Source organism: Acinetobacter sp. YH01005 (genome assembly GCF_013420465.1).
Classification (GTDB): Bacteria; Pseudomonadota; Gammaproteobacteria; order Pseudomonadales; family Moraxellaceae; genus Acinetobacter; species Acinetobacter amyesii.
This window is the reverse complement of record NZ_VOYA01000001.1, coordinates 57672-113087: the sequence shown is the minus strand read 5'-3', so window position 1 is coordinate 113087 and position 55416 is coordinate 57672. Positions and strand designations below refer to the sequence as shown.

Sequence of the window (55416 nt, the reverse complement as noted above, 5' to 3'; positions counted from 1 at the left end):
TTTATGGTAGCCGGCTTGTTGAACCAATAGCTTGCTCGATGCACCTTCAGGCGATAGACCAAGGCTCACAAACGGAATTTGGAATAGGGCAGTATTGTCGCTGTAGACTAGATCGCAATGAAGCAGAATCGTAACACCAATCCCAATGGCAACACCGCGAACCGCAGCGATCAGCGGCTTAGAAAATTGAGCAGCAGATTTTAATAAAATAAAAGGTGCGCCTTCTGCAGCTGGAGCTTGTCCTTTTTGAGCAGCAGATTTCATAAAATCTTGCATGTCATTGCCCGCACTGAAGTCCGCATCTTGACCACGGAGTACAACTACACGCACTGAAGAATCCTGATCAGCTTCATCTAATGCTTTGGCAATCCACAGATATAATTCTGTATACAGCGCGTTCTTCGCCTGAGGTCGGTTAATGGCTAAGGTCAGTACGCCATTGTCCAAATTCGCATTCAAATGTTCATGGGGTTGTTGAATACAGCTCAGTGTCATCGTACTATCCTTGCGTAAAAGTTTCGTTTTGATTTTATGCTCGACATTATGTCGCATATTTCAGCCTGTGGCACAACTGCTCAGTTCATAAAAAGTTTGATTTGATATGAAATATACATTTGATTATTTGGTTTTCATTGGGCGTTTTCAGCCGTTCCATTTAGCGCATTTGCAAACCATTAAAATTGCCTTACAACAAAGTCAATATGTGCTTTTAGCACTGGGTTCGGCGCAAAATGAACGTAATATCAAAAATCCATTTTTGGCCGTAGAACGTGAGCAGATGATCCTGTCGAATTTTTCAGAGCAAGATCAGAAGCGAATTAAGTTTGTGCATGTGATTGATGTATATAACGATGAAAAATGGCAAAAGTTAGTCAAATCTTTAGTAAGTGACGTGGTTGAAACGAATGCAAAAGTCGGTTTGATCGGGCATTTTAAAGATGATTCTTCTTATTATTTAAAATTCTTCCCCGAATGGGAAATGGTTGAGTTGGATAGTCTAGAAGGAGCCATTTCAGCGACACCGGTACGTGAAGCGTATTATCGTGGTGAAATTCAGCATGATGCTTTTCCTCAAGGTACCGTCGATTTTTTGCAAAAATTTCAACAGACAGACATTTATAAACAACTTCAACACAAATTTATGACTCAGGATAAAACAAATCTGCTATAAAAAAACGCTAAAATTTCTAGCACTACAATGGAGCAAAAAAATAAACATTGTAGTGATTTTAGGCTGTGTTTTATTCAGGAGAAAAACATGAATTTGCGTCACGGAACCTTAGCAAAATATATGGGAGCCTTCGCTTTATGCTGCGTATTGCCCCTACATGCTGCTGAGTGGACGCTAACGCCTAATAGTCAGGTCACTTTTGGCATTAAATCTGTGGGGCTGTCTATTGTAGAAGGGCGCTTTAATAAGGTTCAGTCGAACCTTAAGTTTGATCCTGAAATTCCACATAAAGGTTCAGCGCATTTACTGTTAGATGTAGATAGCATTAGTTTTAGTAACCCAAGCTTAAAGGGATTAATCTTGGGAAGTGAATATTTTGATGCCGCTGAATTTAAGCAAGTGAAGTTTGTCAGTAAACAAATCGAACCAGTGGCATATGCGAAGTATATGATTCGAGGGGATCTCACCATTCGTGGTATCACTAAACCTGTGATCTTCGATACCACACTCACCCCAAATCCGCAAAATCCAAAAGTGTTGGATGTTCAATCTTTAGCAACCATTAAGCGTAGTGATTTTGGTATGCGTAAAGCACTGGGTGGTGTTGGTGAGCAAGTATTGATACAGCTCAAAGGCCAATGGCGGCTTGAATAACCGCAGTCTTACAGGGTTTAACACATATGATCTTTGGCATGTTGCAGCACAACAGCAGTCAATTTTTGTAATTGAACAGATTGTTGGTTCCAGTGATGCCAATACAAGGCTAAATCAATACTGAGTTCTGTTGAAAGCTCTATCAATTTTCCCTCTGCCAATAAGTCTTTGCTTTGATAGTCGGGTAACCATCCATAGCCCAAGCCCATCGTAATGGCATCAAAAAATGCCGTTGAAGAGGGAATGAAATGATGTGGATATTGTGAAGGATTGAGTCCGAAATTTTTCTGAATCGATTGCGTATGTAGGTCATCTTTCTCATTAAAAATCAGTGCAGGCGCAGCCCTTAACGCATTTCGCGTCACGCCTTGACCGAACCATCTTTGTATAAAATCAGGGGTTGCTACAAAGCGATAATGCATTTCACCCAGATATTCTGCGACGCAGCCTTTCATGGCTTCTGATTCTGTTGTAACACAGGCATTGACTAGTCCTGCTTCTAATAAATGATGTGTTTGTGACTGATCATCGACCTGAAAATGAATCACGATTTTTTCTTCAATTAAGAGATCTTTGAGTAGCGGAAGCAGCCATGTCGCAAGTGAGTCAGCATTGGTTGCAATATTGACTTGATAAAACGCATTCGCCGTTTGTCCTGTTAGATTTTGCAGAAAATTATGTTCTAGTAATTTGCTGTGTTGTAGATAATGCAATAAAGATTGGCCCGCAAGCGTTGGGCGGCAGGGTCGTTCACGTACAATGAGCACATGACCTAATTTCTTTTCTAAGGTTTGTAACCTGAGCGTGACCGCAGATGCCGTAATGTTTAAACGCAGTGCTGCTTGTTCAAAGCTTCCTGTTTCTGCAACCGCAAGAAATGCTTCACTATGTTTGCTTTGTAACATGAGTCACCTATGAGCATTAGAAATTCTATAAACTAAGAAAAACTTAGTTATATTGATATTTATTTATAAATACTTATTTTTAGCAATAAGCTTGGATAATAGCAAGATTCATTTAAAGCTTTGAAAGTGTAGTTAAAAATGTTGCACAGTTATATGCAAGGGCTCGCAATTGGATTTAGCCTAATTATCGCGATTGGTGCGCAAAATGCGTTTATTCTCAAGCAAGGGTTAAAAAAGCAGTATGTCTTTTGGCTTTGCGCTATTTGTGCTGCTTCTGATTCGATACTCATCTTACTAGGTGTGCTCGGATTCTCTCAATTGGTTGAAAGTCATCCGGAAATTGTGAGTGGAGCGAAATATTTGGGCGCAACGTTTTTAGCAGTTTATGGAGCACAGCATTTTCTGCAAGCCTTTAAAACTTCGAGCAGTTTAGCGCCCAGTGAGAAGAATGAAACAAAATTATTGAAGTTGGTACTGATTTGCTTGGCTTTAACATGGTTAAATCCACATGTATATCTCGATACGGTTGTGCTGATTGGGTCTATTTCCACGAAGTTTGAATCGACAGCAGTATATTTTGCGATTGGGGCAATTACAGCTTCATGGGTATTTTTCTTTGTCCTCGGATTTGGCGCGCGCTATTTATTACCGCTCTTCCAAAGTGCAAAGGCATGGAAAGTTTTAGACTTTATTATTGGCGTTGTGATGTGGGGAATTGCAATTTCATTATTGCGCTAGTTAGAAGCTCTTATTAAGTTTGAGCCCATTCCTATAGGAGCAGGCTCAAATCATTACTTTTATGCTGCTTGTAATGCTTTTAAATCTTCTAGGACTTGTTCTGCATGGCCTGCGGCTTTGACTTTACGATATTCTTTCACCAGCTTGCCATGATGGAAAATAAAGGTTGAGCGTTCGATGCCCATAACCTTTTTGCCATACATATTTTTTTCTTTAATTACATCGAAATGCTGACATAGCACTTCTTCTTTATCACTGATTAAATCAATGCTTAGATTTTGCTTTTCAGTGAAGTTTTGATGGGCTTTAACCGAGTCACGAGAAATGCCGTAGATTGGTGTATTAAGCGCATCAAACTGATCTTTTAAGCATGAAAACCCAATGGCTTGCGTCGTACATCCCGGTGTTGAATCTTTAGGGTAGAAGTAAACGATCAGCCAATCATTGTTTAGTTCTGCAAGGTTGACTTCACCTGAGGTAGTTGGAAAGGTTTGATTTGGTAAGCTAATTTCAGTCATGAAGATTTCCTTTTTCGTGTCTTATCCCTAAAGGGGCTTAAACAAAGTATGTGAAATATGACCATCATACAGAATTTACTTTGAACTTAAAGCAATAAAAAAGCCTGCATTTGCAGGCTTTTTTAAAACGAAAATTATTTTTTCGCTTGAGCAGATTTCATTGCTTCTTCAGTTAAATTTTTTAATTTACCTGTTAACTGAGGACCGAAACATGCTTGAAGGTCTTTATTTTGTTTTTGAACAAAAGCGAGTGTTGCAGGGCTTTTCTTCTGGTTGATTGTGCTTTGGATTTCCCATTTTTGAGCATTGGTTAAACGACCATCTGCTTCAACAGCACAAGTACAGTATTTGCTAACTTCAGCGGCAGTTAGTTTTTTACCTTTGCCAGTTTCTTCTTTACAAACATTAATTAACGAAGATTTTACGTTAGTGCTCTTATATGCTTGTTGAAGCTTGTCGTTGTCAGCGTGTGCAACTGAAGCAAACAATGCAGCTGCAGAGAAAGCAGCAGAAAGAATAATGTTTGATTTTAAATTTTTCATAAACCCTACCTTGTTATTTCGGTATGTAACGTGTCGGATCTTCAACACCTGCGTCAACGAAACCTTGTTTACGAAGACGGCAGCTATCGCATTTACCGCAAGCACGACCTTGGTCATCTGCTTGATAGCAAGACACCGTTTGACTGTAGTCTACGCCATGTTCTATACCTAAGCGAATGATATTTGCTTTGGATAAATGTAACAGAGGTGTTTCAAATTTAAGTGGTTTTCCTTCAACGCCAACTTTAGTTGCAAGGCGAGCCATGTTGGCAAAGGCTTCGATAAACTCTGGACGGCAGTCTGGATAGCCTGAGTAATCAACCGCATTAATACCAATGACAATTGCTTCTGCACCAAAAACTTCCGCCGCAGCTAAAGCATATGACAAGAAAATCGTGTTACGCGCTGGTACATAAGTTACAGGAATACCGGCTTGTTCATGATCAGGAACTTCAATGCTATGGTCCGTTAACGCAGAGCCACCTAAGTTACCTAAATCGATATTAATGACACGATGTTCTACACCAGCCTGCTCAGTTAACTCACGAGCAGCATCCAGTTCTGTCGTAGAACGTTGACCATACATAAAACTTAAGGCAATACATTCATAACGTGCTTGAGCCCAAGCTAAACAAGTGGTTGAGTCTAAGCCGCCAGACAATAAAACTATGGCACGAGGGCGCATATGCATTACTCCAAATAATTCTTTAAAACTTAACGACCAGTTTCATCGTTCCAAAGCAATTTATGTAATTGCAATTGGAAGCGAACAGGGAGATGGTCTTCTAAAATCCATTGTGCTAAATCACGTGCAAGCTGAGGCAAACGAACAGCACCTTTTTCAATGGCAAAGGCCGGAGAGAACCAAATGGTGTTGACTTTTTCGTTTAGCTTATAGCGCTCAACTTGCTGTTTTGACCATTCATAGTCTTCACGATTACAAATCACAAATTTGATTTGATCATGTGGCGTTAAATGGTCGAAGTTGCTAAGCAAGTTTCGTGCAACTTCACCCGATGTTGGGGTTTTTAAATCCATAACTTTTGAAACACGTGGGTCAACTTTAGACACATCTAAAGCACCACTGGTTTCTAAAGAGACTTCGCAGCCTAAATCGGCCAGACGAGTCATGAGGGGAAGGGCGTTCGGTTGAGCAAGTGGCTCACCACCCGTCACGCAAATATAAGGAGTTTTAAAATCTAAAGTGGTTTGAATAATTTCTTCTAATGATTGGCGTTCACCGCCTTCAAACGAATAGGTTGTATCACAATAAGTGCAACGTAAGGGACAGCCCGTCAAGCGGATAAAGACCGTAGGCAAACCTGCGGTATTGGCTTCACCTTGCAATGAATAAAAAATCTCCGTAATACGTAAACCCGCAGACGGATCAGAAACAGGAATAGCGGAAGATCGAAGGGTACTCATAACAAAATTAACCAGATATAAAAAAACAAAAAATCTCTACGATCATTGCTAACCGTAGAGACGAGGAGCGATAGAGGCTCCACGGAACACGAATGCTCCGCTGAAATAAAGACTTAGTCTTCGCGTAATAATTCGTTCAAGCTTGTTTTTGCACGAGTTTTCGCGTCAACTTTTTTCACGATTACTGCAGCGTATAGGCTGTATTTACCACATTTAGACGGCAAGCTGCCAGAAACAACAACAGAACCTGCAGGAACACGGCCGTAATGGATTTCGCCAGTTTCACGGTCATAAATCTTAGTTGATTGACCAATGAATACGCCCATTGAAATCACAGAACCTTCTTCTACGATCACACCTTCAACGATCTCAGAACGTGCGCCGATAAAGCAGTTGTCTTCAATGATTGTTGGGTTCGCTTGAAGTGGTTCAAGAACGCCACCAATACCAACGCCACCTGATAAGTGAACGTTTTTACCAATTTGTGCACATGAACCAACAGTTGCCCATGTATCAACCATTGTACCTTCGTCAACATATGCACCAATATTGACATATGAAGGCATCAATACAACATTTTTCGCTTGGAAAGAACCTTTACGTGCTACAGCAGGTGGTACTACACGTACACCAGCAGCTTTAAATTGTTCTTCAGTCCAGTCAGAGAACTTAGTGTCAACTTTGTCATAGAAGCGTAAGTCACAAGCTTCCATTGGTTTGTTGTCGTTCAATTTGAATGAAAGCAAAACGGCTTTTTTCACCCATTGATGAACAATCCATTCACCATCAATTTTTTCAGCAACACGTAATGTACCGTTATCTAGGCCAGCGATCACTTCTTCTACTGCTGTACGTACTTCAGCAGGACAGTCAGCTGCAGTGAAATTAGCACGGTCTTCAAACGCTTGTTCAATGATTGTTGAAAGCTGAGACATGTTCTTCCATCCAGAAAAAAATTTTCCAAGATTTTACACTAAATCGAGTCAAAAATAGATGGTAAATCGGCCTAGGATCGGAATTAATTATTAAGCAAGTACTAAAACCAAGAAATTAAGAGTGATGGATGTAGCACTTTCATAAGGTTTGTATAAAAAATACGCAAAATATACAGAATTGTTCTCAAGCATCATTATTATGTTTAAAAAAATGAAACAAAAACTCTTTATTAATCAATATTAAAATCTAAATGTATCAAAAGTTAACAAAAAATCAGTAAATTTGCATAAAAGTTAAGCGGAGTTTCCTTTTAACATGTGCCATATAACAAGTCTGTAAAATCTGAATAAAAGTTTATTTTGAGGAGAAACACATGAAATCATTACGTTTATTAACAGTAGCTGCTCTACTTACTGCTGCAGGTACTGCAATGGCAGATACCTCTGTAGTTCATGATGGCTATGCATTTGATCAAAACCAACTTATCCCAACTGGCGCTCGTCTAGAAGTGGGTACGACTGGTTATGGTGGTGCGTTACTTTGGACTGCGAACCCATACGTCGGCCTTGCTTTAGGTTATAACGGTGGTGATATTTCATGGTCAGATGACTTATCTGTAGATGGCGTAAAATACGACATGGATATGGATAACAAAGTAGCTTACTTAAATGCAGAAGTACGTCCTTGGGGTGCAAGTGCTAATCCATGGGCTCAAGGGCTTTATGTTGCTGCGGGTGTAGGTTATATCGACACTGAATATGGTTTGAAATCTACAGCGAAAAGCGGTGAAATCGAAATCGATGGTAAAGAAACTTCTTTCGATCGTCTAAACGGTAAAGTGTCTTACGATAACGATATCGCACCATACCTAGGTTTTGGTTTTGCACCAAAATTGAATAAAAACTGGGGCGTATTTGGTGAAGTAGGTGCTTATTACACTGGTAACCCAACTGCAAAATTAACGGCTGTTGGTGGTACTGCTGATGACCGCAAATTACTTGCTGATCATGAACGTAGCATCGAACAAGATGACAAATACGAATGGCTTCCAGTAGGTAAAGTAGGTGTGAGCTACCATTGGTAAGTTCTTACTGAAATAAAAAAACGAGCTTCGGCTCGTTTTTTTTGTTTTTAGAAAGCGTTTAAAATCTGTGACCAAATTTCAGACCATAGATCATGGCATCATTGTCTGAGACACTTGCAAGACCTGAAATATGAGATGTTTCAGTATTCGATGGTTTTGAGAGTTTCATATAATACAGGCCAGTCGCTAGAAAATTGTTCGGGTTAAATTTATGCATCATACCTAAACCTAAACCTCGATAGCCATCACTTGGGTTTAAGGTAGACACCGCATTTCCTGTCCCGTTGTCCCAAATAAATTCTGCAGCAGCGAGCCAACTCGGATTAAATTGATGTGCAATCCCCAATTTTCCTGACCATTGATCTTTTTGATATTCCACCAATTGGATATCAGCTAAATCACGGTATTGCGGATCGAGTGCTGCATATTGAAGTACAGCATTAAACTGCGGTGGTTGAATGCTAAAATCTTTCCAATTAATCCAACGAATTGTGCCATATACAACATTATGTGAGCTAACAGCTGTTTGAAATTCAAAATTGACGCTTTGTGGCGTTTGAATGGATGTATGGATGTCAGGGACTAACTGAAAAGGACCATTTGAATACAAAGTCGATTCAGAGGTTTTATTGTCATGTTTGATTTTTGAACGATAGGTTAGGCTAGTTTTAATAGCATATTCAGGAATTTGATAACTGAAACCGAGCAGCCAGCCGATCGCTTCATCTTGTTTTAAATAAACATGATAGCCATTGAGAGCAGCATATTGTTGCCCAGATATTTTTAAATCACCTTTAAATGTTTGTAGGCTTAAACCGCTATAAATATTCCAATTATTATTGGGTTGATAGCCTACCAGTCCAGTTAGGTTATGCGTTCTAAAATTAATATCGGCGCTTTCAATATCGATATTTGAGCTATCTGGTAAGCGAGGACTATATTGATAATTGATATCAGTATGAAAAGGTTGCTCATAAATTACTCCCGCAGAAATATTTTCATGTGGTTGAATTTTAAGTGCAAATTTCCCAGAAAATTGTTGATGAGCGAGATTCCCTGTAGAAAAATCAGTGATGCCCAACTCACTGATTAAACCTTGGTTTTGAACTTTGCCGTCCACTTGAGCATCGACGTAAGCGAAACTGACTTCAGTATAATTTCCGGGTTCAAGAAAGGCCGAGATCGATTGATCTGAGTTTTCTATCCCTGCTGCATACATGATTTGTATGGGACAGACGATACCGACTGCCACTGCGACGAATTGATTTTTCATAAATATGGGTCGGAAGTAATAAGGTTTTAATTTTTATTGTGTTGGATGTATTTTAATCAAAATTAAAAATAAAGCCAAGAAAACTTAGATAAAATATGTGTTTACCAAAAAAAGAGGACAGTAGGTGTCCTCTTTAATTCGTCAATTGGCCTATCATTCTTCTGGGTAAGCGACTTTTTTCAACGCTTTGATGTCAGCATCTGGTGAACATAAAGAAATAAACTCATAGCCATAACCGCGTAGTAAATGTCCTTTGCGAACAGCAATCCAAGTGGTATTAACACCAAAAATATCGGTAGGAATTTGTTTTAAACGGTAATCACGTTCTGGGTCATATGCTACATCGTTGACAATACCCACGCCCATATTAAGTTCAACATAGGTTTTAATAACGTCTGCATCAAGTGCGGACATCACGATATCAACATCAAAGCCTGAATCTTCAAAGGCTTTATCAATTTTTGAACGACCTGTAAAACCACCGTGATAGGTAATAATTGGATAGTTCGACAAATCTTCAATAGTGATATTTGATTTTTGGGTCAGTGGATGCTCTTTAGGCGTGATGATGCTGTGTTGCCAGTTGTAGTAAGGCACGCTTGCCAGGTTATCTTCATTGGTTAATGATTCGGTTGCGATCCCGATATCCGCTTCACCTTGAAGGAGCATTTCTGTAATTTCAACAGGGCTTGCTTGTTGCAAAATTAGATGAACTTTTGGAAATTCTTTTTTAAATTGGTTCACAATCGGCGGCAAGACATAACGTGCTTGCGTATGTGTGGTCGCAATCGTCAATGTCCCTTCATCTACTTTGTTAAAGTCATCTGCCAGACGTTTAATATTGTCAGCATCCACGAGCATGCGTTCAACGATACCCAATAATGACTGGCCTGGTTCGGTTAAACCGAGTAGACGTTTACCTTTACGAATAAACAGCTGTACACCAAGTTCATCTTCTAAATCTTTGATGTGTTTACTCACGCCAGACTGCGAGGTGTAAAGTGCAGCAGATGCTTCTGTTAAATTAAAATTCTGACGTACGGTTTCTCGAATAATTCTTAATTGTTGGAAATTCATAATTTTATTTTACCTTAAAAGCAAGTGGGGCTTGTGAAGGCCCCAACTTATTGTTTTATGCAACTTGGTTTTCAAATAAATGCAAGTTAGTTGCACTTAACCATACCGTTTGATTTGGGCGGAATTGATGTGCTTTCGCTTCATCAGCCGTTAATGAAATTTCGATCAGATTGCCTTGGCGGTCATGCAGTTCAGCAATGACTTTACCTGCAATCCAAAGCTCACGTACAAAAGTCGCTTGGATGGCATTTTCTTGCGGCTGTGCATGAATACGCAGTTCATCCGGACGAGCAAAGGCAATGACATTGCCTTGCGGTGCATTGGCATTTTGTGGCAACAAAATTCGGTCTTCACCAATTTGAAAAAGGCCATTACTATTTTGACCTTCAAAACGGTTGGCTTGACCTAAAAAGTCAAATACAAACGGTGTTGCAGGTTTTTCATAAACTTCACGCGGCGAGCCAATCTGTTCAACGTTGCCTTTGTTCATCACAATGATTTGATCGGCCACTTCAAGCGCTTCTTCTTGGTCATGGGTCACGAAAATAGAGGTGATGTGGAGTTCGTCATGTAAGGTACGTAACCAGCGGCGTAATTCTTTACGAACTTTGGCATCCAATGCACCAAAAGGTTCATCCAGTAATAACACACGCGGTTCAACCGCTAAAGCACGCGCTAAGGCAATACGTTGACGTTGACCACCTGAAAGCTGAGCTGGGTAACGGTCAGCCAAGAAACCAAGCTGAACAAGATCAAGCAAACGAGTAACCCGTTTTTTGATTTCCGCTTCAGATGGACGTGTTGCACGTGGGCGTACGCGTAAACCAAAAGCAATGTTGTCAAATACGGTCATATGGTGGAACAGTGCATAATGCTGGAATACAAAACCAACTTCACGTTCACGGACGTGAACTTTAGTGGCATCTTCACCTTCTAGAATGACTTGACCGCCATCGGCAGATTCAAGACCTGCAATGATACGCAATAGGGTAGTTTTACCACAGCCAGATGGGCCAAGCAGCGCAACGAGCTGACCATCAGGGAAATCTAAAGAGATATTTTTAAGTGCATGGAATGCACCAAAGTGTTTTTCAATATTTTTTACTTGAATACTCATGAGGTCATTCCTTAAGAAACTTGTGAATCTTCTTTACGCTTGTCTTGTCGTTCCTGACGTAGTTCAACCCATGTTTTTAAAATCAGGGTCACAATCGCCAAGAGCGCTAATAGTGAAGACACAGCAAAAGCAGCACTAAAGGTATATTCGTTATAAAGGATTTCTACGTGTAGCGGTAAGGTGTTGGTTTCGCCACGAATGTGACCTGAAACCACAGAAACAGCACCAAACTCACCCATTGCACGTGCATTACAGAGAATCACGCCGTAGATTAAGCCCCATTTAATATTTGGAAGTGTCACTTTCCAGAAGGTCTGCCAGCCTGAAGCACCCAATACGATAGCTGCTTCTTCTTCCTCAGTCCCTTGAGCTTCCATTAATGGAATCAACTCACGTGCCACAAAAGGAACGGTAATAAACACAGTGGCAAGGACGATGGCTGGAACGGCATACAAAATTTTGATGTCGTTATCCATCAGCCAGCCGCCTAACCAACCTTGAGTACCAAAAATCAGTACCAACATTAAGCCTGCAATGACTGGAGAGACTGAAAATGGCATATCAATAATCGTAGTTAAAATAGATTTACCACGGAAATTAAACTTGGCAACAGACCATGCCGCTGCTACACCAAAGACCACGTTTAACGGTACGGCAATCACAGCTGTTAATAATGTCAGTTTCACTGCAGATAATGTGTCTGGATGAACAAGTGCTTGGAAGTAAACGCCAACACCTTGTTTAAAGGCCTCAACGAAGACCAAAACCAATGGCAGAATCAGGCAGCTTAAGAAGAAAATTAAAGCAATGATGATCAGGGTATAACGAACCCATGTTGGTTCACGCGTTGCATCACGCGACTGTAATTTTTCCGCAAGCGCATTACTATTCGTATTCATCGTGCAGTTCTCCCTGTACGGCGACTTGCCCATGCTTGAACCAAGTTAATTAAGAATAAAATAGCAAAAGAAATCACCAGCATCACAACTGCAATCGTGGTCGCACCTGCATAATCATATTCTTCAAGGCGAGAGATAATCATCAATGGGGCAATTTCAGTCTTGAAGGGTTGGTTACCTGCGATAAAAATCACCGATCCATATTCACCCACACCACGAGCAAATGCCAAAGCAAAACCTGTTAACAGCGCAGGAAATAGAATAGGTAAGATCACTTTGGTCACGATCTGAAAGCGATTTGCACCCAGTGCAGAAGCTGCTTCTTCAAGTTCAGTTTCTAGGTCGCTCAGTACAGGCTGTACAGTGCGAACCACAAAAGGAATACCAATAAAGATGAGGGCCAAGGTAATACCGATCGGGGTATATGCGACTTTAATGCCAATGGGTTCAAGGTACTGACCGATCCAACCAGTCGGTGCATATAACGAAGTCAGTGCAATACCAGCAACGGCAGTTGGCAATGCAAAAGGTAAATCAACCAATGCATCGATAATACGTTTACCCGGGAAGGTATAGCGAACCAAACACCATGCTAAGAGCAAACCAAAAACCACATTGACTAACGCAGCAATAATGGCGGCACTAAAACTCAGTTGTAACGATTTTAAAATACGTTCTGAGCTTAAAATCTCCCATAGTCCTTCCCAACCGATACCTAACGATTTAATAAATACGGCCGAAAGGGGAATGAGCACAATTAAGGATAAATACGCTAGGGTAAAGCCTAGAGAAAGACCAAATCCTGGCAGCACTCGGGATCGCTGCGACATGATGACTCCTCAAAATGAGAAAAGCTGACTTAAAAGGTCAGCAAAATTGAATAAATGATTTTGCGACAAGCTTAATGCTCAGTACTTAAAAAGCAAATTGAAATAAATACTTGTTTTCATCAGTAAAGCTGATATGTTTCATGTGGTTTTCTGAAATTAAGTAATTGAAAATTTCAGGAAACGGCCCAAAACCTGATGCAACATTAATGTGACCCACAGCGCCCATATTCACAGGGTAAAGCTTCCAAGCACCTGCAAGTTGTTTTGCATCTTCAAAGCCAAGCCAAGGATCATTTTCACTAATCAACATCGTTGTCGGCACACGAATAGTTAGCTGATGAAAAAATGCTTTGTAATCCGTTGTACTGTCGCGTGCAAAGCCGTTTTCTCCAAAGCGTGCTGGATTGGCGGGTGCGACCAAAACTAAATTTTTGATTTTTTTATTGAGTTCTGGATGCAAGGCCAATGCTGCCACCGTGGTTAAACAACCAAAGCTATGCGCCACAATTTGAATTTCACCCTGTAACGGTCGTACGGTTTGAACGAATTGTTTAATCCATTCTTTTAGTACAGGGTGATTCCAATCCTTTTGCTGAACACGAGAGCTAGACATGAGCTGACGTTGTAACCAAGATTGCCAATGTGCGTGTTCACTACCGCCTACACCCGGGACAATTACTGTATGTGTCATGTCAAGTTCTCCTGATTCAGCCAATGACTGGTCTTATTTTCCATTGTTGGCTTTGACGATTTGGTCAAACACGCCGCCATTTTCAAAGTGTGCTTTTTGGACTTTATCCCAACCACCAAATTCTTTATCAATGGTTACGAGTTTAAGTGGCTTAAAGACTGATGCGTATTGTGCAAGCGTTGTAGCGTTACGTGGACGGTAAAAGTTCTGAGCTGCGATTTGCTGACCACGTGGTGAATAAAGGAAGTTTAAATAACCTTTGGCTAAATAAAGATTACCTTTTTTCTCTGCGTTTTTTTCTAAAACAGCAACAGGGGGCTCAGCTAAAATTGAAAGTGAAGGGGTCACAATTTCAAATTTACCCGGTTGTTCACGAATCGCTAAATGTGCTTCATTTTCCCAAGCCAGTAATACATCACCAATGCCACGTTCAGCAAAGGTCGTAGTCGAACCACGTGCGCCTGAATCGAGTACTTTGGTGTTTTTATAAATCTTACGGACAAATTCTTGAGCCGTTGTATCATTACCACCCGTTTGATGTTTTGCCCAAGCCCATGCAGCTAGATAGTTCCAACGCGCACCGCCTGAAGTTTTCGGGTTTGGGGTAATAATACCTACGCCTGGTTTAACCAGATCGCCCCAATCTTTAACTGCTTTTGGGTTGCCTTTACGGACTAAGAACACAATGGTTGAAGTATATGGTGTTGAGTTTTGTGGAAGTTTCTTTTGCCAATCTGCAGGTAAAAGTTTGGCTTTTTCTGCAATCACATCAATATCCGCTGCAAGTGCTAAAGTCACTACATCGGCATCTAAGCCATCAATGACTGCACGCGCTTGTTTGCCTGAACCACCATGAGATTGTTTAAAATTAATTTTTTGACCTGTACGGCTTTCCCAATATTTGCTGAAGTCTTTATTCACACTTTCATAGAGTTCACGCGTTGGGTCGTAAGATACGTTTAAAAAGTCTTTTGCAGCTGCGCCAAAAGAAACTGTCGAGATGACGGCAGCAAGAACACCCAATTTAAATTTTGCGGAAATACTCATGTGAACCTCAATAATTTTTACTTTGTCTGTAACATGGGTGAAGAATAGCGCCAATCTTTATGCATAAAAAATAATTAAAAACGAATTTTATATGAATAAAAAAGATAACAGGTGTGTATACGAAAAAAAAGCATCGACCTTATGCGAAAGGAAGATGCTTTCCTGTATCTAAAGCATTATTTGGAATTATTGGTCTTCACGATTTGGTCAAAGACGCCACCATTTTCAAAATGTTTTTTCTGTACTTTGCTCCAGCCGCCAAACTCTTTATCTATAGTCACTAATTTTAAAGGTTTAAAGACGGATTTATATTTTGCCAATACCGCAGCATTGCGTGGACGATAATAGTTCTGTGCTGCAATGGTTTGACCTGCAGGTGAGTACAGATAATTTAAATACGCTTTGGCTAAATTTTCATTGCCATCTTTCTTGGCATTTTTTTCTACAATCGCAACAGGCGGCTCGGCCAAGATAGAAAGTGAAGGGGTCACAATCTCAAACTTACCCGGCTGTTCACGAACTGCCAAATGTGCTTCATTTTCCCAAGCCAATAACACGTCACCAATACCACGTTCAGCGAATGTAGTTGTTGCACCACGTGCGCCTGAGTCGAGGACTTTGGTTTGCTTATAGATTTGGCGGACAAATTCTTGGGCTTTTGTATCATTACCACCTGCTTGATGTTTGGCCCAAGCCCACGCTGCTAAATAGTTCCAACGCGCACCGCCCGATGTTTTTGGGTTCGGGGTAATAATGTCGACACCCGGTTTAATTAAATCGCCCCAGTCTTTAATGCCTTTCGGGTTGCCTTTATGCACTAAGAACACAATGGTCGATGTATATGGCGTTGAGTTTTGTGGGAATTTCTTTTGCCAGTCTTTTGCAACTAAACCACGTGCAGCTATTTCATCAATATCTGCAGCCAAAGCCAAAGTGACGACATCTGCATCTAGACCATCAATAACTGCACGAGCCTGTTTACCTGATCCACCATGAGATTGTTTAAAGTTAATGTCTTGGCCTGTGGTTTTTTTCCAGTAAACACTAAAGTCTTTATTGAAGTTGTCATACAATTCACGGGTTGGATCATATGACACATTTAAGAAATCTTTGGCAGATGCACTAAATGCTGTGGCAGAAATGAATGCAGCCAAAACCCCAAGTTTTAATTTAGATAGATTCATGTTGTCCTCAATTTTTATACATGTTTTGTTGGATGAGGCAAGAATATCTGTAGTTTTTATGCAGAAAAAAATAATTAAAAAAGAATTTAATATGAACAAAAAAGAAATATATGCTGAGCAATTATTTTTTAAAATAAAGTGATGTAATTGGGATGACGACGTATGCAGTGTTTTAAAAATGCGCAGCAAATAGAACAAGTTAATTTACTGGATCGCGCCTTTCACTATGGCGATGGCTGTTTTAGCACGGCACGTATTCGCCAAGGACAAATAGAACTTTTAGCTTTACATATTACACGATTAAAACTGAGCAATGAGCGATTAAAGCTAAATGCAGATTTAAACCTTATTGAAGACACTTTAAAATTGTTACGTAAACAAAATGTCGTCAATGGCACTTTAAAAATTGTGTTGAGTCGTGGTATCGGTCAGCGTGGTTATAGTTTACCTGAGCATCCAGCAGATGTTTGGGTGTTTTATTACCCTAAAACCGTTGCAGATTTTAAGTATGAAACTGTCAAAAGTGGTGTATTACATCAAGCCATTGGGTTAACCATGCCAAGTTTGGTGGGCTTGAAGTCCTTAAATCGATTAGAACAAGTCATGCTCAAAGCAGAGTTGGATCAAACTCAATGGGGCGAAGCTTTGGTGACGGATGTACAAGGTACAGTTGTTGAAGGTGTGAGCAGTAATTGTTTTATTCGCACAAATGAAGGATGGATTACGCCCGAACTTCGTTATAATGGCGTGCATGGTGTCATGCGTGCAGAAATTTTAAAACGGATGCAGCAGCATCAGATTCCATGTACTCAACGTCACGTCAATATGGATGAAATTCCGCATTTTCAGAGTGTTTTTTTCTGCAATGCTTTAAGTCCCATGAAAATTGCATCAACTCTGAATGGAGTTGAGTTAGATGTTCAAGCTTGTATTGAACTTTTCCGAACACTTCAATTAAGTCAGATTCGTTAATATGTCCACCGCGTCTAAAAAAACAAATAAGAAAAAATCTGCCAAAGCAGGTTTTCCATTTAAAGCATGTTTGGTTGTGCTACTTGGTATCGTTGTACTTGCGGCGATCTTACTGTGGTCGAGTTTATTTAAAGCCTATCCTGTGGAAGGCAAAAAGCAAATGTTGGCGATTGGTGCAGGGGATACCTATTCAGGATTTATTGACCGACTGGCCAAAGAGAAACAAGTTCATTTTCCTATTATTTTGAAGTTGTACCAAAAATTCATGATCAATGACACCTTGAAAGCGGGTGTATATGAAATCCATGAAGGCATGAGCGTACGTGAAGTCATGAAACTGATTTCTAACTCTGAAAATGCGCAAATGAATCGAATTTTAGTGATCGAAGGGACGACATTTAAGCAACTCATTGATGCTTTAAAAAATGACCCATTGGTAACGCATGACATTAGCAATCTGCCTTATTCAAAGATTTTGCAGGAACTAGGTATTCCTTATTCACACCCAGAAGGTTTATTTGCTCCGAATACTTATTTCTTTGCAAAAGGCGAGTCTGATCGCAAAATTTTGAAGGATTTGTATAACCGACAAATCAAAGCATTAGATCAGGCTTGGAATAATCGAGCTCAAAATTTACCGTATAAAGATAAATATGAAGCCTTGATTATGGCGTCGATTATTGAAAAAGAAACCAGTCTTGATCGTGAGTTAGAGCAAGTATCAGGGGTGTTTGTCCGTCGTTTGCAACAAGGCATGCGTTTACAAACGGACCCTACGGTTATTTATGGCATGGGCGATAAATATCAAGGCAATATTACTCGCCAAGACCTACGTACACCTACAGCATATAATACTTATACGATCAACGGCTTACCGCCTACACCGATTGCTTTGCCAAGTCAAAAAGCTATTGAAGCCGCGATGCATCCAGATGCGTCAAATAACATTTATTTCGTGGCAACAGGTAACGGTGGTCATAAATTTAGCAGTAATTTGTCAGACCATAACCGAGCGGTACAAGAGTATTTATCGGTAATTCGTGCGAAAAATTGAGGAGTGAGCATGTTTATTAGTTTTGAAGGCACGGAAGGTGTGGGTAAAACCACATTGATTCGTAAACTACATGAGCATTTCCAACACTTAGCGAAAGATGTGGTATTAACCCGTGAGCCGGGTGGTACTCCCATGGCAGAGCAAATTCGCTCATTGTTGCTTTCAGTGAACCACGAAGAAACTATGAGTAATGATACTGAGTTATTGCTGATGTATGCGGCACGTGCGCAGCATTTAGAAGCCGTGATTCTGCCGGCGTTGGCTGCAGATAAAATCGTTTTATGTGACCGTTTTACAGATTCGAGTTTTGCATATCAGTGTGCAGGTCGTGGTTTGGACCGAGAAAAACTGAAAGTTTTAAATGACGGTTTTGTGGCGCGTATGCCAGATATTACCTTTTGGTTGGATGCTCCAATTGAAACGGGGATGTTACGTGCACGTGAACGTGGTGCTTTAGATCGTTTTGAGCAAGAGAAAGCAACGTTCTTTGAAAAAGTGCGTTCAGGTTTTGCTGAAATTCACGAAAATGAACCTGCACGCATGAAGCGCCTCGATGCGACGCAAACACCTGAAGAGGTTTTTCAACAGGCATTATTGCATTTGCAACAGATTTAAAATGCCATAGTAATCTTTGGGTATTTGATTTAAAAATCATTCATAGCATAAGTTATGGATGATTTTTTTATGCATGCTACAAAACAGGAGATTATCAATTTCCTTAAGACTGAATTTGCGCCAAGCTTAAAGCATTGCACTATTGTAGAAGTTGGAGAAAAGGCTGCCACTTTAATTTGGCATGTGACTGAAAAAGATTTGCGGCCTGGCAATACTGTTTCAGGCCCGACTATGATGACTTTGGCGGACTTTGCGCTATATGTGGCTATATTGGGGGAGATCGGGATTGTAGGACTGGCGGTCACGACCAATATGAATATTAATTTTTTAAGAAAACCCGAAGCCAATCAAGATTTAATAGGCGAGTGTCGATTGCTGAAAGTGGGCAAAAGTATAATTTATGGTGAGGTGTTGGTGTATTCAGCAGGTGTGGATGAGCCTGTTGCACATATAACAGGGAGTTATTCTATTCCACCAAAACGAATATAAAGGCTCAATTGCATTTGCTGATTCAAATAAAAAGCCGAATTTATATTCGGCTTTTTATGGTTTTTAGACATTTTAGATGTTTAAGAAACCAGTTCTGTATTCACCAATGGACATTCCACTTGGAAATCGGGTGGACTTAACACAGTTTTACGTAGTTCGTCTGCTTGTTCAGGATAGTCTAAAGTGAAATGCAGACCACGAGACTCTTTACGTTCCATTGCACAGCGCACAATCATTTCTGATACCAATACTAAGTTACGGAGTTCAATCAGATTTTTACTGACTTGATAATCTTGATAATACTCGGTGATTTCACGCTTAAGCATTTCAATACGATGGAGCGCTCGTTGAAGCCGCTTGGTCGTTCTGACAATGCCCACGTAGTTCCACATGGTTTGGCGAAGCTCGTCCCAATTTTGCAAAATCACTACATCTTCATCAGGGTTAGTCACTTGCGAGTCATCCCATTCTGGGACATGAGGCGCCTGATAAGTCCCTTGATGTTGTGCTGTGATATGTGTTGAAGCACTCATACCATAGACGAAACATTCAAGTAAGGAGTTACTTGCCATACGGTTTGCACCATGTAGGCCGGTATAAGAGGTTTCTCCAATGGCATATAGGCCTGGAATATCGGTCTGACTGTTTTCATCAACCACAACGCCACCACAGGTGTAGTGTGCTGCCGGAACCACCGGAATCATTTCTTTGGTAATATCAATACCGAGTTCCATTAAGCGTTCATACAATGTTGGGAAATGTTCTTTGACAAATTCTGCAGGTTTATGGGTGATATCAAGCCAAACATGACGGATTCCTAGACGTTTGATTTCATAATCAATAGCGCGCGCTACGATATCGCGTGGTGCTAATTCGGCACGCTCATCAAAGCGCAGCATAAAGCGTTCACCATCTGGAAGACGTAAATAGGCACCTTCGCCACGCATCGCTTCGGTAATTAAGAAAGAGCGAGCTTGAGGATGATATAAACAGGTTGGATGGAATTGGTTAAACTCCATATTGGCAACACGGCAGCCTGCACGATACGCCATGGCAATACCATCACCCGTCGCAATGTCGGGATTTGATGTATATAAATATGCCTTCATGGCACCACCACAGGCAAGGGCAGTGAACGGTGCTAAAAAGGTATGTACTTTTTCGGTTTTTTCATCTAAAGCATATAGACCGAGAGCACGGTTTTCAGCTTCAGGATTTAATTTTTGTGCGGTGATTAAATCGATTGCAATAAAATTTTCAAAAATATGAATATTGGCTTTTTCTTGCGCACGTTCAACCAATGTTGTGGAAATAGCACGACCTGTGGCATCTGCTGCATGGATAATCCGCCGGTGAGAGTGACCACCTTCACGTGTCAGATGTAACTGTTCTTGGTCGTCTAAAGTAAATTGCACACCCTGATTCAGTAGAAAATCGACAGAAGATTTACCACCTTCAACGGTTTGTTTTACCGCTGCCATTTCACATAAATGCGCACCGGCAATCATGGTGTCATTGATATGTTGTTCAATAGAATCTGTTTTATCGAGGACGGCAGCAACACCACCTTGGGCATAATATGTACTGGCATCCGTCAGCGTCGATTTAGCTAAAACAGCAATATTAAAATGATCTGGTAACGATAGGGCTAAACTTAGGCCTGCACCGCCACTTCCCACAATAATCACATCAAATTGATGTGTCGTGTTTAAATTAGACATGTCCATCAGCTAATTTTAAAAATGTCCGATCATCACAACTGTTTTTGCCTAAAAACGCAATGACTATAAATTAACTAAATAATGAAAAATATTCATAGATCTGTAATATTTAAGGAATGTTTAAGATTGTTTATCATAAATAATCATCAAACATTTTATTACGAAGCTTAGACTTGCATTGTGATAAAAACTAACGTATTTCAAATGATAAGCACAATTGAGTGAATGCTAACAATGAATAAATCGTATTTACAAAAGGGACTCTATGCAGCTGTGTTTACGGTTGCTAGCGTGCAGACTCAGGCAGCGGGTCCTGTTGATTTTTCCAATTTGGTTGAACAAGTCAGCCCAGCTGTCGTAAGCGTGAATGTGGTTAAAAAGCTTAGTCAAGAAGAGCTTTTGCAGCAACAAGTCCCAGAAATATTACGACGCTTTTTCGGTAATCAGGTCGTTATCCCGCAGCAAAAAATGCCGCAAGAAAAGACCGGTTATGGAAGCGCATTCTTTATTAGTAAAGATGGTTATCTATTAACTAATCACCATGTGGTAGAAGATGCATCGAAAGTCACCATCGTATTGAATGACCGCCGTGAAATTGATGCCACCGTTGTGGGGAGTGATGAGCGGACTGATGTGGCTTTGCTAAAGGTGAAAGGTTCAAATTTTCCAGAGCTACGCACAGGTAATGTTGACCGTTTACGTGTAGGTGAGCCAGTGTTGGCTATTGGTTCACCATTTGGTTTTGACTATTCAGCTTCGGCAGGGATTGTCAGTGCGAAAATGCGCAATATGATGGGAGAAACCTCGGTTCCATTTATTCAAACCGATGTGGCATTGAACCCCGGAAACTCAGGCGGCCCTTTATTTAACCAGTCTGGTGAAGTGGTTGGGGTGAACTCTCGTATCTTTAGTGGTACGGGTGGTTATATGGGTTTATCGTTCTCGATTCCTATTGATGTGGCGATGGATGTTGCAGACCAATTAAAGAAAAACGGCAAGGTGACACGTGCTTACTTAGGCGTTATGCTGCAAGATATCGATCGGAATCTTGCTGAATCCTATAACCTTTCAAAACCTGAGGGCTCATTGATTACTCAAGTTGCACCGAATTCACCCGCAGCAAAAGCTGGCTTTAAAGCGGGTGATGTCATTTTGAAATTTAATGGTACACCGATTTCACGTACTGGCGAACTACTGAATTATCTCAATCGTACAGGTCCTAATCAAAGTATTCAGCTTGAAGTATTACGTGATGATAAACGCCAAAACATTTCAGCAACCTTGATCACTGCACCAGATGATACGCCTGCAAAAGCTGAAATTGCACCTGTGAAAAAAGGCCCGGTGATTGGGGTGTCAATTCGTAATTTAACTGCAGATGAATTAAAGCAACTGAGTGTGAAAGGTGGTGTATTAATTCAAGATGTACGAGCTAGTGGTATTGCTGCACAAGCGCGAATTCAGCCGGGTGACGTTGTGACTCAAGTTAATAATAAAGCTGTGAATAATGCAGAAGATTTTGTGAAAGTTATTTCAGAATTGAAAAATGGCAGCATTGCACGTGTTTCTTTGATTCGTCAGGGGCAACGTGCGATTGTGGGCATGCGCATTCAATAATGATTTGCTGAATGAAAACCACTCCAAGCGAGTGGTTTTTTAACTTTAGCGTTTTTGCAATTCACCCTTAGATAAAAATGGGTAGACTGTGGGCCACAATTTAAAATTTGCAGGACGCTATGAGCGATATCTTTGATTTAAAAATTACAGTTCAAGCTGAACATATCGACACATTAAATCATGTGAATAACGTGGTGTACGTCAGTTGGATGCAAGATGTCGCGACAGCACATATTGAAGCTTTGGGTTTAGGCTTAAAAGAATATATTGAATTGAAGCATGCCATGGTCGCTGTTGAGCATCATGTGCAATATCGTAAAGCAGCGCTCGAAGGTGAGGAGATTATTTTACGAACTTGGCTAAATGATATCAATGCATTGTATTCGTTTCGGCAGTATGTATTTTATCGCCCTAAAGACAAAGCGATATTATTTACAGGCAATACACAGTGGGCATGCATTGAAATTGCTACAGGCCGTCCAAAGCGCATGTCGCCAACATTTACCCAAGCTTATCAACCCATCGCAGATAGCATAAATCCGCTTGATTTTAGTGCTTATGATTTCTGATTTTTAATTGAAACCTCATATTAAAGCGAAGACTAGTTAAGTTCTACACGCAGGATAAGTGCTTAGCATAAAAGCAATGCATTATTTTCGATACTTTGAAAAATCCATCTGCTATAATCCTCGGCAATTTCTATTCGGCTTTTGCTATGCATAAAGAATTGCATGCATAGCGCTTTTATTTTTCCAAGGTAGCCCATGGCGCAAGCTAAAAAATCTGTTGATATAAAAAACATTCGTAACTTCTCGATCATTGCGCATATCGACCATGGTAAGTCGACGCTTGCCGACCGATTTATTCAAACTTGTGGTGGCCTGCAAGATCGTGAAATGCAGGCACAGGTTCTAGATTCTATGGAATTAGAACGTGAGCGTGGTATTACGATTAAAGCTACGTCTGTGACTTTGTATTACACTCATCCTAACGGTGAAGAATACCAGCTTAACTTTATTGACACACCTGGGCACGTTGACTTTTCTTATGAAGTTTCACGTTCACTTGCTGCATGTGAAGGCGCATTATTGGTGGTCGATGCTGCACAAGGTGTAGAAGCCCAGTCTGTTGCTAACTGCTATACAGCAATTGAACAAGGCTTAGAAGTCCTACCTGTTTTAAATAAAATCGATTTGCCGCAAGCAGAGCCAGAGCGTGTTATTCAAGAAATTGAAGACATTATTGGTATCGAAGCGACTGAAGCACCTACATGTTCAGCTAAAACCGGTCTAGGCATTGAAGGGGTGCTTGAAACACTAGTCAATGTCATTCCTGCACCCGAAGGCGATCGTAATGCACCATTACAAGCCTTAATTGTTGACTCTTGGTTCGACAACTATTTGGGTGTGGTTTCTTTAGTTCGTATTAAAGAAGGTCGTGTGCGTAAAGGCGATAAAATGTTGATGAAATCAACTGGTCAAACGCACATCATCACCTCAGTAGGTATTTTTAATCCTAAACATACAGAAACTGACATGCTCGAAGCAGGTGAAGTTGGTTTCGTGATCGCGGGTATTAAAGATATTTTTGGTGCTCCAGTTGGTGATACGATTACCTTGGCAACTACACCAGAAGTTCAAAGCTTACCGGGTTTCAAAAAAGTGAAACCACAGGTCTATGCAGGTTTATTCCCAATCGATTCAAGTGAATTTGAACCGTTCCGTGAGGCGCTGCACAAACTGCAAATTAATGACTCAGCGTTGTTCTTTGAACCTGAAAGTTCAGATGCACTTGGTTTTGGCTTCCGTTGTGGCTTCTTGGGTATGCTGCACATGGAAATTGTACAAGAACGTTTAGAACGTGAGTATGATCTGGACCTGATTTCTTCAGCACCAACCGTAATTTATGAAGCGGTGATGAAAAATGGTCAAACCATTTATATCGACAGTCCTTCTAAAATGCCTGATGGTTCAACAGTTGAAGACTTACGTGAGCCAATTGCCGAATGTCACATTTTAGTACCGCAAGAATACTTGGGTAATGTGATGACTTTATGTGTTGAACGTCGCGGCGTTCAAAAGAATATGAAGTTTATGGCGAACCAAGTGGCCATTACGTTTGAAATTCCAATGGCTGAAGTAGTGATGGATTTCTTTGATAAATTGAAATCATGTTCACGCGGTTTTGCATCGTTAGACTATAACTTTGTGCGTTTTGAGTCTTCATCCCTAGTTAAGGTGGATGTGTTAATCAACGGTGAAAAGGTTGATGCCTTGGCCATGATTTGTCACCGCCAAGATGCTCGTCACCGTGGTATTGCTTTAGTTGAAAAAATGAAAGACTTGATTCCACGTCAAATGTTTGATGTGGCTATTCAAGCAGCAATTGGCGCGCAAATCATTGCACGTTCAACTGTAAAAGCGATGCGTAAAAACGTTTTGGCTAAATGTTATGGTGGTGACGTGTCGCGTAAGAAGAAACTTCTTGCGAAACAAAAAGAAGGTAAGAAACGTATGAAACAAGTGGGCAGCGTCGAAATCCCACAAGAAGCGTTCCTTGCGGTATTGAAAGTAGAAAGATAATAAATAGAGGTTTATGAGCTCATGGATTTTGACTTTAATTTGATCCTTGTTCCTGCCACAGTCATTTTTTTCTTAATTTGGCTGTTGGATAAGTTTGTCTGGAAACAACGACAGACCAAAGGTAAAGGGAATGAAAATGTCGTTATCGCATGGGCTTATGACTTTTGGCCGATTCTAGCGATAGTTTTGGTAATGCGTTCATTCTTATATGAGCCATTTAATATTCCATCAGACTCTATGGTTCCAACTTTAGAGACAGGTGATTTTATTGTGGTGAATAAATATCAGTATGGCGTACGATTACCTATTATTAATAAAAAAATTATTGATGTTGGTGAGCCTGAACGTGGAGATGTCATTGTATTCCGTTATCCACCACAACCAACCATTAGCTATATTAAACGTGTGGTTGGTTTACCAGGGGATCATATTATTTATGATCATGGTCAACTGAGTGTGAATGGTCAGAAAGTGGCAAAAGTTCCTGTGGAATTTAGCCGTGAAAAAGATCAACTCGACACACCTACATCGATTTATCATAAAGAAACCATGGGTAAGCATACGTTTACCATGCGTGAGCTTGAAGGTGTCAATGTTGCGCGCCAAGCGCCATTTATCAACTATGTTGAAAATGGTAAATATTCAACAGAAAATGGTTTATATTGGGAAGTTAAGGTTCCTAAAGGTCACTATTTCGCGATGGGGGATAATCGTGATCAAAGTGCGGACAGTCGTTTTTGGGGCTTTGTGCCTGAAGAAAACCTCACTGGACGTGCTTTTTACAAGTGGATGCATAAGGAACCTGGTTTAAAACTGCCTTCATTTAGTCGTAATGGCAGTATTGATTAGTCTTACATCAGGAAAATAAAATGAGACATCAACGGGGAACGTCTTATATTGCAATTTTAATTGCTATTATTGGTTTTGCTTTTTTAGCTAAAGCATTAATTGCGGTTTGGGGACCGTATGTTGACGACCGTCTCGTCAACAATGAAATTGAAGATTTGATGAAGAGCAGTCCTAAAAATATTGCTCCTAGTAAGTTTGAGTCACAAATGTCACAACGCTTAGATATGAATGGTGTGCGTGATTTAAACTTTAAAGATATTGCTCAAGTCACTAATGTAGACGGTCTACAAGTGAAAACAGATTATGAAATAAGAAAGCCTTTCTTATTGAATATTGATATTGTGTTGAAGTTCGAGAAAAGTTTTGATCAAAGCTCAGTCCAAGCTAAATGAAGCTCGTTTAGCAAGTCGTATCGGTTATCAGTTTAAACAACCTGAATTGTTACAACTGGCCTTGACCCACCGATCGGTGAGCCATAAATACAATTATGAACGCCTAGAATATCTGGGCGATTCATTATTGGGTATGATAATTGCCAATTATCTATACCATGCCTACCCGCATGAAAATGAAGGGCGTCTAACGCGTATGCGTGCGACACTGGTTCGTCAGGAAGCGTTAGGTAAAATTGCCAATGACTTAAAACTCAGTCAAGAATTAATCTTGAGTACAGGTGAGTTGAAATCTGGCGGTCATCATCGCGAGTCTATACTGGCGGATACTGTTGAATCGATCATTGGAGCAATCTATGTCGATTGTCAGGATTTAAAAATTCTGGAACCGATTGTTCTTAAATGGTATGTGCCATATTTAGATCATATTGAACCGACCGATCAACTGAAAGACCCTAAATCACGTTTACAAGAGTATTTACAAGCACGTAAAAAACCTCTCCCGGTTTACGAGGTTGTAGATATTCAGGGTGATGCTCCAAACCAACATTTTAAAGTTGAATGTACGGTAGAAGGGCTACCTGTTAAATACGGTGAAGGTTCAAGCCGTCGCTTTGCTGAACAGGCAGTAGCGGCAGAAATCTTAGAAATTTTGGAGAAAAAGTCTTAATGACTACTCATTCCGATCACGTAGATGCTGATCACGAGTCGCAAGGCGACAGTAACGATTTAATTAGTCAGTTTTTTAGTGCACAAGGTACTGAAATTCCTGCCGATTTTAAAAGTGGTTTTGTGGCGATTGTCGGTCGTCCAAACGTGGGTAAATCAACGTTAATGAACCATATTTTGGGTCAAAAACTTTCAATTACGTCACGTAAACCACAAACGACGCGTCATAAAATTGTGGGTATTGACTCACGCGAAAAGTCTCAGGCAGTATTCGTGGATACGCCAGGGATGCACAAAAAAGAAGTCCGTGCCATCAATAAAATGATGAACCGTGCGGCACATTCTGCACTTCGTGATGTGAACTTAGTTTTGTTTGTGATTGATGCAGACAAATGGACACAGAATGATGATTTAGTATTAGAAAAACTAAAAAATGCTGATATGCCGGTTATTCTTGTGATCAATAAAATTGATACGTTAGAAAACAAAAACCATGCATTACCCTTGATACAAGAGCGTGCAAAATTGATGAATTTTGCAGAAATTGTTCCTGTGTCAGCGTTGCGTGGTGCAAATTTAGATCATTTGCGCAGTACGATTGAGAAATATCTGCCATTCCAACCACCATTGTATTCACTTGAGCAATTGACCGATCGTTCAGAGCGCTTCCTTGCGTCTGAAATTATCCGTGAAAAAATCATGCGTCAATTGGGTGAAGAGCTGCCTTATGATTTAACGGTTCAAATTGAGTCGTTTAAAACAGAAGAAGCAACGGTTAATCCAAAAACGGGTCGTCCTAAAGCGGCGTGTACCTATATTGATGCGACGATTTTTGTCGATCGTTCTGGCCAAAAAGCCATTGTGATTGGTGAAAAAGGTGCCAAACTGAAGAAAATCGGTATGGATGCACGTGTGGATATGGAAAAAATGTTCGAGCAAAAAATCATGCTGACACTTTGGGTGAAAGTCAAAGGTGGTTGGTCTGATGATGAGCGTGCATTGAAAAGCCTGGGTTATAGCGATATTTAATTGCTGGACATTTAAAACTTTGAGGGAAGAGTAATGATGAGAGTATTAGCTGTAGTGGCATGTGTTTTGTTTCTACAAGGGTGTATTCATAAAATCGTTACTGTTCCTGTCAAAGTGGCTTATAAAACCACAAAGGGCGTGGTCAAAGGCACTGCTGCAGTTGTGGGTGCAGTCATTCCAGATGGGGATGATGAAGAAGATGAAGACGAAAAGAAAAAGAAAGACAAGGATTAATATTTTAAATCATGCGTAATGAGATACTGCATGGTTATTTAATTCACCATCGTAAATATCGTGAAAAAAGTCATATCGTGCACCTGTTTACGCAGGAGCATGGCCGAGTTGACGGTATTCTCAGACAAACACCTCCGCCTCAGTATCAACCGATTTGCTTGCAAGCATCCGGCAAGTCTGAGCTTAAAAATTTCAGTAAACTTGAAATTGTGAATCAACCCATTTTCTTTTTTGGGGATGCTTTTTTTTCAGGTTTTTATTTAAATGAAGTTTTATTGAGGTTATGTCCTTTAGAGGTCGAGATGCCAGAGACATTTGCTCAATATGCGCATACCTTAGAACAACTCCAATGCATGTCTGCGCAGGACAATCCTGATCTTTTTTTGCGACAAATCCTTAGACAGTTTGAGCATGAGTTGCTTGAAGAATTGGGTTATGCGCTAGATTATTCAACTGATGCAAATCAACAGCAAATTCAGCTTCATGAAAATTATCAATTTCATTTAAATGAAGGTTTTCAACCTGTCATTAAAGCCTCACGCGCAACATTGTCAGGTCAACATATTTTAAGTATGTGTGATTATGAAAAAGGTGGGGAATTTAATTCTGAACAGTTACAATTACTGTCTAAGTTGTACCGACAAATGATTACTTCCTTGCTTGGCGATCGTCCATTAAAAAGTCGTCAATTGTGGATACAGAATTCTCAAACTCAACGTCATTAGGAAAGAATTATGGCAGCTTTGCTTGGTGTAAATATTGACCATGTGGCAACACTACGAAATGCACGTGGGACAACTTATCCAGATCCTGTGAATGCCGCAATCATTTGTGAGCAAGCGGGGGCGGAAGGGATTACGCTGCATTTACGTGAAGATCGTCGCCATATTAAAGATGATGATGTACGTCGAATGCGTTCTGTATTAAAAACCCATATGAACCTTGAAATGGCAGTGACCAATGAAATGGTTGAATTTGCCAAAGAGATTCAGCCGCATCATGTATGCTTTGTTCCTGAAAAGCGTGAAGAAGTCACGACTGAAGGTGGTCTAGATGTGGTTGGGCATTTTGAAGATGTAAAAAACGCGACTCAAGCACTCGCGGCGATTGGTTGCGAAGTTTCATTATTTATTGATGCTGACTTTGCTCAAATTGATGCAGCGATTGCCTGTGGTGCGCCTACGATTGAGTTGCATACAGGTGCATATGCAGATGCTGAAACACCTGAAGCGCAGAAAGCAGAGCTGGAACGTATTATTCGAGGTGCTGAATATGCGGCATCTAAAGGATTGATTGTGAATGCTGGTCATGGCTTAAATATTGACAATGTCACTCCGATTGCGCGCATTGCTCAAATTCATGAACTAAATATTGGTCACTCGATTATTGCTGATGCTGTATTTATTGGATTGGCACAGTCTGTAAAACAAATGAAAGCTGCGATTAAATCTGCACGTTAATTTTTAAGTAAAGTATATGTCAAATATTGATTATGATGCCCTAATGAAGCCAGTCATTGGCTTCTTGGGGTGTGAAACACCAAAAGCATGGCTAGATGAAGCTTTAAATAATTTGGATATCCTGATGCAGGATCATGCCAATTGTGAAAAGAAAGCAGCAAGTACAGCAATGAATTTGATGTTTCGTTATAGTTTTTTCTCGGATTTACAAATCAAACTGGCACAGCTAGTACGTGAAGAAATGCTGCACTATGAGCAAGTGCTGGAACTGATGGCAAAACGTGGTCAGGAATGGACTGCAATCAGTGCTGGTCGGTATGCAGGTGGTTTACGTAAAGAAGTGCGGACTTATGAGCCAGAAGCGTTAATTGATATTTTGGTGATCGGCGCATTCGTTGAAGCACGTTCATGCGAACGTTTCTATGCGCTTGCACCGCACGTGGATGAAGAGTTGGGTCGTTACTACCGCTATTTGCTAAAGTCTGAATCACGCCATTATGAGGACTATTTAGCATTGGCCATGGATGTGGCGACGACCAATAAGCTAAAGAACCCGAAAGAAGATATTCAGATGCGTATTGAGCATATTCGTGAAGTTGAAAAAAATCTGATTAGCAGCCCAGATGAGTTATTCCGCTTTCATAGTGGTGTGCCAGTCAAAGCAGCTTGATAAAATAATCCTCCAAAATGGGGGATTTTTTATGCACTTAAAATAAACGATAATAAGAATTATTTACAATTGTCTTGGGTGAATCTAAAATGAAACGATCTCTATGAATCAAACAATTTAAGCTCACTTATTCAATATGAAATTACAATTCACTTTACTCTGTATCGCTTTGTGTGCGGTTGGTCAGGCTGAAGCGCATTATCCTTATGTTGCACCTCTAAACTATCAAACATTTAATAATCATAGTGCCATTCTTTCTGGTTTTTATGACAATCCGTTTGTTTCTGAAATAGCCATTAAAAATTTTAATTTCCATGTACATACACCGTCTGGTGAAAAGCTGCATTTAACGGATGCTGATTGGGCAAAAACTCAAACAGTCAGCAGTTATAGTTTAGAAAATAAGCAAGATGGCACGTATCGTATTCGCGGTGAAAAGCAAGGAAGTACAGCGCGTTTTGCTTATGATCAAAAGCAGTGGAAAGCGTTAATCAATGGTGTGCGTGATCCTCAAAAAACAGCGAATGCAAATGTCATTTATACAGCCGAGTTGACTAAAAAGTCGCAAATCAAAAGTATTCAAACTCAAGAAATCATTGAAACTTTTGTATCGCGCCGTGTAACGTCTACACAAGTGGTGAATCATTTGCATGATGGCTTTGATGTGCAATTTAAAACTCATCCGAATGCCATTATGCAAAATGAGCCAGTACAACTGAAAGTGCTAGATCATAAAAAAGCGGTTGCGGGTTTGCAGATTGAAATTTTGCAGCAAACAACGGATTACAGCCGTGAAGGAAAAGTTTATAAAACGCTTAAAACTGATCAAGATGGACACTTGAATTTTAACCTATCAGATCGTGGTCAGTATTTACTGAAAATTGACTATCAACAGCCTTTTGAAATGAAAGGTGATGCATTAAAACGATATAAATATACCTTGAGTTTTAATGTGATCTAAGGTGATTAGAAGAGAAAAAGCTCTGCGATTTGCGGAGCTTTTTTATGAAAATGATTTAGCTATCTTTAGGTTCAAGATAAAACATCAGTAAACCTATCAATAAAATTAAACTGGTTTGAGTGAAAAAGTGTTTATTAAAACCACCATAATATTGCTGCGAATAGCCCGCAATCAGTAAATAACCCGTTAAATAAAGCAATCGATAATATCGGCTCTCAAAACAATAACAGACACTTGCAAAACATAAAATCAGGCAACCAATCACCATATAGTGGATATCCCAAATGATGGTGTTGATAGCAAATAAAAGTGCTGAAAGTGCGCCGATAGATAAATTACGCAGGCTTTCAAACCCTTGAAAAATGTGCATCAAAGCTAATATGAAGAATGGCAATAGAGCAAGTGCATATTTTATTCTTATACTGTTTTGCGTCATGAGCATAAAATTTTGCTGTTTCTCAACAATGGGGCTAGTACTGATGCTTAGCCTAAGCCATTGCAGGGTTAAGTGTTCAGGGATGTTGGCTTTAACTAAAAATTTGAGAGTGGCTTGTGGTGGAATAATATAATTTTCTTGGAATTCATGGCCATAAAACATCCATGACTTATTGGTCTCTAGTGTGTGATATTGCGTATTTTTTTGAGTTGAGATGTTAAAAAGTTGTCCAGTTGCATTTAACCCAGCTTTCATACATGGTGTTTCTTTCTCGTGAACAATACATAACGGCAGTACCGAAATTTCAAGATCTTTTCGAGTTTGTTGCTGACCTGCAAAATCGATATGAACATATAACTGATCAGATTGGTTTTGCAGCGTAATCGGTGTGCTTGACCAATATTGTCCTTCTGTCATCTCATTCAATACAGATTTAGATATTTCGGGAATAGTATTGTGATTTTGAATCTGCTGAGGTGGAATCAACCATTGTAGCTTGCTGTCAAGAAGGGTGTTAGATTCACTATTATATAAATTGGGTGGTGTTTTGAAATGTTGCTCAATTTCACTTTCGGGTGTGCAGCTCACCAAATAAATTGCAAATGGGCTGATAAAAATTAAAAGAAAAATGAATGCAGTGAGATAGTGTTTTAAGGCAGTTTTATTTGATTCAGCATCAACTTGAATGAACATTTTTTTATTTTAATGACAATGACTTATAGATTATATGTAAATCATAGGCATTAAAAAAGCCCATTTAAATAAATGGGCTTTAGAATTTGGCTCTCCAACCTGGGCTCGAACCAGGGACCTGCGGATTAACAGTCCGTCGCTCTACCGACTGAGCTATTGGAGAATCTGAATGCGATTATAAGCAGATTTTGAAGAGGGTCAAGCTAAAAATACCAATATGAGGAGAAATGCGTGATAGATGTTTTTTATTTGAACAAAAAGAAGGATTTTTTAGAAAAAATGAATCTTAGGCTTGCAAAGAAAAAATTCAATTGATAGTCTGAATGCAACAACAGAGCGTTTAAACATATGTTTAAACAGTGTGGATTTAAACCCAACTTGCCAGCACTAAAATGGCTAAACAGGAGAAAGCGAATGAATACGCTGACTATTTCTCAGATTTTTTCAAATTTTTCTTTTTACCAAGAAAACTATCTTTCCATTATTAGTAATCAAGAGCAATATCAAACACCTGTCGAAGGTGCATACGTTGACGTTTGGCCTTTGGGTCGACGTGACTTGGCATTGGGTGATTTATTACAACTGTGGTTTAGTGAAAAATGGTTGATCAATGTACCATGTCATTTACGTTTTGAACATAAAGATGATGGTCGTCGTGTGCCTTTAAAACGCAAGCAAGATTTGTATTTATACCAATTGGCAGGTAATGCATTATCAGGCTCAAATTGTTCTAAAGTATGGTCTATCTCAGAACAACGGGAACTTCGTGTTGAGTTAGATAGTGCTTTAAAATATTACTGCTTTCAAAAGGGCAGTAATCGCATTGATCTAAGCGAAGGCCAATTAATTCGTGCCTTACATTCAGCAATTTAAGTTTGAATCATCATCTGCTCGCATTGAATTGCGAGCAGAAAAATAAAATATTAAGGACGTATAATCATGCAGGTTGCAGTTGCATGTGCATAAAGTTTGCCATTGTCATCAATAATTTTCCCTTCAGAAATCCCTAAATTTGTACTGATATTAATGACTGTTCCTATCGCTGTAAGTTCAACATCCTTTGGGATTGGGCGACACATTTTTATATTTAAGTCGATGGTGCCATAACCTACACCTGCCTCTAATAACGTGTGAATGGCACAACCTGTCACAGAGTCGAGTACAGTAGCAGCAAAGCCACCATGCACGCCGCCTAGCGGATTTAAGTGTCGTGCATCTGCTTTAGCCTTAAAGCTAATACTGCCCTTAGATACTTCATAAGGCAATAGTTTCGCTAATACTTGCAGGAGGAATTTTCCCTGCACACATGGCTTGTAGAAGTTGCAGTCCGGTCATTTCTTTTGGGTTCATTATTCTGGCCTATTTTACGAGTTCTAAAAAGGAATCTAAGTTTAACATAGCTAATTGTTGAAATTATTGTCAAGTTGATTCTTTGAAGCTTTCATTGAGTAATCTTGCATTTAGTATTTTGGTATCGGCTAAAATCGGTGAGGAGTGTGTTCAGGAGGCATGGCATTTAACTGGCATACGCCGTCGTCTTATTATCCTTAAATGGAAACATAGCAAATATTATAAAATGGCTCAGATATAAAAAAACCCGCGAATATCGCGGGTTTTTTTGATTCGATCTTTAGATCAAATTATTTTTCAGCAGCAATTGAAGCAATCGCAGCATCTACGCCTTCGATTGAATCAGCAGCTTTCTTAATACGTGCAAGCGCATCTACAAGTACTTCGTCTGCAGTTGCATAAGAAATACGCATGTAGCCACCAAGACCGAACGCATCGCCAGGAACTACGGCAACACCAGTTTCTTCCAATAACCATGCAGAGAATTCTGTGCAAGATTTTAAACCTTTTGCACGAATCAATGGACGGATGTTTGCGTATGCATAGAATGCACCATCAGCAGGAAGGCAAGTGATACCGTTGATGTCGTTCAAGCCTTTCACAACTAGGTCGTGACGGCGTTTGAATGCTTCAATCATTGGCTCAAGAACGTCTTGAGGACCATTCAATGCAGCTTCAGCAGCAACTTGTGAAATAGAAGTTGGATTTGAAGTTGATTGAGATTGGATTTTTTTCATCGCACCAATAAGTTTAGCAGGGCCCGCTGCGTAGCCAATACGCCAGCCAGTCATTGCATAAGCTTTAGATACACCGTTAAGAACGATTACGCGATCGTAAAGGTCTGGTGCAACTGTTGCGATGTTGTAGAATTCGTCGTCCCAACGGATTGGTTCGTACATATCATCAGAAGCAACTAAAACTTCAGGGTATTTACGTAGAACGTCAGCTAAAGCAAGTAATTCTTCTTTAGTGTAGATCATACCTGTTGGGTTAGAAGGGCTGTTTAGAACCACTAAACGAGTTTTGTCAGTGATTGCAGCTTCTAATTGAGCAGGCGTAATTTTGAAACGTTGGTCTTCACCACATTTCACGATTACAGGAGTACCTTCAGCAATGATCACCATGTCTGGGTAGCTTACCCAGTAAGGAGCAGGGATAATTACTTCATCACCTTTGTTTAACAAAGCAAGTGCCAAGTTAAAGAAAGATTGTTTACCACCACAAGAAACCAAAATTTGGTTTGCAGCGTAATCAAGGTTATTGTCGCGTTTTAATTTAGCAATAATTGCTTTTTTAAGACCTGGAGTACCGTCAACAGCTGTATATTTAGTGAAGCCATTGTTGATAGCAGCAATTGCAGCATCTTTGATGTGTTGTGGGGTATCGAAATCCGGTTCACCTGCGCCTAAACCAATTACGTTTTTACCAGCAGCTTTCAATTCAGCAGCTTTGTTAGTAACAGCAAGTGTAGGGGACGGTTTGATGCTATTTACACGATCAGACAGACGTACGTCCACGGCAGTATTCCTTCTTATAGGGATTAAAAAATAAAAAGCACACTATCTTAGCTTAAATGCACAGTAATGGGGAGTGGAAAAATCAACAATGTGCAAAAAAGTGTGATATTCCATCCTAACCCTATAATTGAGAAAATTTACATTGAGTTACTTAAGTTTTTAATCAAATTTTATGGAAAAATCTTAAAGTCACGGATAAAAAAAGGGCATAAAAAAGGCCACAATATGTGTGACCTTTTTAATTAAATTTTATACTTCAAATACTTTGCTTATTGAACAAAACGCGATAAATCTTCTTCAGGGCGAGCAGTTAGCACTTCTACACCATTTTTTGTTACAAGTAGCGTGTGTTCGTACTGTGCAGACAAGCTATGATCTTTAGTCACGACAGTCCATTTATCGCCAAGAAGTTTGGTTTTCCAGTCGCCACCATTCACCATTGGTTCAATCGTGAATGTCATGCCTTCTTCTAAGATCATGCCTGTATTTGGTTGACCATAGTGTAAAACTTGTGGTTCGTCATGGAAAACGGTACCAATACCATGACCACAATATTCACGTACAACACCAAAACGTTCTGATTCAACATATTGTTGAATAGCATGGCCGATATCACCCATGGTTGCGCCTGGTTTTACCACCGCCATACCACGGTACATGGCTTCTTGGGCAACTTTGCATAAACGGTTCGCTAAAATAGATGTTTCACCACCCACGATATACATCATGTTGGTATCACCATGGTAACCATCTTTGATCACAGTGACATCGATGTTTAAGATGTCACCTTTTTTTAACTTTTTGCTTTCAGATGGAATACCGTGACACACCACATGGTTCACTGAAGTGCAGATCACGTGCTGAAATGCTGGACGACCCGGCGCAGCGCCATAACCTAAACATGCAGGAATAGCTTCTTGTTTATTGACAATATAGTCATGACAAATCGTATCAAGTTCGAGGGTAGTCACACCTGGAACAATATGCGGTTTGATCATATCCAAAACTTCTGCCGCCAGTCGACCCGCGACGCGCATTTTTTCAATTTCGTCAGGCGTTTTAATTAATCGACGTGGAGCTTCGTAAGTACTGTTCATGATCTCTAAAAACTTTTGGAAATTTGTATGTGACTATGGTATAAATAGCCGCCCATTTTATCAAATGCTTTTTCGTGAATATCTTTCACGAGCTTTGTGCGATGGGGCAATAAAATCCGCACATATATCGACACATTTCTCTGGGTGCCTTTTTAGGTGGAGAATGCGGGTATATGGAGGCCTAACCCAAACTTTAAGGTAAAGAAAATGGCAGATTACAACGTAAGCATGCGCGACCTTCTTCAAGCAGGCGCACACTTCGGTCACCAAACACGTTTTTGGAATCCAAAAATGCGCGAATACATCTTCGGCGCGCGCAACAAAATTCACATCATCAACCTTGAGCACACTGTTCCTGCGTTAAATGATGCTTTGAACTTTGCTAACAACTTGGCTAGCAAAAAGAACAAAGTTTTGTTCGTTGGTACAAAACGTGCAGCTTCTGCAATCATCCGTGAACAAGCTCAACGTGCAGGTCAACCATATGTTGATCACCGCTGGTTGGGTGGTATGTTGACTAACTGGAAAACTCTTCGCCAGTCAATCAACCGTCTAAAAGACCTTCAAACTCAATCTACTGACGGTACTTTCGCTAAACTTACTAAACGTGAAGCTTTAGAACGTACTCGTGAGATGGAAAAACTTGAACGCGCTCTTGGCGGCGTTAAAAACATGGGTGGTTTACCTGACGCATTATTCGTAATCGATGTTGATCACGAAGCAATTGCAATTAAAGAAGCTAAAAACCTTGGTATTCCTGTTATCGGTATCGTTGATACAAACTCTAACCCAGACAACGTAGACTACGTTATCCCTGGTAACGACGATGCGATCCGTGCAGTTACTCTTTACGCTTCTGCTATGGCTGATGCGATTCTTGCTGGTAAAGAATATGCTCAATCACAAGCAAATGCACAAGCTAAAGGCGAAGAAGCTCCTGCTTCTGAGGCTTAATGCGTTTGACGTAAGCTTGTCATTTTTGCGACACGTGATGGTGGCAAAGTAAGCGTCATGTATGCAGACGGCCCAAGAGACAGCTCTGGGCCGTTTCTGTTCTAAAAAGAATTCATTTTCTACCGTATTTAGGAGATTAACATGACTGCAGTTACAGCAAGCATGGTTAAAGAATTGCGCGATCGTACTGGTCTTGCAATGATGGAATGTAAAAAAGCATTAACAGAAGCGGGCGGTGACATCGAATTAGCGATCGACAACCTTCGTAAATCTGGTCAAGCTAAAGCTGCTAAAAAAGCGGGTAACATTGCTGCTGACGGCGCGATCACTATCGCTCAAGAAGGCAACAAAGCAATCCTTGTAGAAGTTAACTGTCAAACTGACTTCGTTGCTAAAGACGAAAACTTTGCTGGTTTCTCTGCTAAAGTTGCTGCTGCTGCGCTTGCTGCTGGTGTAACTGACGTTGCTCAAATTGCTGAATTGAAACTTGAAGATGGTGCTACTGTAGAAGAAGCTCGTATCGCGCTTGTTCAAAAAATCGGTGAAAACATCCAAGTGCGTCGTGCTCAAATCGTTGAAGGCGACAACCTTGCAGTTTACAAACACGGTTTAAAAATCGGTGTTGTAGTTGCATACGCTGGTGATGCTGAAACTGGTAAAGGTTTGGCTATGCACATCGCTGCATTCAACCCAGTTGCTGTAAACGAAGCTGGCGTTTCTGCTGAACTTATCGCTAAAGAAAAAGAAATTGCTGAAGCGAAAGCAATTGAATCTGGTAAACCAGCAAACATCGTTGAAAAAATGGTAACTGGTTCAGTTCAGAAATACTTGAACGAAGTTGTTCTTGAGAACCAAATGTACGTTATCGACAACGATAAGAAAGTTGCAGAAGTTCTTAAAGCAACTGGTACTACTGTTGCTAACTTCGTACGTTTCGAAGTTGGTGAAGGTATTGAGAAAAAAGCTGAACTTTCTTTCGCTGAAGAAGTCGCTGCTGCTCAAGCTGCTGCAAAATAATCTCTGATTATTTGTAGAAAAAAGCCCTCGTTTTAGAGGGCTTTTTTTATGGCTGTAGCTTTACTGATTTCAAAGCTATTTAAACTTTATATTGTGTACATTGTTGTTCACAGATTCTATTTTTATCCATATTAATGACTATAATGAGTTGAAAATTTAGATTTAAACTATCTTATGGCAAACAAAACAAATTTAACCATCGGCGGAATTATTGTTGCGCTTACAGCCGCTTATTTCGGAATCGATTTACAACAACAAAAAACTGCACCAGTTCAGACGACAGCGGAACAAAACGCACAGCCACAAATAGAATCAGTACAACCTGCAGATGCTCAACAAAAAGGGCAGAGTGCTGAAGATGTTATTGCGCATGCATTTAAAAATAAACTCAGTAATGTTCAGGTTGAGGGTACAGGTCAAGTGAAAGCGGTACTTCGAGATGATAATGAAGGTAGTCGCCATCAAAAGTTCATTTTGACCTTAAATAATGGTCAAACCCTTTTAGTTGCACATAATATCGATCTAGCCCCACGAATTGATAACTTGCAAAAAGGCGATACAGTTCAATTTTACGGTGAATATGAATATTCAGATCAGGGGGGTGTGATGCACTGGACACATCACGATCCGAATGGACGTCATCAGGATGGTTGGTTAAAGCATCAAGGTAAAACCTATCAATAAAAATCACGTAGTCATTTTTAACTTTAGTCATTTAAATGATCATGATTCAGATGAAGCTATCAACATAAAATTGGATTAACCATATTGAGTAAAAGCCAGTGTTTAAACACTGACTTTTTGGTCGTATAAATAGAAAAAATGATTGGAAATACCAGAGATAAATACACCTATAAACAATAGGGTTTTAAGCATCGATTATGAAGAAAACCGATCTGGAATAACTGAAAAAGAGATCCATGAAATTAATCGTGCTCTAAATGCTCTTTATTTGCGATTTATGGCGTATTTTCCAATTACCAAGTACTTTACCTGAAAATGTATCTAAACACCAAATAGGGCCAATGAGGAGGAATTGGAGATCTTTGAAAAAAGAGGGCTTTTTACCTTCAATTTTATGGCCATAAAATTGACCAATCCATGCGAATACAAAGAGTGCGATATAAAAGCCGTATCCAACTGGTAACACCCAAATTAGCCATGCCATGATTAATGTTAACGCGGCCATTGCAACAGCAAGCACAATGTTTAAACGTGCGTAAAAGATAAATGCTAATGCAAGTAAGACAGCAGTAAGTAGCGCGCTAAAATGTGCCAATATGCCAACGATTGAAAAATAAATCGTAGGTACGCAAATCCAGTGAATCATTTTATTGGTTTTATTTTGATGACTTTCGCTGTATTCATCAAACCATTCGTTGATTGTTTTCATGATAGTCCTTAATCATGGGGAAGGACTCCAATAAAAACAAGAATGGGGTAAGGGTCAAAATCGGGTTACTGAAGATTTGAAAGGCTAAGAGGCTACAAATAAAAAACCACGCTAGGCGTGGTCTGTTAAATGCAGTCACTTCATTGGAGAATTAAGAATTTGGACCGTCTACGCGTTCAATGCTCACGTTTGCAGTACCCGCACTGGTAATACCCAATTGCTTAGCAGCGCCATAAGATAAATCGAGAACACGGTTACCATGGAATGGACCACGGTCATTTACTTTGACCACGACGCTTTTACCATTATTGCGATTCGTAACACGAATAAAGCAATTAAGTGGCAGGCTACGATGTGCTGCTGTAAGTGCGTTCATGTCAAACGTTTCACCGCTTGCTGTTTTACGACCGTGGAATTGACGACCGTACCAAGAAGCAGTACCAGTTTGAGTGAACTTACGAACAGTATTCGAAGCGACAGTGTTTAACTTTTCAATCACTGAAGGCTCATCTTCAGGGATTTCGATTTTAGCAGCGATTGTTTGACGACGAATTTTATCGCCAGAACGCTCAGTGATTGAAAGGCTACTTAAATTCGTAAAGTTTGAATTGAAGCTTTGAGCTTCTTTATTCAATACACGAGCTGCAAGACGCGAGTTGTCATTATCATGATTGAATGATGATGACTGAACCATCTCAGCTTGTGACTGACTTAGCGCAACTGCCGTGGCAACCGCTAAGGCATATTTAAAAATTGATGACTGCATTGTTTATCTCCCAATGGCATATTTACTGGTTCAACTAAGTCGCTGATATCCATGTAAACACGTCTGATATTTCACTTTTGCAACTATATTTAACGAGATGGATAATATTCATGCCATCAATAGGCTGTCTAGTGTTTAATTAAAATACTTTGAAAATGTCTAAAAAATTAACAATAGTTGGTTAAAAAATAAGCAATAATGTAACAAGGTGTGTAAAATGTCGAATAAATGCTCATTTTGGTGAGAATATTTGTTGACTTTTTTGCTCTATAAGAAAAAACCAGTCTTATCGACTGGTAACTTCAGTGCCTAAAAGCCATAGTGCAGTCGCATACATACGGCTTTTGTTATAGGTTGTAATGACCTGAAAATTTGGATAAGTGATGTAATAAATTGGTCCATAACTATCTTGCAATTGGATGACATTGACTAAATCGAGATCATCGATTTTTACCAATGGATTCATAGGGGTTACACCTTGAGCCTTGAGTACACCATAGGGTGTTGGCTGGTTTAAATCCTTTGCAATAATAGCATCTGGGTTGTTTCCGCTATAGCGAGCAGCAAAAGCAATCGGTTGATTACGCTGCCAACCATAATTTGCTAAATAATTTGCAATTGAACCAATGGCATCGACAGCTGAATTACGCAGGTCAACATGACCATTGCCATCGTAGTCCACACCAAATTTTGGAATGTTACTTGGCATAAATTGAGGATAACCCACAGCACCTGCATATGAACCGACGACAGAGTTGGTTGGAACACCATCTTTATATGACCAAGCAATCAGTGCAGCAAGTTCATCTTGGAAATATTGCGCACGGCGTTCATAGCCAAAACCAAGGGTCGCCAAAGCATCACGGGTAATAAAATTACCTTTATTACTGCCATAGCCTGTTTCAACACCCAAAATGCCTAAAATCACGGATTGAGGCACACCAAATTGTTGTTCTGCACGATTTAAAGTGTCGGCATATTGATTTTTGAAACGAACACCGCGTTGAATTGTACTTTCAGCTAAAAAATTGGTTTTGTATTGGTACCAAGGCTTTGATTCACCAGGTCTATTCATAATGCTAATAATGTTGGGTAGGTTTTTACTGCCTTGCATTGCCCAATCAATTTGATTTTCACTCAGACCATAGGTTTGCATTGCATTTTGTTTAAAGCTTGCATATGCCGGATGAGATTGGAAGTCGTTGGCCTGACAAAAACTGGTCAGTGAAAGTGAACCGGCCATAATGGCAATATGTGATAGTTTTTTATAAAAATTTCGATTTAGCATAAATAAAAAATTTCCAGTTGCTTTAGCGATGAGTATGAACAAAATTTCGAGGGGGTAAAGGTCCTGAAAATTGTGATGACCTTCTGGTTTCATAGCTCATTAAAGGTAAAGGTTACCAATAGCAACTAAGATACCACTGACAGCGCATGCTTTCATAAATAGATATACAAAAAAAGACAAAGCAAAGGGTTTTTTCGCAGTTAACATATTGAAAAGTGACATATTCATTTACATAACTTGCAAATATTCACAAATCATTTGAAATAAAGATGACTCTAAAACTCATGCGTCATAAAAACGCAGAACGAGTAAACTTTATCGCGTTGCGAAATACTGTTTAGAAGCTACAAAAGTTGCAATGTTATATCTAAAAATAAAGGGGCAGGATTAAAAAGGTACCGGTCTAAAACACCCATATGTAAGCAGTGGTTTATTCATTACATAGTTTTTGTTCGCCAGCGCTTCAATGCTGTTGAAAACGTCGCTATATATAGTAGAAATATAGACTGAATGATAAAAAGAAAGAGATTGAATATTAAAATGGACGCATTGAAATTTAAGCCAAAATGACGGCTCACATTAAAATATGATCTATATTCAGGTTCTTCCTGTTCTTTGTAGATTTTTAAAAATTGTGGATATCAATGTACTGTCTTTCTTTTAATAAAAATCTGTTCAATTCTAGAACTGTGTTTGCATGACTATATAGTCATTGTATCGGGATTCGATTTTATGCGTTTAGCCATAAAAAAACCTAGCGGAAGCTAGGTTTTGACGAGTAATGCGATTTATTTGTTAAACATCGCATCATGTGCTTCTGCAAGGGCACCTAGCTCTTCTTTGGTTAGATTTGGGAAAATCTTATCAATTGCAATATGAATAGCTTTAATCACGGCAGAAGAACCGATATCGGCTGCTTTACGCTTAATCATGCCTAAATCGAGTGTTTTATTAAAGTCATTCATAAAATGACGCACTGCAGCTTCAGCAAACTGTTTATACAGTTCACCAAAAGCAGCTTTATTGATATCTACACCCGATTTAATTTCGGCATAACTGTTCTTAAGGTTAGTGACCAATCCTGCATCTAAGCTCAGACCTACACGATAAGTGCCAGTCGCGTCTTGAAATAAACTTCGTTCTGAAAATTCAATGGATTGTTTCACCACATCATTCGGAGATTTACCCAATAGCTGCTTTAACAATACAGCGACTGTTGATTTGACATAGCCAGCCAGTTTTTCTGCTGTGTCGCGCTTATCGCTTGCAGGAAACAGATGAACAGGAGCTAATATAGTTGCACCAATGATTTCTTCATTAATCAGCAAAGCTGTTTTATCACGTAAAGGATAAAGGGGTTCACTCGAATTTTTTTTCGCGTGACCAGTTTGGATACTGCTTAGAAGTTCCTCAGAAGGAATAAAACCAAAAAATGGCATCACTAACCTCAATTTTTTTATTGTCGCGCCAATCGAATGGGGCGAGGCATCCATGTTAAATCCGATACACGACAAGGGTTGATATCCAATCCACCACGGCGTGTATAGGCAGCATATACCATCAGCTGACTTGGTTTTAAATGTTGCCAAATATCGGCAAACATTTGCTCCACACATTGTTCGTGGAAACCATTATGCTGACGGTAAGAAATAATATAAGCCAGAATACTACGATAACAAGGCTTAGTACCTTTATACCGTATAAATACCGTTCCCCAATCAGGTTGACCCGTGACTGGACAGTTACTTCTTAATAAATGTGAATAAAGTTGAATTTCAACTTCTTCTTGCGCTGCATCTTCATCTAAAGAGAGTAAAGCTGCATTTGGATGATTTTCTAACAGGGTGGGTTCTAAGTCATCAATACAGATGCCTTGCGGTTTTGAAATTTCAACTTCATCAACATGAAATAGATCAATAGTCACAGCGGCATTGGCTGCAGCAGATAAGTCTTTTTCAACGGTTGCTTTAAACGCTGCCTGAGAATCAAATTTGGTAAAGTTCATACTATTAAAGTAGAGCTTTAAAGATTTCGATTCGATGAGGTTGTCTGAACTTGCAGGCAAAGTTAAACGGCCAATAGCGACTTGAGGCACACCAGAAGCATTTAACCAAGAAATTTCAAAAACATGCCACCAGTCTGTACCTTGGCGGATGCCTTCCACATGGGCATATTGTTCACGTGCAGTGGCACGTGCAATCGGAAACAGAATATCGGGTTGATATTCTGTTGGGTAGTTGGTGTCTTTACCTAAAAGGGATTGTTCTACACTCATTATTCACGCATTCCTGAACCACGAGAAAGTAAATGATACGCCACGCCATAAAGTACAACGCAACATGCAGTAATAACTGTCAGTGAAATGCCGACATTCACATCGCTATGACCTAAAATACCGTAGCGGAATGCATTGACCATATACACAACAGGGTTGATTAAAGAGAGATTTTGCCAAAATGGACTCAGTGATGAGATGGCATAGAAAACACCGCCTAAATAAGTCAGCGGAGTCAGGACGAAAGTCGGGATAATCGAAATGTCGTCAAAAGATTTTGCATAAACAGCATTAATAAATCCGCCAAGAGAAAACAGTAGCGAAGTAATTAAAACTGTATATATAGTTACGAAGATATTGGTCAGGTGTAATTCAGTAAAAAATAGGCTCATGGCAGTAACAATAAAGCCGACTAAAACACCACGGCAAACGCCACCGATCACATAACCCCATAGCACCATATGTAACGGTACAGGGCTCATGATTAATTCTTCGATGCTTTTTTGAAATTTTGCACTAAAGAAACTGGATGACACATTGGCATAGCTGTTGGTAATGACTGCCATCATAATTAAGCCGGGTACGATGAACTGCATGTAGCTAAAACCACCCATTTGCCCAATGCGTGAACCGACTAAATTACCGAAAATCACAAAGTACAAACTCATGGTGATCGCCGGTGGAAGAAGGGTTTGCGGCCAAATACGCATGAAACGGCGAATTTCTTTATACACTAAGGTGTAGAGGGCAATACACAGTTGGTTAAAATTCATTGTGCTGCACCTTCAAGATTTTTTTCGACCATACGGACAAACAGTTCTTCTAGTCGGTTAGATTTATTACGCATACTACGAACCTGAATACCTTGTGATTCCATGAGTTGGAATAAATCATTTAAGGTATGGGCTTTATCCATAGTGACCTCTAAAGTGACGGGGTCAACTAAGTTGAAACGAACACCAATAATTTCAATATGGATCGGTTCAATGGGTTTGGCTAAATCGAAAATAAAGGTTTCTTCATTCAGCTGACTAAGGAAACCTTTCATGCTGGTGTCTTCTTTAATCACACCACGGTCAATAATTGCGATTCGACGGCACAACATTTCTGCTTCTTCTAAATAGTGTGTCGTTAAAATAATAGACGTACCTTTTTCGTTCATTTCTGTGAGGAAATCCCACATCGAACGGCGTAGCTCAATATCAACACCAGCAGTCGGCTCATCTAAAATCAGTAGTTTAGGTTCATGCATCATGGCACGAGCGATCATTAAACGGCGTTTCATACCGCCCGATAACATACGTGCTTGGGTACTGCGTTTTTCCCAAAGACCAAGCTTTTCTAAATATTCCTCGGCACGCTTTTCAGCAATCTTTTTGGGAATACCGTAATAGCCAGCGTGTGTCACTAAAATATCAAATGTTTTTTCAAATTGACCAAAGTTAAATTCTTGAGGGACAACGCCTAAACACTGCTTTGCATGCGAGGGATGGGTATCTAAATTATGGCCAAAGATTTCAACAGAACCTGAAGTTTTACGGGTAAGTGAACTGATAATACTAATCGTGGTAGATTTTCCTGCACCATTGGGACCTAAAAGTGCATAAAATTCACCTTCGGGTACTGTTAAATCAATACCTTTAAGCGCCTGAAACCCATTTTTATAGGTTTTTGACAGCTGCTTTAACGTTAGTGCATCAGTCATAAATAATTCACTCTATAAATAGTGTGAGTATTGTGCGATATCGGGGCAAATAAACCAAGTAAATCGTATGGAATTCTGCATTTTAAAAATAGAACGTTGTATAAAGCTTAAGCAGAAAAATACCTAACATCTATATAGTTGCTTTACCTTACAGTTTTTTTTGTTATGATGTGCGCAATCCAAAATAAGCGCTCATAGCTCAACTGGATAGAGTACAGGTCTCCGAAGCCTGTGGCGTGGGTTCGAGTCCCGCTGAGCGCACCACTTACATATTTCAATACATACCAAAATAACCGCAAATCCTTATAAATACTGTATTATCGCTCCTTTCTTTGTTTCAACTTGTTCCATGTAGTACCGCTATAATCTGAATTTTTAGCAGTACATTTAGCAGTACAACATGGCAGCACTAAATAATGTACTACTAAACATGGCCAGAACTGTCGTAAGTCTCACTGATACCAGGATCAAATCAGAAATTACTAAGCACAAAAAATCACCAGATAAGATTGTAAAACTGTCTGATGGTGGTGGTTTATTTCTACTTTTAGATAAAAAAGGTGGAACTTATTGGCGGTTTGATTATTTTAAGCCCATAACAAAAAAGAGAACCACGATTGGCATTGGTATTTATCCAGCGATGACGTTGGCGGAAGCGCGAAAACATCGTGAAGAGTATCGTGAGCTACTGTCACAAGGTATAGATCCATTCACGCATAAGCAGCAATTAGAAGAACAAGCGCGATTTGCGTTGAATAATACATTTGAAGCTGTGGCTCGCGAATTTATGCAAACAGAAAAACTGGCTGAATCAACGCGGCATCGTAACGAATTTGTTTATCAGTATTTATTCGATGCAATCGGGAAAAAACCGATTCATGAAATAACGGCCCGTCAATTATTAGATGTTTGTCAAATTTATGAGAAGCAAGGGAAATCTGAAACGGCAAGACGCATGCGCTCTAAAGCCGGTCAAGTGTTTAAATATGGATTGGTGCTTGGTCTTTGTGACAGAAATGTCGCATTAGATATTCAGGGATTATTACAGCCACATCGGGCGACTCATCATGCTGCAGTAACAGATCCAAAATTGTTGGGTGAACTTCTAGTTGCGATTGATCAATACACAAAGCGTGGATCTATCGTCATGTGTTACGCATTGCGAATATTGCCACATGTTTTTGTGCGCCCTGGTGAATTACGTGCAGCCAAATGGGCGGACATAGATTTAGAAAATAGCACCTGGTCTTATACGCCGGCCAAAACAGAAAATGCGATTGGTACTCAGTTAATAGTGCCTCTATCACACCAGGTAAAAAAGCTTTTTGAAGAACTCAAAATGGTGACTGGTAATAATGAATACTGTTTTGCGAATTATTGGGGAAAAACACGGCTTTTATCTGACAGTTCTATCAATAAAGCACTTAAAAATTTAGGTTGGGAAAATGGTGAAACAACAGGGCATGGTTTTCGTGCAACTGCTCGGACGTTGCTAGATGAAGTATTAAAATTCCCGATTGAGCGTATTGAACAGCAGCTGGGGCATCAAGTGCGTGATATGCATGGACGTGCCTATAATAGGACAAAATATTTAGATGAACGTCGAGTAATGATGCAAGCCTGGTCAGATTATCTGGATAGCTTAAAAGAAAAAGCCCTTAGTTTATAAGGGCTTTGATTTGTTCTGCATATGCTTCCGAAAGTTTATCAGGTAATTTGACGCGTACTGATCGGCCAAATTCAATTCGTTCAAGTTCACCGCGATCAAACATTCTATAAACTGTAGTGCGGCCAATATCTAAAAGTTTGCAAGTTTGACTAATCGTTAAAACCATTATTTAGCCTCCTTTTCATCCAGCAGCTGCGCAAGCAGTACTGCACCTGTACGAATGCGATTCACTAATTTCGTGACGTTAGCATCATCATAAGTCACCATATCATTTCGAAATTTAGGCAACGGTAGTTCTCGGCCAGCCTTTGAAAACTCATGATTAATATGCGCCACTATTTTGTTTTCAAGCTTACGTTTGAAGTTGGGGTTTTGAAGCATTTCAATGTGAGTCATTAAGTTGCTCCAAATCGTCCAGCATTTTAAAAAAATCACGAAATATTTGTCTTCGTTCACCAACATTCATCCGAACTAAATGAGCTCTTTTCTCATCACTATATTCAAGTCCGCCACGGAATTTATCATCTATACGTTTTGACATTGTTTCAACTTCTTGTTCGGCAAGTATCTGGGCCTTAGATTCTGGAAATACTGTTGGTATTACAATAAATCCTGCCGGCATCGCTTGAGTAGCGCATGCTTCAGCAAACATCCACCACGCAGCAGTCAATAGCTCGGCTTCTTTATCTCGCCATTTTTCTGTAGCTACAAAACAATTCAAACTTTCATCGAAACGCAACAAAGTGGAATAAAAATATTTAAAAGTGTTTGTCTTTTTAAATTGCTCCATTAAATCCATCACACTGCCTCCTTCTGAAGCAGCTTAAATTCTAAATCCGCTACTTTTTGAGCCATTTCATTAAAACGTTGACCCTGTTCAATCAGGATCTGAGCCTGTTTGCTTTGGATGGTCTTGATATGAATAAACTGTTTAGCCTGGTGAACTGCATCATCAAGTGCACTGTGTGGCGTACCAGTGAAAGGAATTTCAAACTGTGGTACCGACTTCAGTAACGTTCTAAAGCAAAATTCTTTGTAAAACTTCCAAGGTCGTTCAATGTCAAAATGGTCTAATGCGTTATTGATCCATCGAATATCAGCTAAGGCACCTTTTGACCAAATTTCAGTGCATTCATGTTGAGTGTAAAAATTGACTAATCTGATCAATGCATCTTTTATATTTTCAGTACCTGAAAATGCTTGCTCACGTGCAGCCAAACTTTGTTCAGACCACCAGTTCAAAGTGTCTTGGCTCACATCAAAATCAGTGGTCGATTCCGTACTAATACCAGCATCAAAATAATGTAAGATTTGATGATCATTAAAAACAACTGCACCAATGCTAAGTAGAACAGGGCGTTCACCAATATCTAAGGTTTCACAATCAATCATTAATTTATTTTTCATGCTGATGCTTCCTTTCTCAATTGCTTAGTGCGTTCACGGCATTCAACGCAGTGGCACTTTCCGCTTTTATATACTTTGTATACAGTTAAACCATGTAAATCACATTTACCCTCAAAATAGTTTTGACCGGCATCTAGAGCTTTGGTTTTGGCATCAAAGTTAAATTTGTGACGTTGCTGTTCTTTTGTCAGTTTCTTTTCAATAGTTTTCAATACTGGACGATTAACACTCACTGAACGTGTCATCATCTTCCGCATAGTTTCCTGACTTGTTGTATATGACTCAGGTTTCGATCGACTAACACCCGATTGGCCAAAAGGGATTTGTTTCACTTTGCCCTTAGCCTTAAGAAAGTCGTCGACTTGGTTGGCAAGGGCAATAGCTTTGCCCTGATTGATGTAAACATCATGTGCAAGATTCGAGTTCATTGATGCTCTCCCAATTCTTGAATCAAACGCGCTGCAGTAACACTGTCAACGGTCGCAGGAACGATATGGTTTCCCAGCATATGAAAGGTGATGACATGTGCATCATTGGTTTTGCGGTAGACCACATTTGTCATGTTTGCTAAATGGATCGTATGTTCTGCATTATTCAAATCAGTAAACTGAAGCATGTCTTATTCTCCAATTTTAGTTTTATGTTGCATTGCTTGCGCCTTCAGTTCACCAGCATGATTAATCATCAAGTGGAAAAATATTGAGGCAGCTAAAACAGCGGGACAAACAATAAAAATGAACACGGCAACATGGCCATAATGTAAATTCATTGGTTCATCTCCTTACGAAATCCATTGGCCATATTTTCAATATGAGTAAAAGCTTCGACCATATGCATTGCTGCAAGTTTTGGATCACGTAAATCAATACGAATTTTTTCAATACGTTTTTTGGGATTACGCCATGCATGCGCATAACCGCCTTTAAAAACATAAATATTCAGTTCGTTTTTAGTCGGGTAGAGCGACATATTGATTTCAAAATCAGTACCTGATTTGGTCATACACAGTCGTGAAATATTTGCGATGCCAGTAAGCAAATTACTTTCTAAACTCATGGCACATACCCCACAGCTTCTACAGCGTTGTTAAGGTGCTTGTCTTCATCAGATAGAGCAGCTGGAGTGTCTTGGATCAAACAATGACAGCATTGTTCGTCCGTATAATTTGGACATTTCCCTTGGCAAGCATGGCCAACTTTTTTTCGATGCAGTTTTGGCCATGAATCAATGACTGATTGCTCGGGTACGATGCTTTCAGGAGTAACTGATAAGTTCATGCATACTCCTCGATCAATTGAGCACGCATAGCCTTTGCAACATCGTCAAGCCATTTAGCTTTTTCGGTTAAATCAATAAATTCAAAATTGATCGCAGCATCAATGAATGCATTTGCTTGTGCAATTGCGACTGTAAATTCGTGTTGATTGGTTGATTTGTAGATGCCGTGAATAGCCGTCTGTATCTGTGAAACAGCACGTTCTTTGTAGAAATCAAAGTCTTTAATTTGTGGTTGGGCAAAGTCATCAGCGAGTAGACGACTGACAATGATTTGATCGAATTGATCATTTTTTTGAGGATTTAAATTTTTCATAAAAAAACCTAAGTAGAGTTAGATTGAAATTAATCTAACCTAGCTTAGGTTTTGTGGCAACTATTATTTCTAAGTTTGCTTAGAAATATTTTTTAATAATTGTTTTTTATAGAAATTTTTTCGAAGGTTCAAATCTTCCTACGTATTTTCCTTTATAAAGACAATTTTCTTTTAAGTCTATGATATTGGGTTGAAAATTAGGATTAAGGGCTTGCAGATACATGCGATTATGATCTCTAACTAATGCTTTAAATGTTGCATCACCATCACATTGAGCAACGATCATTTCGCCTGTTTGTACGGATTCAAAATCAACATCGGGGTCGATACACACATAATCGCCGTCATTGAAGTGAGGGGCGTTGCTCGTTCCCTGGATGATCATATAAAAACTATTTTTGCCAGCATTTGGTGGAGCAGGTAGCCATTGTTCGATTTCATAATTTTCCAAAGATCGAATACTGGTCCAGTTACCAGCCTGTACATAACTTAAAACAGGCAGTAAGCGTACTACTGGGCGTGGATCTCTTACTGATGGTTCAGAGTCTTCAATTCCGTATTTCAAGAAATTAACTGTCGTATCTAATATTTCTGCAACAGCCATCAAGGTTTGAAATTGTGGTTCGTTTACATCTCGTTCCCAGTAGCCAACAGTCACATCGGATACATCTACCAGATTGCCAAGCTTTCCTTGAGTTAGTTTTTTACTTTTTCTCAATTGTTTGATTCTTGAGCCAAGGGTTTCCATAAGCTTTCCAAAAAAATAAATCTAAGCCATCTTAGCTATTGACGCTCAGTTAAAACTTCGGTTTAATAAATCTAAGGCAACTTAGATTTATGGAATAAATATGACTCGTCGTGAAGCAATGGCACTTTTAGGTGTGAACAAACTTTTTCAGTTAGCAGACAAACTTGAATTGACTACGGCTGCAATCGCGCAATGGGGAGATGATGCAGATATACCAGAGTATCGCGAATATGAAGTCAGAGAATTGGCTGCTGGTCGAGTTCCAAAACGTTTACTTAAGTCTAAGCAAAATTTAACTGCATCTGCGGTCTTAGAAAATATCCAAAATTAAGGACAAATTAGATATGAGTGATTTTTTATCAAATTTCGCTGCACAAAATGCTGTCTTACCTTTGGATGTTGCGCTATATCGTGCTTGTAAAGATAGACATGGAAGTAAAGCCGCCATAGCTGAAATTCATGGGTTTAATCCAATGGTATTCAGCAAATGTGTTGATATACAAAATACGCAATATCATTTGCATCCTGAGCATGTCGAAGCAATTTTGAACTACACAAAAGACATCCGTATTTTGCAAAGTGCAGCTGCCGCGCATGGTAATGCAGTGGTTTACGAATTACCTGCCGTTATTGATATTCATGACACGGGCTTTTTGGCCAATATAGGTGCAATTTCAAACCGTGTAGGTGAATTATTCACAACTGTGAGTGATGCATTGAAAGATGGACGAATAGTCGATGTTGAATTGGCAAGCATTGAAAAAGATGCAATGTGTCTGATTGCAGCTGTGGCACAACTTAAAAAATTAGCCCGTCAAAAGGCAGAAAATGATGTGGAGACAAATTAATGGCTCTAACATTTGATCAAGTGCGGGATGCTGCGCTCGGACGTTGGAAAGATCTTGTATACCCGGCATTTGGCATCACAGTACCAGCTAAAAAAAATATGCATGGTCCATGTCCGATTTGTGGCGGTAAAGACCGTTTTCGTTGTGACGACAAACAGGGAAAAGGTACGTGGATCTGTAATCAATGTGGTGCAGGTGATGGATTTGCACTGATTGAAAAGTCTCGCAGCATGAACTATTCAGAAGTTTTAACAGAGGTTGGCGCAGTACTGGGCTTATCTGCAGAAACCAAAGTTACAGATGCAGACCGTAAAAAATGGAAAGAAAAGGCCGAAGCACAGGCCAAAGCAGCTGAACTTGAAGAGCGTAAAGCACAAGAAGCTGCAGCCAAACGTGCGGCACGGATCTGGGCCTATAAATCATCTGATCGTGATTGCCCGTACTTGGCACGCAAGCAGGTTCAAAACCATGGCTGTCGCATAAATGGCAAAGGAAATCTGATTGTTCCGCTGTTTGATATAGACGGAAAAATTTGGAATATCCAAGAAATTCATGCCGATGGCTATAAGCCTTTTTTACCAGGTGGGCGAGTAAGCGCATGTTTTTACATGATTGGCCAGGTGACTCAGCAAGATCAGATTATCTGCATAGCAGAAGGCTATGCGACGGGTGCCAGCATTTATGAAGCGACCGGTCATGTCACGGTTGTGGCGTTTAATTCAGGAAATATAGACAAAGTGGGTAAAGAAATACGCATATTGCATCCGCAAGCACGTCTTGTGTATTGCGCTGACGATGATAGCCATTCAACGCCACCAGATGCAGGCTTAAAAGCTGCAAATAAAGCTGTGGCTGCAACAGGCGGTATTGTAATTCTCCCCAAATTTAGTCAAGCGGTGAACGTATGAGTCAAGATGAAATTTTAGAGCAGCCACAATCAACTTCTCACCCATCTGACTTTAATGATCTGCATGTGAGTGAGGGTTTGCAGGTTGTACGGGAGCAGATCGCAAGCGGAATTTCTTCTCAATTTTCTGCTTTTGAAGTTCCCCCACACCCCCCTGAAATGGCAAGCCAAGATTCGGGGCGATTTTCAGCAGAGGATCAGGCATTTTTGGTAGAAGATGAGCCAAATACGCATAATCATGATGATTTTATGCTTGAAACGTATACCGAGCAGGACTTAGTCGAGCGTGAAAATCATTCTGGTGGGCAGCAACAAGAGGGGGATGGGGAATCAGAAGACTTTGAGCGTCCAGATTTTACAGTTGAAAAATGTTTAAGTCGCTTCATGTTGGTGGAGGGTAAAACTGACGTATGGGATTCCTTCCGTAAAAAAACCATTAAAGCGGTTGCATTTACAAAAATGGTTGGAAAATCGGTTGCTGAGCGTTGGCAATCGCATCGCAATCGTAAAATGATTGATCAGGATACCTTAAAAACCGAAGTGGATAGTCAGACAGCAATAGAAATCACTGACTTGATTAAACGCTATGTGCATTTGGAGGGTACGCTAGAGTCTTGGGATACACTTCATCGTGAACGTGTTAAAAATGCAGCGATTCGAGAAGCATTTCCAAATCAATACGAGATCTGGTTTAAATCTCCGCATCGTCGCATGATTCATAATACTGATTTGGTATTTGACCCGACGAATTCATCTAAACCACATCAAATTAACCGGTTTACTGGGCTTGAGATCGTTGCTGCAACAGATCCTGATGCACCAGACATGTTGATGAACCGAAAAGACGCTTATGAAAAATGTAAAAGTTTTGACCAGTTATTGCGCCATTTGTGTGTTGGGGAGCCGCAGGCATACGGCTGGTTAATTCGATGGTTAGCATATCCGCTTCAACATAAAGGGGCCAAAATGGCCACGTCAATACTCATGCACGGTAATATTCATGGTGCAGGTAAATCGCTATTTTTTGGCGGCATTATGGAGAAAATCTACACAAAGTATCATAAGACCCTCGACCAGCGAGATCTGGAAAGCCAATATAACGACTGGGCTGATGAAGTGCTTTTTTTGCTGTTTGAAGAAATTGCAAATAATAAGACCAAGCACGGCATGATGGGATTTATTAAGCATTTGATCACCGGATCTAAGCTATCGATTCATCAAAAATTCTTGTCATCTATGCAACAGGCAAACCACATGAATACGGTATTTTTATCGAATCATACACAGCCTTTGCCAATTGAAGAAAATGACCGCCGGTTCTTGGTGCTGTATCCCAAGTCCACTGTACCGCAGGAATTATTAGACCAGGTTGTTGCGGATCTGGACGATAACGATGTGATAGAAGCATTTTATGCAACACTGTTACAAGTTGATTTGACAGGGTTTAATGCCCACACCAAGCCGCCAATGACCAAGGCAAAACGGGAAATTATTGAATATACACGGGCAGGTTATGACACGTTTATTGTTCAGTGGATCGCTGAAGAAACGGACTACCCCTACTGTACGTGTACGGTATCCCAGCTCTATGACGCTTATCAAAAATGGTCCAAAAAAACCAATGAGCATATTGTTAGTCTAAAAAGATTTATGGGTGAAGCTAAAAAATATGGTGTGATCTCGACGGAGAAACAGGAGCATTGGCGAAAACCATCTCAGCCAGCAAACAAGCAGCAAAGTAAATTGGTGGTTGTTGGAGTGATGCCTGAGCAGACAGAGGATAAGCTGGGAATTATGCGACCAACTGTGAAAATGGATTGGTACGGTGCAGACATCGAAAAATTTGACAAGACGTTACAAGGTGATAATAATGATGCTCCATACCCATTCCCATAATAATTACAGGGTTAAATGTGTACCATGTGTACCATCGTGTTTACCATTTATGACCAATGGTACACATCTGCAAGCCTTACCACATAACACTTTATTGTCCAATGTTTACCATGTGTACCATTGCGCGCGCACGCGCACACGGGAAAATTTTGCAGCCAGTAATTATGATTTAAATTTCTATTTCAAAAATGATTTAAAAAAATTCTCTTGCGTGAGAGATATTGTATTAATGGTACACATGGTACACATTTCTATAAAAGCCTTAATATATAAGGCTTGTGTATGTGTACCATTTTTATACAACGGTACACAAAAAACGCCAATGGTAAACATTGCATTACAAGTATTTGTTTTTAATGTTTTTTTCATGTGTACCATTGTTGAGGGACGTTTCTAATGGAAAAATTCATGCGTTTACTCAATCCAAAGTCAATCAATTACGAAGCAGATCGCA

Annotated in this window: 67 protein-coding genes, 2 tRNA genes and 1 pseudogene (2 of these 70 running past the window's edge); 31 read left to right on the top strand and 39 right to left on the bottom strand. The window is 39.9% G+C overall.

The window, feature by feature from the left end:
- On the bottom strand, positions 1-495 hold the 5' portion of the coding sequence (locus FTT72_RS00670; protein WP_180162957.1) for an enoyl-CoA hydratase-related protein. Its footprint begins 306 nt before the window's first position; the window shows 495 of its 801 coding nt (coding positions 1-495); it begins with the start codon at positions 493-495; its stop codon lies beyond the left edge, outside the window.
- A 106-nt stretch (positions 496-601) separates the two neighbouring features.
- Here FTT72_RS00670 and FTT72_RS00665 point away from each other — a divergent pair, with 106 nt between their 5' ends.
- Positions 602-1171: a nicotinate-nicotinamide nucleotide adenylyltransferase gene (locus tag FTT72_RS00665; protein WP_180177694.1), complete on the top strand. Its 570-nt coding sequence runs from the start codon at positions 602-604 to the stop codon at positions 1169-1171.
- Between the two features lie 87 nt (positions 1172-1258).
- Positions 1259-1825 (top strand): YceI family protein, encoded by a 567-nt coding sequence (locus FTT72_RS00660; RefSeq protein WP_180003275.1) that lies wholly within the window; start codon positions 1259-1261, stop codon positions 1823-1825.
- Positions 1826-1842: 17 nt separating this feature from the next.
- On the opposite strand, the gene FTT72_RS00655 is transcribed toward FTT72_RS00660, so the two are convergent.
- The gene (locus FTT72_RS00655; protein WP_180026887.1) at positions 1843-2730 is read right to left on the bottom strand and encodes a LysR family transcriptional regulator ArgP; all 888 of its coding nucleotides are present in this window, start codon (positions 2728-2730) and stop codon (positions 1843-1845) included.
- Positions 2731-2868: 138 nt separating this feature from the next.
- On the opposite strand from FTT72_RS00655, the gene FTT72_RS00650 reads away from it, so the two are divergent.
- On the top strand, positions 2869-3468 hold the full coding sequence (locus FTT72_RS00650) for a LysE/ArgO family amino acid transporter (RefSeq protein WP_180177693.1): 600 nt from the start codon (positions 2869-2871) through the stop codon (positions 3466-3468).
- A 59-nt stretch (positions 3469-3527) separates the two neighbouring features.
- Here FTT72_RS00650 and FTT72_RS00645 read toward each other — a convergent pair whose 3' ends face one another.
- The 5 genes from FTT72_RS00645 to dapD all read right to left on the bottom strand — a co-directional run bounded on the left by FTT72_RS00645 (position 3528) and on the right by dapD (position 6888).
- Entirely contained in the window at positions 3528-3986 is a 459-nt protein-coding gene (locus tag FTT72_RS00645) for a peroxiredoxin (RefSeq protein ID WP_111883962.1), read from the bottom strand.
- A 134-nt stretch (positions 3987-4120) separates the two neighbouring features.
- A complete protein-coding gene (locus FTT72_RS00640) occupies positions 4121-4528 on the bottom strand; it encodes a hypothetical protein (protein WP_078192024.1) in 408 nt (135 codons plus the stop codon).
- Positions 4529-4541: 13 nt separating this feature from the next.
- On the bottom strand, positions 4542-5213 hold the full coding sequence (queC, locus tag FTT72_RS00635; protein WP_180022497.1) for a 7-cyano-7-deazaguanine synthase QueC: 672 nt from the start codon (positions 5211-5213) through the stop codon (positions 4542-4544).
- 29 nt (positions 5214-5242) lie between these two features.
- A complete protein-coding gene (gene queE, locus FTT72_RS00630) occupies positions 5243-5953 on the bottom strand; it encodes a 7-carboxy-7-deazaguanine synthase QueE (RefSeq protein ID WP_180177692.1) in 711 nt (236 codons plus the stop codon).
- Positions 5954-6066: 113 nt separating this feature from the next.
- Positions 6067-6888 (bottom strand): 2,3,4,5-tetrahydropyridine-2,6-dicarboxylate N-succinyltransferase, encoded by an 822-nt coding sequence (gene dapD / locus FTT72_RS00625; protein ID WP_078192022.1) that lies wholly within the window; start codon positions 6886-6888, stop codon positions 6067-6069.
- Between the two features lie 374 nt (positions 6889-7262).
- Between dapD and carO the strand changes: the two genes are divergently transcribed.
- Positions 7263-7973: an ornithine uptake porin CarO gene (carO, locus tag FTT72_RS00620; RefSeq protein ID WP_180009952.1), complete on the top strand. Its 711-nt coding sequence runs from the start codon at positions 7263-7265 to the stop codon at positions 7971-7973.
- Between the two features lie 58 nt (positions 7974-8031).
- Here carO and FTT72_RS00615 read toward each other — a convergent pair whose 3' ends face one another.
- The 8 genes from FTT72_RS00615 to FTT72_RS00580 form a co-directional block, all read right to left on the bottom strand.
- Entirely contained in the window at positions 8032-9246 is a 1215-nt protein-coding gene (locus FTT72_RS00615; RefSeq protein WP_257233380.1) for an OmpP1/FadL family transporter, read from the bottom strand.
- A 153-nt stretch (positions 9247-9399) separates the two neighbouring features.
- The gene (locus tag FTT72_RS00610) at positions 9400-10323 is read right to left on the bottom strand and encodes a CysB family HTH-type transcriptional regulator (protein ID WP_180022494.1); all 924 of its coding nucleotides are present in this window, start codon (positions 10321-10323) and stop codon (positions 9400-9402) included.
- 55 nt (positions 10324-10378) lie between these two features.
- Positions 10379-11440 (bottom strand): sulfate/molybdate ABC transporter ATP-binding protein, encoded by a 1062-nt coding sequence (locus FTT72_RS00605; protein WP_180177691.1) that lies wholly within the window; start codon positions 11438-11440, stop codon positions 10379-10381.
- Positions 11441-11451: 11 nt separating this feature from the next.
- Positions 11452-12339 carry a sulfate ABC transporter permease subunit CysW gene (cysW, locus tag FTT72_RS00600; RefSeq protein ID WP_078192018.1) on the bottom strand — a complete coding sequence of 296 codons (888 nt, stop codon included), beginning with the start codon at positions 12337-12339 and terminating at the stop codon, positions 11452-11454.
- Positions 12336-13169, bottom strand: coding sequence for a sulfate ABC transporter permease subunit CysT (cysT, locus tag FTT72_RS00595; RefSeq protein WP_180003266.1), 834 nt, complete (start codon positions 13167-13169; stop codon positions 12336-12338). Before cysT ends, cysW begins: the two co-directional genes overlap by 4 nt.
- A gap of 85 nt (positions 13170-13254) precedes the next feature.
- On the bottom strand, positions 13255-13860 hold the full coding sequence (locus tag FTT72_RS00590) for an alpha/beta hydrolase (RefSeq protein ID WP_180003264.1): 606 nt from the start codon (positions 13858-13860) through the stop codon (positions 13255-13257).
- 33 nt (positions 13861-13893) lie between these two features.
- Positions 13894-14907 carry a sulfate ABC transporter substrate-binding protein gene (locus FTT72_RS00585; protein WP_180177690.1) on the bottom strand — a complete coding sequence of 338 codons (1014 nt, stop codon included), beginning with the start codon at positions 14905-14907 and terminating at the stop codon, positions 13894-13896.
- Between the two features lie 176 nt (positions 14908-15083).
- Positions 15084-16091, bottom strand: coding sequence for a sulfate ABC transporter substrate-binding protein (locus tag FTT72_RS00580; protein ID WP_078190339.1), 1008 nt, complete (start codon positions 16089-16091; stop codon positions 15084-15086).
- A gap of 162 nt (positions 16092-16253) precedes the next feature.
- On the opposite strand from FTT72_RS00580, the gene pabC reads away from it, so the two are divergent.
- From pabC to FTT72_RS00560, 4 genes are all read left to right on the top strand, one after another.
- Positions 16254-17063: an aminodeoxychorismate lyase gene (gene pabC, locus FTT72_RS00575; protein ID WP_180177689.1), complete on the top strand. Its 810-nt coding sequence runs from the start codon at positions 16254-16256 to the stop codon at positions 17061-17063.
- A 1-nt stretch (position 17064) separates the two neighbouring features.
- Positions 17065-18117 carry an endolytic transglycosylase MltG gene (mltG, locus tag FTT72_RS00570; RefSeq protein ID WP_180146562.1) on the top strand — a complete coding sequence of 351 codons (1053 nt, stop codon included), beginning with the start codon at positions 17065-17067 and terminating at the stop codon, positions 18115-18117.
- A 9-nt stretch (positions 18118-18126) separates the two neighbouring features.
- Positions 18127-18732, top strand: a complete 606-nt coding sequence (tmk, locus tag FTT72_RS00565; RefSeq protein ID WP_180003256.1) for a dTMP kinase — start codon at positions 18127-18129, stop codon at positions 18730-18732.
- Between the two features lie 69 nt (positions 18733-18801).
- Entirely contained in the window at positions 18802-19221 is a 420-nt protein-coding gene (locus tag FTT72_RS00560) for a PaaI family thioesterase (RefSeq protein ID WP_180003387.1), read from the top strand.
- 80 nt (positions 19222-19301) lie between these two features.
- Here FTT72_RS00560 and nadB read toward each other — a convergent pair whose 3' ends face one another.
- The gene (nadB, locus tag FTT72_RS00555; RefSeq protein ID WP_180026880.1) at positions 19302-20948 is read right to left on the bottom strand and encodes an L-aspartate oxidase; all 1647 of its coding nucleotides are present in this window, start codon (positions 20946-20948) and stop codon (positions 19302-19304) included.
- Between the two features lie 228 nt (positions 20949-21176).
- Here nadB and FTT72_RS00550 point away from each other — a divergent pair, with 228 nt between their 5' ends.
- The 12 genes from FTT72_RS00550 to FTT72_RS00495 all read left to right on the top strand — a co-directional run bounded on the left by FTT72_RS00550 (position 21177) and on the right by FTT72_RS00495 (position 31405).
- Entirely contained in the window at positions 21177-22559 is a 1383-nt protein-coding gene (locus FTT72_RS00550) for a Do family serine endopeptidase (protein ID WP_168378034.1), read from the top strand.
- Between the two features lie 119 nt (positions 22560-22678).
- Entirely contained in the window at positions 22679-23128 is a 450-nt protein-coding gene (locus tag FTT72_RS00545) for a thioesterase family protein (protein WP_180003252.1), read from the top strand.
- Positions 23129-23323: 195 nt separating this feature from the next.
- Entirely contained in the window at positions 23324-25141 is a 1818-nt protein-coding gene (gene lepA / locus FTT72_RS00540; RefSeq protein WP_078192005.1) for a translation elongation factor 4, read from the top strand.
- A 21-nt stretch (positions 25142-25162) separates the two neighbouring features.
- Complete coding sequence (gene lepB / locus FTT72_RS00535; RefSeq protein WP_180109508.1) at positions 25163-25990, top strand: signal peptidase I; 828 nt, start codon at positions 25163-25165, stop codon at positions 25988-25990.
- Between the two features lie 20 nt (positions 25991-26010).
- Positions 26011-26382 carry a DUF4845 domain-containing protein gene (locus FTT72_RS00530; RefSeq protein ID WP_180007637.1) on the top strand — a complete coding sequence of 124 codons (372 nt, stop codon included), beginning with the start codon at positions 26011-26013 and terminating at the stop codon, positions 26380-26382.
- Positions 26354-27052, top strand: coding sequence for a ribonuclease III (gene rnc / locus FTT72_RS00525; protein ID WP_111883979.1), 699 nt, complete (start codon positions 26354-26356; stop codon positions 27050-27052). The genes FTT72_RS00530 and rnc overlap by 29 nt, the downstream gene beginning before the upstream one ends.
- Positions 27052-28080: a GTPase Era gene (gene era, locus FTT72_RS00520; protein ID WP_067765139.1), complete on the top strand. Its 1029-nt coding sequence runs from the start codon at positions 27052-27054 to the stop codon at positions 28078-28080. Before rnc ends, era begins: the two co-directional genes overlap by 1 nt.
- A 33-nt stretch (positions 28081-28113) precedes the next feature.
- Positions 28114-28314, top strand: coding sequence for an NF038104 family lipoprotein (locus FTT72_RS00515; RefSeq protein ID WP_180063409.1), 201 nt, complete (start codon positions 28114-28116; stop codon positions 28312-28314).
- 8 nt (positions 28315-28322) lie between these two features.
- On the top strand, positions 28323-29039 hold the full coding sequence (recO, locus tag FTT72_RS00510) for a DNA repair protein RecO (RefSeq protein WP_180063440.1): 717 nt from the start codon (positions 28323-28325) through the stop codon (positions 29037-29039).
- A 9-nt stretch (positions 29040-29048) separates the two neighbouring features.
- On the top strand, positions 29049-29774 hold the full coding sequence (gene pdxJ / locus FTT72_RS00505) for a pyridoxine 5'-phosphate synthase (protein ID WP_111883982.1): 726 nt from the start codon (positions 29049-29051) through the stop codon (positions 29772-29774).
- 16 nt (positions 29775-29790) lie between these two features.
- Entirely contained in the window at positions 29791-30444 is a 654-nt protein-coding gene (locus FTT72_RS00500; protein ID WP_078190322.1) for a tRNA-(ms[2]io[6]A)-hydroxylase, read from the top strand.
- A 136-nt stretch (positions 30445-30580) separates the two neighbouring features.
- A complete protein-coding gene (locus FTT72_RS00495) occupies positions 30581-31405 on the top strand; it encodes a DUF4198 domain-containing protein (protein ID WP_180177688.1) in 825 nt (274 codons plus the stop codon).
- A 55-nt stretch (positions 31406-31460) separates the two neighbouring features.
- Here FTT72_RS00495 and FTT72_RS00490 read toward each other — a convergent pair whose 3' ends face one another.
- Positions 31461-32534 (bottom strand): hypothetical protein, encoded by a 1074-nt coding sequence (locus FTT72_RS00490; RefSeq protein ID WP_180177687.1) that lies wholly within the window; start codon positions 32532-32534, stop codon positions 31461-31463.
- Between the two features lie 87 nt (positions 32535-32621).
- Positions 32622-32697 (bottom strand) — tRNA-Asn (locus FTT72_RS00485).
- Between the two features lie 251 nt (positions 32698-32948).
- Here FTT72_RS00485 and FTT72_RS00480 point away from each other — a divergent pair.
- Positions 32949-33407 carry a hypothetical protein gene (locus FTT72_RS00480; protein ID WP_180109504.1) on the top strand — a complete coding sequence of 153 codons (459 nt, stop codon included), beginning with the start codon at positions 32949-32951 and terminating at the stop codon, positions 33405-33407.
- 50 nt (positions 33408-33457) lie between these two features.
- On the opposite strand, the pseudogene FTT72_RS00475 reads toward FTT72_RS00480, so the two are convergent.
- The 3 genes and pseudogenes from FTT72_RS00475 to map all read right to left on the bottom strand — a co-directional run bounded on the left by FTT72_RS00475 (position 33458) and on the right by map (position 36498).
- Positions 33458-33887 (bottom strand): annotated as a pseudogene (locus FTT72_RS00475) (PaaI family thioesterase).
- A 287-nt stretch (positions 33888-34174) separates the two neighbouring features.
- Positions 34175-35401, bottom strand: coding sequence for a pyridoxal phosphate-dependent aminotransferase (locus tag FTT72_RS00470; protein WP_111883988.1), 1227 nt, complete (start codon positions 35399-35401; stop codon positions 34175-34177).
- Between the two features lie 269 nt (positions 35402-35670).
- A complete protein-coding gene (map, locus tag FTT72_RS00465) occupies positions 35671-36498 on the bottom strand; it encodes a type I methionyl aminopeptidase (RefSeq protein ID WP_078191991.1) in 828 nt (275 codons plus the stop codon).
- Between the two features lie 207 nt (positions 36499-36705).
- Here map and rpsB point away from each other — a divergent pair, with 207 nt between their 5' ends.
- The 3 genes from rpsB (at position 36706) to FTT72_RS00450 (ending at position 39153) form a co-directional block, all read left to right on the top strand.
- Complete coding sequence (gene rpsB, locus FTT72_RS00460; RefSeq protein ID WP_078190314.1) at positions 36706-37452, top strand: 30S ribosomal protein S2; 747 nt, start codon at positions 36706-36708, stop codon at positions 37450-37452.
- 141 nt (positions 37453-37593) lie between these two features.
- Positions 37594-38469: a translation elongation factor Ts gene (gene tsf / locus FTT72_RS00455; protein ID WP_078190313.1), complete on the top strand. Its 876-nt coding sequence runs from the start codon at positions 37594-37596 to the stop codon at positions 38467-38469.
- Between the two features lie 174 nt (positions 38470-38643).
- Positions 38644-39153, top strand: a complete 510-nt coding sequence (locus FTT72_RS00450; protein WP_180118163.1) for a DUF3465 domain-containing protein — start codon at positions 38644-38646, stop codon at positions 39151-39153.
- 253 nt (positions 39154-39406) lie between these two features.
- Here FTT72_RS00450 and FTT72_RS00445 read toward each other — a convergent pair whose 3' ends face one another.
- The 7 genes from FTT72_RS00445 to FTT72_RS00415 form a co-directional block, all read right to left on the bottom strand.
- Positions 39407-39862, bottom strand: a complete 456-nt coding sequence (locus FTT72_RS00445; protein ID WP_180065007.1) for a DUF962 domain-containing protein — start codon at positions 39860-39862, stop codon at positions 39407-39409.
- 151 nt (positions 39863-40013) lie between these two features.
- A complete protein-coding gene (locus tag FTT72_RS00440; protein ID WP_180022476.1) occupies positions 40014-40628 on the bottom strand; it encodes a septal ring lytic transglycosylase RlpA family protein in 615 nt (204 codons plus the stop codon).
- 286 nt (positions 40629-40914) lie between these two features.
- A complete protein-coding gene (gene mltB / locus FTT72_RS00435; protein ID WP_078190309.1) occupies positions 40915-41916 on the bottom strand; it encodes a lytic murein transglycosylase B in 1002 nt (333 codons plus the stop codon).
- Positions 41917-42704: 788 nt separating this feature from the next.
- Complete coding sequence (locus FTT72_RS00430) at positions 42705-43355, bottom strand: hypothetical protein (protein ID WP_180177686.1); 651 nt, start codon at positions 43353-43355, stop codon at positions 42705-42707.
- Between the two features lie 17 nt (positions 43356-43372).
- Positions 43373-44191, bottom strand: a complete 819-nt coding sequence (gene queF / locus FTT72_RS00425; protein ID WP_180177685.1) for an NADPH-dependent 7-cyano-7-deazaguanine reductase QueF — start codon at positions 44189-44191, stop codon at positions 43373-43375.
- Positions 44191-44964: an ABC transporter permease gene (locus FTT72_RS00420; RefSeq protein WP_078190306.1), complete on the bottom strand. Its 774-nt coding sequence runs from the start codon at positions 44962-44964 to the stop codon at positions 44191-44193. The genes queF and FTT72_RS00420 overlap by 1 nt, the downstream gene beginning before the upstream one ends.
- A complete protein-coding gene (locus FTT72_RS00415; protein WP_180177684.1) occupies positions 44961-45896 on the bottom strand; it encodes an ABC transporter ATP-binding protein in 936 nt (311 codons plus the stop codon). The genes FTT72_RS00420 and FTT72_RS00415 overlap by 4 nt, the downstream gene beginning before the upstream one ends.
- A gap of 188 nt (positions 45897-46084) precedes the next feature.
- Here FTT72_RS00415 and FTT72_RS00410 point away from each other — a divergent pair.
- Positions 46085-46160 (top strand) — tRNA-Arg (locus tag FTT72_RS00410).
- A gap of 166 nt (positions 46161-46326) precedes the next feature.
- Positions 46327-47565 carry an integrase arm-type DNA-binding domain-containing protein gene (locus tag FTT72_RS00405; protein ID WP_111884028.1) on the top strand — a complete coding sequence of 413 codons (1239 nt, stop codon included), beginning with the start codon at positions 46327-46329 and terminating at the stop codon, positions 47563-47565.
- Here the strand turns inward: FTT72_RS00405 and FTT72_RS00400 are convergent.
- The 11 genes from FTT72_RS00400 to FTT72_RS00350 form a co-directional block, all read right to left on the bottom strand.
- On the bottom strand, positions 47555-47731 hold the full coding sequence (locus tag FTT72_RS00400; protein WP_111883997.1) for a helix-turn-helix domain-containing protein: 177 nt from the start codon (positions 47729-47731) through the stop codon (positions 47555-47557). The genes FTT72_RS00405 and FTT72_RS00400 overlap by 11 nt on opposite strands.
- The gene (locus tag FTT72_RS00395; protein WP_180177683.1) at positions 47731-47961 is read right to left on the bottom strand and encodes a hypothetical protein; all 231 of its coding nucleotides are present in this window, start codon (positions 47959-47961) and stop codon (positions 47731-47733) included. Before FTT72_RS00395 ends, FTT72_RS00400 begins: the two co-directional genes overlap by 1 nt.
- On the bottom strand, positions 47948-48367 hold the full coding sequence (locus tag FTT72_RS00390; protein ID WP_180177682.1) for a hypothetical protein: 420 nt from the start codon (positions 48365-48367) through the stop codon (positions 47948-47950). The genes FTT72_RS00395 and FTT72_RS00390 overlap by 14 nt, the downstream gene beginning before the upstream one ends.
- Complete coding sequence (locus tag FTT72_RS00385) at positions 48364-48972, bottom strand: 3'-5' exonuclease (RefSeq protein ID WP_180177681.1); 609 nt, start codon at positions 48970-48972, stop codon at positions 48364-48366. Before FTT72_RS00385 ends, FTT72_RS00390 begins: the two co-directional genes overlap by 4 nt.
- Positions 48969-49400 carry a hypothetical protein gene (locus FTT72_RS00380; protein WP_180115081.1) on the bottom strand — a complete coding sequence of 144 codons (432 nt, stop codon included), beginning with the start codon at positions 49398-49400 and terminating at the stop codon, positions 48969-48971. Before FTT72_RS00380 ends, FTT72_RS00385 begins: the two co-directional genes overlap by 4 nt.
- The gene (locus tag FTT72_RS00375) at positions 49397-49588 is read right to left on the bottom strand and encodes a hypothetical protein (RefSeq protein ID WP_180040738.1); all 192 of its coding nucleotides are present in this window, start codon (positions 49586-49588) and stop codon (positions 49397-49399) included. The genes FTT72_RS00380 and FTT72_RS00375 overlap by 4 nt, the downstream gene beginning before the upstream one ends.
- A gap of 3 nt (positions 49589-49591) precedes the next feature.
- A complete protein-coding gene (locus FTT72_RS00370) occupies positions 49592-49741 on the bottom strand; it encodes a hypothetical protein (protein ID WP_180177680.1) in 150 nt (49 codons plus the stop codon).
- Positions 49738-50028: a hypothetical protein gene (locus tag FTT72_RS00365; RefSeq protein ID WP_180177679.1), complete on the bottom strand. Its 291-nt coding sequence runs from the start codon at positions 50026-50028 to the stop codon at positions 49738-49740. The genes FTT72_RS00370 and FTT72_RS00365 overlap by 4 nt, the downstream gene beginning before the upstream one ends.
- Entirely contained in the window at positions 50025-50249 is a 225-nt protein-coding gene (locus FTT72_RS00360; RefSeq protein WP_180177642.1) for a hypothetical protein, read from the bottom strand. The genes FTT72_RS00365 and FTT72_RS00360 overlap by 4 nt, the downstream gene beginning before the upstream one ends.
- The gene (locus tag FTT72_RS00355; RefSeq protein WP_180177678.1) at positions 50246-50563 is read right to left on the bottom strand and encodes a hypothetical protein; all 318 of its coding nucleotides are present in this window, start codon (positions 50561-50563) and stop codon (positions 50246-50248) included. Before FTT72_RS00355 ends, FTT72_RS00360 begins: the two co-directional genes overlap by 4 nt.
- 106 nt (positions 50564-50669) lie before the next feature.
- Positions 50670-51311 (bottom strand): LexA family transcriptional regulator, encoded by a 642-nt coding sequence (locus FTT72_RS00350; protein WP_178962196.1) that lies wholly within the window; start codon positions 51309-51311, stop codon positions 50670-50672.
- 100 nt (positions 51312-51411) lie between these two features.
- Here FTT72_RS00350 and FTT72_RS00345 point away from each other — a divergent pair, with 100 nt between their 5' ends.
- The 5 genes from FTT72_RS00345 to FTT72_RS00325 form a co-directional block, all read left to right on the top strand.
- Positions 51412-51642, top strand: coding sequence for a ribonuclease D (locus tag FTT72_RS00345; RefSeq protein WP_178962198.1), 231 nt, complete (start codon positions 51412-51414; stop codon positions 51640-51642).
- 13 nt (positions 51643-51655) lie between these two features.
- The gene (locus FTT72_RS00340; protein ID WP_178962200.1) at positions 51656-52159 is read left to right on the top strand and encodes a phage regulatory CII family protein; all 504 of its coding nucleotides are present in this window, start codon (positions 51656-51658) and stop codon (positions 52157-52159) included.
- A complete protein-coding gene (locus FTT72_RS00335) occupies positions 52159-53067 on the top strand; it encodes a primase-helicase zinc-binding domain-containing protein (RefSeq protein ID WP_180177677.1) in 909 nt (302 codons plus the stop codon). Before FTT72_RS00340 ends, FTT72_RS00335 begins: the two co-directional genes overlap by 1 nt.
- Positions 53064-54962: a DUF5906 domain-containing protein gene (locus FTT72_RS00330; protein ID WP_180177676.1), complete on the top strand. Its 1899-nt coding sequence runs from the start codon at positions 53064-53066 to the stop codon at positions 54960-54962. The genes FTT72_RS00335 and FTT72_RS00330 overlap by 4 nt, the downstream gene beginning before the upstream one ends.
- A 408-nt stretch (positions 54963-55370) precedes the next feature.
- Positions 55371-55416, top strand: the beginning of a protein-coding gene (locus FTT72_RS00325; RefSeq protein ID WP_257233379.1) for a hypothetical protein. It continues 416 nt past the right edge of the window; the window shows 46 of its 462 coding nt (coding positions 1-46); it begins with the start codon at positions 55371-55373; its stop codon lies beyond the right edge, outside the window.

Bases quoted from the DNA above. Each gene is read 5' to 3' on its own strand.
- FTT72_RS00665 (WP_180177694.1), top strand. From the start codon at position 602: ATGAAATATACATTTGATTATTTGGTTTTCATTGGGCGTTTTCAGCCG.
- FTT72_RS00660 (WP_180003275.1), top strand. From the start codon at position 1,259: ATGAATTTGCGTCACGGAACCTTAGCAAAATATATGGGAGCCTTCGCT.
- FTT72_RS00655 (WP_180026887.1), bottom strand. From the start codon at position 2,730: ATGTTACAAAGCAAACATAGTGAAGCATTTCTTGCGGTTGCAGAAACA.
- FTT72_RS00650 (WP_180177693.1), top strand. From the start codon at position 2,869: ATGTTGCACAGTTATATGCAAGGGCTCGCAATTGGATTTAGCCTAATT.
- FTT72_RS00645 (WP_111883962.1), bottom strand. From the start codon at position 3,986: ATGACTGAAATTAGCTTACCAAATCAAACCTTTCCAACTACCTCAGGT.
- FTT72_RS00640 (WP_078192024.1), bottom strand. From the start codon at position 4,528: ATGAAAAATTTAAAATCAAACATTATTCTTTCTGCTGCTTTCTCTGCA.
- queC (WP_180022497.1), bottom strand. From the start codon at position 5,213: ATGCGCCCTCGTGCCATAGTTTTATTGTCTGGCGGCTTAGACTCAACC.
- queE (WP_180177692.1), bottom strand. From the start codon at position 5,953: ATGAGTACCCTTCGATCTTCCGCTATTCCTGTTTCTGATCCGTCTGCG.
- dapD (WP_078192022.1), bottom strand. From the start codon at position 6,888: ATGTCTCAGCTTTCAACAATCATTGAACAAGCGTTTGAAGACCGTGCT.
- carO (WP_180009952.1), top strand. From the start codon at position 7,263: ATGAAATCATTACGTTTATTAACAGTAGCTGCTCTACTTACTGCTGCA.
- FTT72_RS00615 (WP_257233380.1), bottom strand. From the start codon at position 9,246: ATGAAAAATCAATTCGTCGCAGTGGCAGTCGGTATCGTCTGTCCCATA.
- FTT72_RS00610 (WP_180022494.1), bottom strand. From the start codon at position 10,323: ATGAATTTCCAACAATTAAGAATTATTCGAGAAACCGTACGTCAGAAT.
- FTT72_RS00605 (WP_180177691.1), bottom strand. From the start codon at position 11,440: ATGAGTATTCAAGTAAAAAATATTGAAAAACACTTTGGTGCATTCCAT.
- cysW (WP_078192018.1), bottom strand. From the start codon at position 12,339: ATGAATACGAATAGTAATGCGCTTGCGGAAAAATTACAGTCGCGTGAT.
- cysT (WP_180003266.1), bottom strand. From the start codon at position 13,169: ATGTCGCAGCGATCCCGAGTGCTGCCAGGATTTGGTCTTTCTCTAGGC.
- FTT72_RS00590 (WP_180003264.1), bottom strand. From the start codon at position 13,860: ATGACACATACAGTAATTGTCCCGGGTGTAGGCGGTAGTGAACACGCA.
- FTT72_RS00585 (WP_180177690.1), bottom strand. From the start codon at position 14,907: ATGAGTATTTCCGCAAAATTTAAATTGGGTGTTCTTGCTGCCGTCATC.
- FTT72_RS00580 (WP_078190339.1), bottom strand. From the start codon at position 16,091: ATGAATCTATCTAAATTAAAACTTGGGGTTTTGGCTGCATTCATTTCT.
- pabC (WP_180177689.1), top strand. From the start codon at position 16,254: ATGCAGTGTTTTAAAAATGCGCAGCAAATAGAACAAGTTAATTTACTG.
- mltG (WP_180146562.1), top strand. From the start codon at position 17,065: ATGTCCACCGCGTCTAAAAAAACAAATAAGAAAAAATCTGCCAAAGCA.
- tmk (WP_180003256.1), top strand. From the start codon at position 18,127: ATGTTTATTAGTTTTGAAGGCACGGAAGGTGTGGGTAAAACCACATTG.
- FTT72_RS00560 (WP_180003387.1), top strand. From the start codon at position 18,802: ATGCATGCTACAAAACAGGAGATTATCAATTTCCTTAAGACTGAATTT.
- nadB (WP_180026880.1), bottom strand. From the start codon at position 20,948: ATGGACATGTCTAATTTAAACACGACACATCAATTTGATGTGATTATT.
- FTT72_RS00550 (WP_168378034.1), top strand. From the start codon at position 21,177: ATGAATAAATCGTATTTACAAAAGGGACTCTATGCAGCTGTGTTTACG.
- FTT72_RS00545 (WP_180003252.1), top strand. From the start codon at position 22,679: ATGAGCGATATCTTTGATTTAAAAATTACAGTTCAAGCTGAACATATC.
- lepA (WP_078192005.1), top strand. From the start codon at position 23,324: ATGGCGCAAGCTAAAAAATCTGTTGATATAAAAAACATTCGTAACTTC.
- lepB (WP_180109508.1), top strand. From the start codon at position 25,163: ATGGATTTTGACTTTAATTTGATCCTTGTTCCTGCCACAGTCATTTTT.
- FTT72_RS00530 (WP_180007637.1), top strand. From the start codon at position 26,011: ATGAGACATCAACGGGGAACGTCTTATATTGCAATTTTAATTGCTATT.
- era (WP_067765139.1), top strand. From the start codon at position 27,052: ATGACTACTCATTCCGATCACGTAGATGCTGATCACGAGTCGCAAGGC.
- FTT72_RS00515 (WP_180063409.1), top strand. From the start codon at position 28,114: ATGATGAGAGTATTAGCTGTAGTGGCATGTGTTTTGTTTCTACAAGGG.
- pdxJ (WP_111883982.1), top strand. From the start codon at position 29,049: ATGGCAGCTTTGCTTGGTGTAAATATTGACCATGTGGCAACACTACGA.
- FTT72_RS00500 (WP_078190322.1), top strand. From the start codon at position 29,791: ATGTCAAATATTGATTATGATGCCCTAATGAAGCCAGTCATTGGCTTC.
- FTT72_RS00495 (WP_180177688.1), top strand. From the start codon at position 30,581: ATGAAATTACAATTCACTTTACTCTGTATCGCTTTGTGTGCGGTTGGT.
- FTT72_RS00490 (WP_180177687.1), bottom strand. From the start codon at position 32,534: ATGTTCATTCAAGTTGATGCTGAATCAAATAAAACTGCCTTAAAACAC.
- FTT72_RS00480 (WP_180109504.1), top strand. From the start codon at position 32,949: ATGAATACGCTGACTATTTCTCAGATTTTTTCAAATTTTTCTTTTTAC.
- map (WP_078191991.1), bottom strand. From the start codon at position 36,498: ATGAACAGTACTTACGAAGCTCCACGTCGATTAATTAAAACGCCTGAC.
- rpsB (WP_078190314.1), top strand. From the start codon at position 36,706: ATGGCAGATTACAACGTAAGCATGCGCGACCTTCTTCAAGCAGGCGCA.
- tsf (WP_078190313.1), top strand. From the start codon at position 37,594: ATGACTGCAGTTACAGCAAGCATGGTTAAAGAATTGCGCGATCGTACT.
- FTT72_RS00450 (WP_180118163.1), top strand. From the start codon at position 38,644: ATGGCAAACAAAACAAATTTAACCATCGGCGGAATTATTGTTGCGCTT.
- FTT72_RS00445 (WP_180065007.1), bottom strand. From the start codon at position 39,862: ATGAAAACAATCAACGAATGGTTTGATGAATACAGCGAAAGTCATCAA.
- FTT72_RS00440 (WP_180022476.1), bottom strand. From the start codon at position 40,628: ATGCAGTCATCAATTTTTAAATATGCCTTAGCGGTTGCCACGGCAGTT.
- mltB (WP_078190309.1), bottom strand. From the start codon at position 41,916: ATGCTAAATCGAAATTTTTATAAAAAACTATCACATATTGCCATTATG.
- FTT72_RS00430 (WP_180177686.1), bottom strand. From the start codon at position 43,355: ATGCCATTTTTTGGTTTTATTCCTTCTGAGGAACTTCTAAGCAGTATC.
- queF (WP_180177685.1), bottom strand. From the start codon at position 44,191: ATGAGTGTAGAACAATCCCTTTTAGGTAAAGACACCAACTACCCAACA.
- FTT72_RS00420 (WP_078190306.1), bottom strand. From the start codon at position 44,964: ATGAATTTTAACCAACTGTGTATTGCCCTCTACACCTTAGTGTATAAA.
- FTT72_RS00415 (WP_180177684.1), bottom strand. From the start codon at position 45,896: ATGACTGATGCACTAACGTTAAAGCAGCTGTCAAAAACCTATAAAAAT.
- FTT72_RS00405 (WP_111884028.1), top strand. From the start codon at position 46,327: ATGGCCAGAACTGTCGTAAGTCTCACTGATACCAGGATCAAATCAGAA.
- FTT72_RS00400 (WP_111883997.1), bottom strand. From the start codon at position 47,731: ATGGTTTTAACGATTAGTCAAACTTGCAAACTTTTAGATATTGGCCGC.
- FTT72_RS00395 (WP_180177683.1), bottom strand. From the start codon at position 47,961: ATGACTCACATTGAAATGCTTCAAAACCCCAACTTCAAACGTAAGCTT.
- FTT72_RS00385 (WP_180177681.1), bottom strand. From the start codon at position 48,972: ATGAAAAATAAATTAATGATTGATTGTGAAACCTTAGATATTGGTGAA.
- FTT72_RS00380 (WP_180115081.1), bottom strand. From the start codon at position 49,400: ATGAACTCGAATCTTGCACATGATGTTTACATCAATCAGGGCAAAGCT.
- FTT72_RS00375 (WP_180040738.1), bottom strand. From the start codon at position 49,588: ATGCTTCAGTTTACTGATTTGAATAATGCAGAACATACGATCCATTTA.
- FTT72_RS00370 (WP_180177680.1), bottom strand. From the start codon at position 49,741: ATGAATTTACATTATGGCCATGTTGCCGTGTTCATTTTTATTGTTTGT.
- FTT72_RS00365 (WP_180177679.1), bottom strand. From the start codon at position 50,028: ATGAGTTTAGAAAGTAATTTGCTTACTGGCATCGCAAATATTTCACGA.
- FTT72_RS00360 (WP_180177642.1), bottom strand. From the start codon at position 50,249: ATGAACTTATCAGTTACTCCTGAAAGCATCGTACCCGAGCAATCAGTC.
- FTT72_RS00355 (WP_180177678.1), bottom strand. From the start codon at position 50,563: ATGAAAAATTTAAATCCTCAAAAAAATGATCAATTCGATCAAATCATT.
- FTT72_RS00350 (WP_178962196.1), bottom strand. From the start codon at position 51,311: ATGGAAACCCTTGGCTCAAGAATCAAACAATTGAGAAAAAGTAAAAAA.
- FTT72_RS00345 (WP_178962198.1), top strand. From the start codon at position 51,412: ATGACTCGTCGTGAAGCAATGGCACTTTTAGGTGTGAACAAACTTTTT.
- FTT72_RS00340 (WP_178962200.1), top strand. From the start codon at position 51,656: ATGAGTGATTTTTTATCAAATTTCGCTGCACAAAATGCTGTCTTACCT.
- FTT72_RS00335 (WP_180177677.1), top strand. From the start codon at position 52,159: ATGGCTCTAACATTTGATCAAGTGCGGGATGCTGCGCTCGGACGTTGG.
- FTT72_RS00330 (WP_180177676.1), top strand. From the start codon at position 53,064: ATGAGTCAAGATGAAATTTTAGAGCAGCCACAATCAACTTCTCACCCA.